The 57,671-nt window shown below is 35.0% G+C and carries 53 protein-coding genes and 1 pseudogene (2 of these 54 only partly in view); 4 read left to right on the top strand and 50 right to left on the bottom strand.

Annotated features, from left to right (window positions below; genetic code table 11):
- From APB85_RS11020 to APB85_RS11030, 3 genes are all read right to left on the bottom strand, one after another.
- Positions 1-447, bottom strand: the start of a protein-coding gene (locus APB85_RS11020) for a hypothetical protein (protein ID WP_057481669.1). The gene continues 1,017 nt to the left of window position 1, outside the view; 447 of the gene's 1,464 nt are visible here — the first part of the coding sequence; it begins with the start codon at positions 445-447; its stop codon lies beyond the left edge, outside the window.
- Between the two features lie 82 nt (positions 448-529).
- Complete coding sequence (locus APB85_RS11025; RefSeq protein ID WP_057481856.1) at positions 530-901, bottom strand: endonuclease domain-containing protein; 372 nt, start codon at positions 899-901, stop codon at positions 530-532.
- 79 nt (positions 902-980) lie between these two features.
- Positions 981-2,111, bottom strand: coding sequence for a vWA domain-containing protein (locus APB85_RS11030; RefSeq protein WP_057481668.1), 1,131 nt, complete (start codon positions 2,109-2,111; stop codon positions 981-983).
- Between the two features lie 20 nt (positions 2,112-2,131).
- Here APB85_RS11030 and APB85_RS17340 point away from each other — a divergent pair, with 20 nt between their 5' ends.
- The 3 genes from APB85_RS17340 to APB85_RS11040 are packed head-to-tail and all read left to right on the top strand — an operon-like array spanning position 2,132 to position 4,204.
- A complete protein-coding gene (locus tag APB85_RS17340) occupies positions 2,132-2,296 on the top strand; it encodes a hypothetical protein (protein WP_160319244.1) in 165 nt (54 codons plus the stop codon).
- Positions 2,297-2,300: 4 nt separating this feature from the next.
- A complete protein-coding gene (locus APB85_RS11035) occupies positions 2,301-3,116 on the top strand; it encodes a phosphatase PAP2 family protein (RefSeq protein WP_057481667.1) in 816 nt (271 codons plus the stop codon).
- Positions 3,117-3,127: 11 nt separating this feature from the next.
- Positions 3,128-4,204 (top strand): endonuclease/exonuclease/phosphatase family protein, encoded by a 1,077-nt coding sequence (locus APB85_RS11040; RefSeq protein ID WP_057481666.1) that lies wholly within the window; start codon positions 3,128-3,130, stop codon positions 4,202-4,204.
- On the opposite strand, the gene APB85_RS11045 is transcribed toward APB85_RS11040, so the two are convergent.
- The 4 genes from APB85_RS11045 to APB85_RS11060 form a co-directional block, all read right to left on the bottom strand.
- Complete coding sequence (locus APB85_RS11045; RefSeq protein ID WP_057481665.1) at positions 4,201-4,611, bottom strand: response regulator; 411 nt, start codon at positions 4,609-4,611, stop codon at positions 4,201-4,203. The two genes, APB85_RS11040 and APB85_RS11045, sit on opposite strands and share 4 nt — an antisense overlap.
- Positions 4,612-4,633: 22 nt before the next feature.
- Positions 4,634-6,388, bottom strand: coding sequence for a PAS domain S-box protein (locus APB85_RS11050; RefSeq protein ID WP_057481664.1), 1,755 nt, complete (start codon positions 6,386-6,388; stop codon positions 4,634-4,636).
- Between the two features lie 114 nt (positions 6,389-6,502).
- Positions 6,503-8,674 (bottom strand): PAS domain-containing sensor histidine kinase, encoded by a 2,172-nt coding sequence (locus APB85_RS11055; protein WP_057481663.1) that lies wholly within the window; start codon positions 8,672-8,674, stop codon positions 6,503-6,505.
- Between the two features lie 30 nt (positions 8,675-8,704).
- The gene (locus APB85_RS11060) at positions 8,705-10,063 is read right to left on the bottom strand and encodes a capsule assembly Wzi family protein (RefSeq protein ID WP_057481662.1); all 1,359 of its coding nucleotides are present in this window, start codon (positions 10,061-10,063) and stop codon (positions 8,705-8,707) included.
- Between the two features lie 76 nt (positions 10,064-10,139).
- Between APB85_RS11060 and APB85_RS11065 the strand changes: the two genes are divergently transcribed.
- Positions 10,140-10,871 carry a tyrosine-protein phosphatase gene (locus tag APB85_RS11065; RefSeq protein WP_057481661.1) on the top strand — a complete coding sequence of 244 codons (732 nt, stop codon included), beginning with the start codon at positions 10,140-10,142 and terminating at the stop codon, positions 10,869-10,871.
- A gap of 49 nt (positions 10,872-10,920) precedes the next feature.
- Here APB85_RS11065 and APB85_RS11070 read toward each other — a convergent pair whose 3' ends face one another.
- The 43 genes and pseudogenes from APB85_RS11070 to rfbB all read right to left on the bottom strand — a co-directional run.
- A complete protein-coding gene (locus APB85_RS11070) occupies positions 10,921-13,326 on the bottom strand; it encodes a GumC family protein (protein ID WP_057481660.1) in 2,406 nt (801 codons plus the stop codon).
- Complete coding sequence (locus tag APB85_RS11075; protein WP_063870581.1) at positions 13,327-14,109, bottom strand: polysaccharide biosynthesis/export family protein; 783 nt, start codon at positions 14,107-14,109, stop codon at positions 13,327-13,329.
- Positions 14,110-14,119: 10 nt separating this feature from the next.
- Positions 14,120-16,096 carry a polysaccharide biosynthesis protein gene (locus APB85_RS11080; protein ID WP_057481659.1) on the bottom strand — a complete coding sequence of 659 codons (1,977 nt, stop codon included), beginning with the start codon at positions 16,094-16,096 and terminating at the stop codon, positions 14,120-14,122.
- Positions 16,097-16,102: 6 nt separating this feature from the next.
- The gene (locus APB85_RS11085; RefSeq protein ID WP_057481658.1) at positions 16,103-17,263 is read right to left on the bottom strand and encodes a DegT/DnrJ/EryC1/StrS family aminotransferase; all 1,161 of its coding nucleotides are present in this window, start codon (positions 17,261-17,263) and stop codon (positions 16,103-16,105) included.
- Positions 17,264-17,267: 4 nt separating this feature from the next.
- Positions 17,268-17,858 (bottom strand): annotated as a pseudogene (locus APB85_RS11090) (acetyltransferase); the annotation flags it as partial.
- 1 nt (position 17,859) lies between these two features.
- Positions 17,860-18,465, bottom strand: a complete 606-nt coding sequence (locus APB85_RS11095) for a sugar transferase (protein WP_057481656.1) — start codon at positions 18,463-18,465, stop codon at positions 17,860-17,862.
- Between the two features lie 45 nt (positions 18,466-18,510).
- A complete protein-coding gene (locus tag APB85_RS11100) occupies positions 18,511-19,674 on the bottom strand; it encodes a glycosyltransferase family 4 protein (protein WP_057481655.1) in 1,164 nt (387 codons plus the stop codon).
- Between the two features lie 48 nt (positions 19,675-19,722).
- Complete coding sequence (locus tag APB85_RS11105) at positions 19,723-21,159, bottom strand: capsular polysaccharide export protein, LipB/KpsS family (protein WP_103294457.1); 1,437 nt, start codon at positions 21,157-21,159, stop codon at positions 19,723-19,725.
- Positions 21,160-21,254: 95 nt separating this feature from the next.
- Entirely contained in the window at positions 21,255-21,968 is a 714-nt protein-coding gene (locus tag APB85_RS11110; RefSeq protein ID WP_083482195.1) for a cytidylyltransferase domain-containing protein, read from the bottom strand.
- On the bottom strand, positions 21,965-22,474 hold the full coding sequence (locus tag APB85_RS11115) for a KdsC family phosphatase (RefSeq protein WP_057481652.1): 510 nt from the start codon (positions 22,472-22,474) through the stop codon (positions 21,965-21,967). Before APB85_RS11115 ends, APB85_RS11110 begins: the two co-directional genes overlap by 4 nt.
- Positions 22,475-22,505: 31 nt before the next feature.
- Positions 22,506-23,561 (bottom strand): N-acetylneuraminate synthase family protein, encoded by a 1,056-nt coding sequence (locus APB85_RS11120; protein ID WP_057481651.1) that lies wholly within the window; start codon positions 23,559-23,561, stop codon positions 22,506-22,508.
- 17 nt (positions 23,562-23,578) lie between these two features.
- The gene (locus APB85_RS11125; RefSeq protein ID WP_057481650.1) at positions 23,579-24,535 is read right to left on the bottom strand and encodes a polysaccharide deacetylase family protein; all 957 of its coding nucleotides are present in this window, start codon (positions 24,533-24,535) and stop codon (positions 23,579-23,581) included.
- A 427-nt stretch (positions 24,536-24,962) separates the two neighbouring features.
- Positions 24,963-26,087 carry a hypothetical protein gene (locus APB85_RS11130; protein WP_229792196.1) on the bottom strand — a complete coding sequence of 375 codons (1,125 nt, stop codon included), beginning with the start codon at positions 26,085-26,087 and terminating at the stop codon, positions 24,963-24,965.
- A 104-nt stretch (positions 26,088-26,191) separates the two neighbouring features.
- Positions 26,192-27,136 (bottom strand): GNAT family N-acetyltransferase, encoded by a 945-nt coding sequence (locus tag APB85_RS11135; protein ID WP_057481648.1) that lies wholly within the window; start codon positions 27,134-27,136, stop codon positions 26,192-26,194.
- Between the two features lie 131 nt (positions 27,137-27,267).
- Complete coding sequence (locus APB85_RS11140; RefSeq protein ID WP_057481647.1) at positions 27,268-28,404, bottom strand: glycosyltransferase; 1,137 nt, start codon at positions 28,402-28,404, stop codon at positions 27,268-27,270.
- A gap of 246 nt (positions 28,405-28,650) precedes the next feature.
- Positions 28,651-29,460, bottom strand: coding sequence for a glycosyltransferase (locus tag APB85_RS11145; protein ID WP_057481646.1), 810 nt, complete (start codon positions 29,458-29,460; stop codon positions 28,651-28,653).
- A gap of 3 nt (positions 29,461-29,463) precedes the next feature.
- Positions 29,464-30,525 carry a glycosyltransferase family 4 protein gene (locus APB85_RS11150; protein ID WP_169929157.1) on the bottom strand — a complete coding sequence of 354 codons (1,062 nt, stop codon included), beginning with the start codon at positions 30,523-30,525 and terminating at the stop codon, positions 29,464-29,466.
- 44 nt (positions 30,526-30,569) lie between these two features.
- On the bottom strand, positions 30,570-31,805 hold the full coding sequence (locus APB85_RS11155) for a glycosyltransferase family 4 protein (RefSeq protein ID WP_057481644.1): 1,236 nt from the start codon (positions 31,803-31,805) through the stop codon (positions 30,570-30,572).
- Positions 31,798-32,568, bottom strand: coding sequence for a glycosyltransferase family 29 protein (locus APB85_RS11160; protein WP_057481643.1), 771 nt, complete (start codon positions 32,566-32,568; stop codon positions 31,798-31,800). The genes APB85_RS11155 and APB85_RS11160 overlap by 8 nt, the downstream gene beginning before the upstream one ends.
- Complete coding sequence (locus APB85_RS11165) at positions 32,565-33,194, bottom strand: HAD family hydrolase (RefSeq protein WP_057481642.1); 630 nt, start codon at positions 33,192-33,194, stop codon at positions 32,565-32,567. The genes APB85_RS11160 and APB85_RS11165 overlap by 4 nt, the downstream gene beginning before the upstream one ends.
- Positions 33,175-33,861 (bottom strand): acylneuraminate cytidylyltransferase family protein, encoded by a 687-nt coding sequence (locus tag APB85_RS11170; RefSeq protein WP_057481641.1) that lies wholly within the window; start codon positions 33,859-33,861, stop codon positions 33,175-33,177. Before APB85_RS11170 ends, APB85_RS11165 begins: the two co-directional genes overlap by 20 nt.
- 26 nt (positions 33,862-33,887) lie before the next feature.
- Positions 33,888-34,538 (bottom strand): acylneuraminate cytidylyltransferase family protein, encoded by a 651-nt coding sequence (locus tag APB85_RS11175; RefSeq protein WP_057481640.1) that lies wholly within the window; start codon positions 34,536-34,538, stop codon positions 33,888-33,890.
- Positions 34,539-34,546: 8 nt separating this feature from the next.
- Positions 34,547-35,263 carry an HpcH/HpaI aldolase family protein gene (locus APB85_RS11180; protein WP_057481639.1) on the bottom strand — a complete coding sequence of 239 codons (717 nt, stop codon included), beginning with the start codon at positions 35,261-35,263 and terminating at the stop codon, positions 34,547-34,549.
- A complete protein-coding gene (locus tag APB85_RS11185; protein WP_057481638.1) occupies positions 35,260-36,813 on the bottom strand; it encodes an aldolase catalytic domain-containing protein in 1,554 nt (517 codons plus the stop codon). The genes APB85_RS11180 and APB85_RS11185 overlap by 4 nt, the downstream gene beginning before the upstream one ends.
- A 411-nt stretch (positions 36,814-37,224) precedes the next feature.
- Complete coding sequence (locus APB85_RS11190; protein ID WP_057481637.1) at positions 37,225-39,036, bottom strand: ABC transporter ATP-binding protein; 1,812 nt, start codon at positions 39,034-39,036, stop codon at positions 37,225-37,227.
- Between the two features lie 17 nt (positions 39,037-39,053).
- The gene (locus APB85_RS11195; RefSeq protein ID WP_057481636.1) at positions 39,054-40,010 is read right to left on the bottom strand and encodes a glycosyltransferase family 8 protein; all 957 of its coding nucleotides are present in this window, start codon (positions 40,008-40,010) and stop codon (positions 39,054-39,056) included.
- A 45-nt stretch (positions 40,011-40,055) separates the two neighbouring features.
- Positions 40,056-41,294 carry a glycosyltransferase gene (locus tag APB85_RS11200; RefSeq protein ID WP_057481635.1) on the bottom strand — a complete coding sequence of 413 codons (1,239 nt, stop codon included), beginning with the start codon at positions 41,292-41,294 and terminating at the stop codon, positions 40,056-40,058.
- A 44-nt stretch (positions 41,295-41,338) separates the two neighbouring features.
- Entirely contained in the window at positions 41,339-42,331 is a 993-nt protein-coding gene (locus APB85_RS11205) for a sulfotransferase family protein (protein WP_057481634.1), read from the bottom strand.
- Positions 42,332-42,364: 33 nt separating this feature from the next.
- On the bottom strand, positions 42,365-43,339 hold the full coding sequence (locus tag APB85_RS11210) for a sulfotransferase family protein (RefSeq protein WP_057481633.1): 975 nt from the start codon (positions 43,337-43,339) through the stop codon (positions 42,365-42,367).
- A gap of 44 nt (positions 43,340-43,383) precedes the next feature.
- Positions 43,384-44,640: a sulfate adenylyltransferase subunit 1 gene (locus APB85_RS11215; RefSeq protein WP_057481632.1), complete on the bottom strand. Its 1,257-nt coding sequence runs from the start codon at positions 44,638-44,640 to the stop codon at positions 43,384-43,386.
- A gap of 11 nt (positions 44,641-44,651) precedes the next feature.
- Positions 44,652-45,557 (bottom strand): sulfate adenylyltransferase subunit CysD, encoded by a 906-nt coding sequence (gene cysD, locus APB85_RS11220; protein WP_057481631.1) that lies wholly within the window; start codon positions 45,555-45,557, stop codon positions 44,652-44,654.
- On the bottom strand, positions 45,554-46,153 hold the full coding sequence (cysC, locus tag APB85_RS11225) for an adenylyl-sulfate kinase (RefSeq protein ID WP_173636770.1): 600 nt from the start codon (positions 46,151-46,153) through the stop codon (positions 45,554-45,556). Before cysC ends, cysD (APB85_RS11220) begins: the two co-directional genes overlap by 4 nt.
- Before the next feature lie 5 nt (positions 46,154-46,158).
- Positions 46,159-46,611 carry a DUF2061 domain-containing protein gene (locus APB85_RS11230; protein ID WP_057481629.1) on the bottom strand — a complete coding sequence of 151 codons (453 nt, stop codon included), beginning with the start codon at positions 46,609-46,611 and terminating at the stop codon, positions 46,159-46,161.
- Positions 46,604-47,404 carry a 3'(2'),5'-bisphosphate nucleotidase CysQ gene (cysQ, locus tag APB85_RS11235; RefSeq protein WP_057481854.1) on the bottom strand — a complete coding sequence of 267 codons (801 nt, stop codon included), beginning with the start codon at positions 47,402-47,404 and terminating at the stop codon, positions 46,604-46,606. Before cysQ (APB85_RS11235) ends, APB85_RS11230 begins: the two co-directional genes overlap by 8 nt.
- Positions 47,405-47,533: 129 nt before the next feature.
- Positions 47,534-48,469: a UDP-glucuronic acid decarboxylase family protein gene (locus APB85_RS11240; protein WP_057481628.1), complete on the bottom strand. Its 936-nt coding sequence runs from the start codon at positions 48,467-48,469 to the stop codon at positions 47,534-47,536.
- Between the two features lie 15 nt (positions 48,470-48,484).
- The gene (locus APB85_RS11245; protein WP_057481627.1) at positions 48,485-49,879 is read right to left on the bottom strand and encodes a UDP-glucose 6-dehydrogenase; all 1,395 of its coding nucleotides are present in this window, start codon (positions 49,877-49,879) and stop codon (positions 48,485-48,487) included.
- 92 nt (positions 49,880-49,971) lie between these two features.
- Complete coding sequence (locus APB85_RS11250) at positions 49,972-51,258, bottom strand: nucleotide sugar dehydrogenase (RefSeq protein ID WP_057481626.1); 1,287 nt, start codon at positions 51,256-51,258, stop codon at positions 49,972-49,974.
- Positions 51,259-51,319: 61 nt separating this feature from the next.
- Positions 51,320-52,333: an SDR family oxidoreductase gene (locus tag APB85_RS11255; RefSeq protein WP_057481625.1), complete on the bottom strand. Its 1,014-nt coding sequence runs from the start codon at positions 52,331-52,333 to the stop codon at positions 51,320-51,322.
- Positions 52,334-52,839: 506 nt separating this feature from the next.
- Positions 52,840-54,096, bottom strand: coding sequence for a sulfate adenylyltransferase subunit 1 (locus APB85_RS11260; RefSeq protein WP_057481624.1), 1,257 nt, complete (start codon positions 54,094-54,096; stop codon positions 52,840-52,842).
- A gap of 46 nt (positions 54,097-54,142) precedes the next feature.
- Entirely contained in the window at positions 54,143-55,048 is a 906-nt protein-coding gene (gene cysD / locus APB85_RS11265) for a sulfate adenylyltransferase subunit CysD (protein WP_057481623.1), read from the bottom strand.
- A 143-nt stretch (positions 55,049-55,191) separates the two neighbouring features.
- Positions 55,192-56,025: a 3'(2'),5'-bisphosphate nucleotidase CysQ gene (cysQ, locus tag APB85_RS11270; RefSeq protein WP_229792195.1), complete on the bottom strand. Its 834-nt coding sequence runs from the start codon at positions 56,023-56,025 to the stop codon at positions 55,192-55,194.
- A 272-nt stretch (positions 56,026-56,297) separates the two neighbouring features.
- Positions 56,298-57,170, bottom strand: a complete 873-nt coding sequence (gene rfbA, locus APB85_RS11275; RefSeq protein WP_057481622.1) for a glucose-1-phosphate thymidylyltransferase RfbA — start codon at positions 57,168-57,170, stop codon at positions 56,298-56,300.
- An 84-nt stretch (positions 57,171-57,254) separates the two neighbouring features.
- A protein-coding gene (rfbB, locus tag APB85_RS11280) for a dTDP-glucose 4,6-dehydratase (protein ID WP_057481621.1) crosses the window boundary here: on the bottom strand, positions 57,255-57,671 show its 3' portion. 648 nt of this gene lie beyond the right edge of the window; the window shows 417 of its 1,065 coding nt (coding positions 649-1,065); its start codon lies beyond the right edge, outside the window; it ends in the stop codon at positions 57,255-57,257.

Consider the following 57,671-nt stretch of genomic DNA (forward strand, 5'->3'; position numbering starts at 1 on the left):
ATCTCCAATTAGATCGGCTACCGTCACATCTGGAGTGGCGAGTTTTTCAAAAAATCGTTCTTCTCTATGCACCCAGCTTATTGGAGTTTCATCTGCTTTCTCTTTTACTAATTCCCTGGCGTACCTGGAAATGGGATTCAAAGGATCGTCGTTGATCTCAGATCCCTGTACCACAGGCATATATTCGTCAAGCAAATTGACCATTAAACGAGCTAACCTGGTTTTGGCCTGTCCTCTTAAGCCAAGTAAATTGATATTGTGGCGGGATAGAATTGCTCTTTCCAATTCGGGAATCACACTGTCTTCATAACCATGAATACCGGGAAATGTTGGTTCATTTTTTTTGATCTTTTTAATTAAATTCTCTCTAAGTTCTTCTTTAATACCCCGACTTTTATATCCGGATTTTTTAAGTTCTCCCAGTGTATTTATATTTTCTTTTTTCATGTTTGCTTTTTATTTCTGATTAAACCCTCCGTCTAAATTTCTATCGAAATTCAGCCACCTCCCTTTTGAAAAGGGAGGAACCTTAAGGGGTTTTAAAATTATCTTTAATTTCTTTTAAAACAGTAGGTAAAAAGTCAAATACCATTTTATTCTCAAAACGAATAACATTGAAGCCCAAACTTTCTAAATATCTAGTTCGTTTAAAATCTTTTTCTTCTATTGTACTGTTTAAATGTGCTTGACCATCTAATTCAACAATTAATTTTTCTGAAGCACAATAAAAATCTACTATATAATTTCCTATGCTATGTTGTCTTGTAAACCTCTTTCCTTCAAGCTTTTTAGCTTTTAAAAAATTCCACAGAAAAGCTTCAGCCAAAGTCATATTTTCTCTTAGAAACTTACGGTATTCCTTTAATTCCTTGCGCGTATGAATTTGTTGTCTTTTCAGCATCATCTTTTTTAATTGCTCCCCTCTTTAGGTAAAGAGGGGAAGTTTTGGTTGCAAACCAAAGCGGGGAGTTTGAATTTTATTAATTCCCCCTAATTCTCTTTTTTCTATTAGTTTCGTAATCTTCAAAAATCATTTCACCCAAGCCTTTAAGACCTGTATAAAATGCTTTACCCTGGTTTGCATAGGTGAATTCTTTAACAAACTGCATTAAATAAGGGTCTTTTGCGATCATAAATGTAGTGATGGGGATATGTAATTTCCTGGCCTGTCTTGCCATGGTATAGCATTTTCCAAGAATATATGGATCCAGCCCCATACTATTTTTATAATAAGAACCATCCCGTTCTCGAAGGCAACTTGGTTTTCCATCGGTGATCATAAAAATTTGGCGATTGGTACTTCGTTTTCTTCTTAAGATATCCATAGTCAATTTTAAACCTGCAACGGTATTGGTATGATATGGCCCTACTTTTAAATAAGGAAGATCGGCGATAGAAACCGGCCAGGCATCGTCACCAAAGACAATAATATCCAGGCTATCCTTTGGATACCGGGTAGTGATTAATTCGGCTAGAGCCATGGCGACTTTTTTTGCCGGAGTAATTCGGTCTTCGCCATAAAGTATCATACTGTGGCTAAGATCTATCATTAATACCGTACTCATTCGGGATTTGTAATGGGTTTCTTCTACCACCAAATCCTCTTCGGTCATATTAAAATCTCCGATCCCGTGATTAATTTGTGCATTACGCAGACTTTCGGTCACCGAAATTTTATCTGGCGCATCTCCAAATTGAAAGGCCTTAAAATCGCCGGTATGTTCATCTCCCCGGCCTACGTGATTTGTTCTATGACTGCCAGAGGCGCTTTTTTTAAGTCTTCCAAAGATTTGATCTAAGGCCTGCTTTCTAATAGCGCGTTCAGTTTTAGCGGTAATGGCCATTCCACCACCTTCGTCTTCACTTTCTTCTTTGATATAACCTTTTTTCTTAAGGTCTTCAACGAAATCATCTAGCGTATAATCTTCTGTGGTTAGTTTGTATTCTTCATCAAGCTGTCTTAGCCAATCCAGCGCTTCATCTAGATCGCCTGAAGTATGGGTTATCAATTCTTTGAAAACCTCGAACAATCTATCAAATGGCGATTTGTCTGGTGCTTCAAATTTATTAAAAACAAATCCGCTGCCCTGTCTGTAATCTTTCTTCTTCATAATCCTAAAATTACAGTATTTTGGCTAGAATTGGAAAAGCTTTAGCTCCAACAGTGATTAAACTTATGTTAATCTATAAATTTGTGAGTCTTGCAATTGCGCTTTATATTGTTATTCTTTTCTTAAATACTTCAGCAATTAGTAAGGAGTTTAGAGATTTGAATATTACTAAATATAGACTGTAAATAAATGAGAAAAATAATACTAAGCCTTTTATGTTTAAGCCTGGTTTTTAGCACTTATGCCCAGGATTCCCCCTATAAAACTAATACCTGGAAAGATGGTGCATATATTGCCGGTGCTGTTGGTTTAAACGTTTTAGGGTTTACTTTTATTCAAAATAAAGAATCACTAACCGAATCTGAACTTAATGCTCTTAATAAAAATGACGTTTGGGGAATAGACCGATGGGCAGCCGGAAATTACTCTGAAGATGCAGATGCTGTAAGCTATATTCCTTTTTATGCCGCGTTGGGAATGCCGCTCGCCTTTCTACCCAGCGAGGCCGAAAGAAAGAATTTTGGTCAAATAAGTGTTCTTTTTGTTGAAACTATGGCTACTACCGGAGTTTTCTATACTATGACGGCTGGTTTAATAGATAAAAGCAGACCATTAGTTTACAATAAAGATCTTCCTACTAGTGAGCGTGCTGAAGGTGGTGCCCAACGCTCCTTTATTGCGGGACATACAGCCGTTGCTTCTGCTGGAACTTTTTTCGCTGCCAAGGTTTTTAATGATTTTCATCCAGATTCTAAAGCAATACCCTATGTTTGGGGAGGCGCTACGGGAATTTCGGCACTAATGGGTTATTTGCGCATTAAAGCCGGGAAGCACTTTCTAACCGATAATATTGCCGGATTTGTAGTAGGAGCTGCCAGTGGTATTTTAATTCCCGAGTTACATAAAAAAGGCAAAGAAAATATTGATCTCTATCCCACTGCCAATTTTAATGTGAATGGCACTGGTATAAACACCAAGGGCCTTGCCCTAACCTATAAGTTTTAAGCTAATTCTCTATGGAAATTTCAGAAGTAATAATGCTTATAGCCTGCGGACTATTTTTAATTCCCAGCCTGGCATCTGCAACACGTTTTGATCAATGGTGGATAAGAGCTTTCGATTTTCCACGACTGCAAATTTCAATACTTATTAGTGCGGTAATTATTGTAGCTATTATTGTTTTTGATTTCTCTAAAGTAATTCATTTCGTTGCTGTTGCACTACTTATTATAAGCTTGATTTACCAGCTTGAGAAAATTTATCCCTATACCTGGTTTGCAAACAAGGAGGTCATGCAATTTGAGGATGGAGATCCATCCGATAATATTTCGATCCTGGTAAGCAATGTACTTACTCCAAATAATGATTATCACAAACTTCTTGAAATTGTAAACCGAAGGCAACCCGATATTTTACTAACTCTGGAATCTGATGAAAAATGGGAAGAGGCGCTTAAAGACCTGGAAAAGGATTATGAATATTGTATAAAAGTACCCCAGGATAATCTCTACGGAATGCACCTATACTCTAAACTGAAGTTGGAAGAAACCGAAATTAGATATTTGGTAAAAGATGATATCCCTTCTATTCACGGGGTAGTACGTTTAGAAGATAATTCTAGAATTAGGATTCATTGCATGCACCCGAGGCCTCCTAGTCCTTCTGAAGCTGATACTTCTACAAATCGTGATGCTGAGTTATTAATGCTGGGAAGAGATGTATGGGAACAGGATGATAGCGTTTTAGTATTTGGGGATCTAAACGATGTGGCCTGGTCCAGAACCACCAGATTATTTCAGCAAATGAGTGGATTGTTAGATCCAAGGATTGGAAGAGGTTTTTTTAATACTTTCCACGCCGATTATCGTTTTTTCAGATGGCCGCTAGATCACGTTTTTCATAGTAATGATTTTACGCTGATAGATATTGCCCGGGAAAAACACATAGGATCAGATCATTTCCCGATGTATATTAAGTTAAATTTTGAAAGAAAGGCAGAAGTCGAGCAAAATAAGCCGATAGCAGATGAAGAAGAAAAAGAATGGGCGCAGGATAAAATCGATGATGCTCAACCCCGGGAAAAAGGTGTCTAGACCGGCGCAAAAAAATGACTTATTTCTGGAATTTCTTTGATCTTTTCACAGTCTGAAGAGTGGATAGGTTTTTCAATAAATAAGCGTACCATGCTATATTTTTTAGCTTCTTCTTTATCCTCTTTATTAATTGAAGAGGTAACCATAACAACGTGATAATGAGATTTTTCCTCGTTGTTTTCTAAACAGTCAAGAAAATCCCAGCCATTCATATTAGGCATATTTATATCTAAAAAAATAAGGAATTCCTTTTTATTTTTTAGTTGCTGCTGCTCTTTTAAGTAATTTAAGGCAGCATCAGCCTTATTAAAACAAACCGGGTTAGTAGCGATCTCGTGATTTGAGATCATTTTCTTTTGAATAAATACCACAATTTGATCGTCATCTACGATAATTACTTCAAGCATACGGAGGGTTTAGGACAAGAGCTTAAAAATCTTCTTCGGTTTTATTCGTGATTTTTCTAATAACCTTATCAAGCTCTTCAGACGAATTTAAGATATTATCTATAATTTCCTCAATATTATCAAGGTTATTTCTTTGATTTTTTAATAAATCTATTAAACCCATAATCCTTGCTAAAGGCGCCCTAACTACGTGAGATTGTGTCCAGGCAATTTCCCGCAATCTTTCATTACTACGCTCTATGGCATTAATATATTTTCTTCTTTCGGTAATGTCCTGTACAGAACCAATGATACGCGAAGGTTTGCCTTCTGAATCACTAATCACATAACTACGGTCAAGGATATATTTATAGTTTCCATCAGCACATTTAAAGCGATATTCAATATTCAATAGTTTTTTATGATTATAAAAAATTTCTTTGGTCGCCTCAGTTACGCGTTGGTAATCCTCGGGATGCAGCCGCTCCTTCCACCATTCTCGGGAAGTTCCCATTTCTTCCGGGCTATATCCAAAAATATCATAGATTGCATTGCTAAACTGAAAAGTATCGTTTTCAATATTATAATCGGTAATTAGATCGCTGGTAGCTTTTGCAACAATGTCATAACGCTCCAGGCTTTCTCTTAATTCCTTTTCCTGTATTTTAAAACTGGTAATATCTCTTGAAGTTGCCACCAAACCATTTACTGCTGGATCGTCTCTTAAATCACTTATAATAGTTTCTAACCATCGCCATTCTCCTTCCCCATTTTTATACCTATAAGAAGGCAATTGGAAAGATTTTACCTTACCTATAAATTTAATCTTGTCTACTATATGTGGACGATCTTCATTATGAATATATTTAAATGCATTACTTCCTTGCAGTTTTTCAGGGTTAACACCTAAAATGTTCTTTGCGCTAGGGCTAATATAAGTGTAGTGAAAATTTTCATCTAAAATACTTATTACGTCACTGCCATCCTGCACCAAAGCTTTAAATCGCTCCTGACTGTGTCTTAATTTTTCTTCAGCTTTAACTTTTTCGGTAATATTGTGCGCCAAAGTAACGCGGGCTTCCCTGCCACCGAACAAAATAGGATTAGTTTGGACATCTATAAAGATCATTTCACCATTCTTGGTCAAATGCTTTACTTTAACATTAAAGAAATCGTGAAAATTATCGGCTATGGTTTGTTCAATTCTATCCTCATCATTTGCCCATAGATCCCTTACAGTCATTTTCATGAATTCTTCTCTAGAATAGCCGTAGAGGTTTATGGCTGCTTGATTAACGTCTAAAAATTCAAGGGTATGTCTATCTAAAACCCATTTTGGTAAAGGGCTGGAATCAAATAGTGTTCGGTACTTTTCTTCAGACTCATAAAGCTGCCGCTGTACCTTTTTTCGCTCCATGCTGTAATGGATGCTTTTAGAAAGATTTGAAGCATTAATTTCATCTTTCAGGAGGTAGTCTGAAACGCCCCAGGAAAGGGTTTTCATTCCATAATCCTTATTGGTATATCCTGTTAGTACCACCACCGGTGCACCATTAGCCAAAGCCAGGATTTCTTTTACTAGAGTTTCGGTATTTTTAATATCCGGGAGTGATAGGTCGAGTAAGACGGTATCAAAATTTTTGGAAGCCTGGAGCATTTCTTTCGCCATTTTAAAATTTTCGGCGCGCTGCAATTCCAGTGCTGCATGTTCTTCGGAAAGATAATCTTCTATAAGAATAAAATCGCCCGGGTTGTCCTCAATAACTAAAACCTTTAATTCCCCGGATTTTTCAACCATTTAATAGAATTTTAAAATAACGAAATAAGAATCTATGAACTAAATCAACTATTTTATAAACGTAAACCTGAATTTAACGCTTTTAAGTTAGCTTTCCACTACCGAGTAAATATACTAAAATTGTTTTGGGATGGTAAAATAAAAGCTGCTTCCTTCTCCAGGTATGGAATCTACCCAAATTTTACCACCAAAATTATCTACGATCTTTTTGCATATTGCCAGGCCAATTCCCGTCCCATCATATTCATCCCGCTGATGTAAGCGCTGGAAAATTATAAAAATTTGCTCTTTGAATTCTTCTTCAATCCCAATACCGTTATCGGTAATTTTAAATTCCCAATATTTCTCCTTTTCTAAAGAGGAAATTTTGATTTTCGGCTGACGTTCTTTTGAATAGTACTTTAAGGCATTGCCTATTAAATTTGAGAATAATTGCCTTAACACTGGTTCTTCAACTTCTAATTCTGGAAGTACACCTATTTCAATTTTAGCATTTTTTTCTTCAATAGATTTTTTTTGAAGGGATAGCACCTCAGAAACTAAATGCTCGAGATTAACTGCTGTAACTTTATGCGCTACCCGTCCCACCCTCGAATATTCAAGTAAATCTAAAATTATTTGGCGCATCCGGGTTGCACCATCGTACGCAAAATAAATATATTGCTGCGCCCTATCATCTAATTTATTGTTGTATTTTTTCTTGAGCTGCGTTAGAAAACTGGTTACCATTCTGAGAGGCTCCTGCAGGTCGTGGGAAGCTATATAGGCAAATTGTTCAAGTTCTTTGTTAGATAATGCCAATTCATCTGCATGTTTTTTGAGCGCCTCGTTTAATTCTTCCAGGGCTTTTTCTTTTTCTTTGATTTCAGTAATATTCCTCGAAATCCCAACCAGGCCTTTTTTATTATCTCCAAATCTAAAAGGGACTTTGGTTAAAAGTGTATAATTTTTTTTACCGTTAAAATCCTGCACTATATCCTCGCGATTTATTACAGGAATACCTTTATTCATGACCTGTGTGTTATCCTCAATAACCCTATTGGCTTCTTCTTTGTCAAAAAATTCTAAGGCCGTTAGTCCTAAACTTTCCTGTTCATTTTCAACCCCATAATAATTCTTATAAAAACTATGATTGGTTAAAATAGTTTCGTGCTTTTCATTTATCACAAAAATATGATCTGGTATATAATCTATAATTGCCCGAAACATATTATGTTCTTCCCGCAGTTTTTGTTCTATTTCTACCTGTTTAGTAATGTCTTTCGCAATTCCATAAACTCCGGTTATTTTCTTATTTACGTATATTGGAAAGTTCGTTACATCAAGTACCTTTTTTGTTCCTTTAAGACTTATAAAATTAGTTTGATAGCGCTGCACTTCACCAGAAACTGCCTTTGAAGAGTGCATCATTACACGGTCTCTGTCTTCTGGCGCTATTAAAGGTAAAAAATTGATTTCTCTTGCCTTTTCCCTGGAACCTTCTACAAGATTTAAAGCAGCCTGGTTAAGATCGACAAAATTACCCTTAAGGTCAAAGGAATATACAGCATCAGGATTATAATCAAATAAAGACTGAAAAGCTTGCTTGCTATTTTCTGCAATTAATTCCTGTTTTTTTCTATCTGAAATATCTACAATTGTAGTACTGGTTCTTTTTTCTCCTTCATAATTGGTATAAATAACCGAATGTACCTCACAAGGAAATGTCTCACCATTCTTTTTAATGCCTACTAACTCCGTTCTTATTTCGCCGGCTTTATTTCTCTGTGCAATCGCCGTTTCCAGATCGGAATTCATTTGAATTATATCTTCCCGACTTAATTGTTTCAGTTCTTTTAAACTATAACCAAAAAGTTTACACGCCGCCCTATTAACTTCAACTATAGGGCCGCTAGGATCAGATAAAAAAATAGCCAGAGATGAATTCTCTAGAATATTTTTTAATCGCACTATATTCTCAGACGAACCATTTTCCTTTGGAGAAACAGCTTTTAGACATAGGGAAAAACATTTAATATTCCCCCCATCATCTAAAGAAGGACTACTAAAAACCTCTATAGTTTCAGTTTCTGAAAAAGTATAAATATTGTGAAATATCCCCTGATTAGTTTTAAAATCGCCATGGAATTTAGTCCATATGCCAGGTGGAAATATTTCTTCTAAGCTTAGCTGAGCCTTCGGACTTTTTTTAAAAATATTGTTTAAAAATTCCTCTGCGGAAGTATTCCAACTTATAATTTCAAAATTCCGGTCAATTTTTAAAACTGGTGTAGTTACTTTCTTCATTGAAGCGCAGTTTGAATTTCCGGTTTCTTTTTATAAAAAGGATTTAGAAATAGAAACGCCAGCACCAAAATTAGGACCTTCAGTTTCACTAAAATCGGATCCTAGCTGAAGATTTAAGTTCACTACATTTTGAAGTAAATTTAAGTCAAGGTAAGTAGAAAGAACGTGTTTCCCATTGGTATTTTCACTTCCTTTTCCGCCATAATTCTTCCTGAAACTTCCCAAAAATCTATAGGGCACTTTATTGAAAGCCATCCCGCTTAAACCTATATGATGAGCTAGGATTTTGTTATTTGCAATTCTAAAACGATCTGGCCCGAGTGTAATAAATGGAAGGCCTAGTACCCTATTTTCATAAGTCCAACCAGATCGGTACAAATTATTATTAAAATAATTATCCTCCCCATCCGTAGTGGGTGTATTTTTACTTTGATTTTTGGTATAATAGAATTCATACATCACCGCCTGAAACCAGGAATCTAATGAAGCCGCAGGATCTTCTATAAAAATTCCATACCGACCATCCGGAGTATTTCTTAGCAAACTACCAGAGCCGTCTTCAAATAAATGATTGTAAATAAGTTCAACATTATAACCAGCTAATATAGTTTTGATATTTATCTCGTAACTCCCCAAATGATTTCCCAAACCATTAATTTCCTGTTCAGAAATTCCATCCCCGGTGTCTTCTCCTGCTCCTCTCCCGGTAATTGCCCTGATATAGGCTTCAAAATCGGAAGGAAGATCGCCGAATTCCGGATGTGTGCCGCCCCACTGTACAAAGTGCCTTAACCCGGCTGAAATTTGAAATTTAGGTGAAGATCTATAAACCAAATGGAAACTCTTATGATGAAGCCTCGTATTTTCTACGAAACGCTCATCATCCATAAGGTATTCTTCATACGAAGCCTGAAAACCAAGCCCGCGATTATTTTTAAAAAATATGGGTCGTTTAGTAAAGAATCGAATTCCGGGAAGCGGTCTTGCATTTAAAGACCATAAAATGCTTTGGTTAGTAGCGCTTAACCCTCTGTACAATTCTTCGCGCTGTTTACGTCCCGCCACAATTCCCAACCAGGAATTATTAAAAGCTAAATAGGCTTCATCTAATTGAAGTTTATCGGCATAACCGTCCTGGTAAAGTGCTCCCAGCCCAAACTCTAAATTAGAATTTTCGGAAAAATTATAAAATCCTTGGGTGGTAATAAAGCCTGAAAAATTGGTGAGTTCGTCTATTCTCCCTCTTTGATTGGTATGCAACCAAAATGGAGAGTTCTCCTCGCTATACAATAGTCCGGTTGCGTTCACTTGCCCACTAATCTCAATATTTTGTGCGTGGACATTTAGAAAAAAGGAAAGAAATAAAAATACTAGTAAAGTTTGTTTCATAAGTAGGCGTTAAGACTTTTCAAATATGCTTAATTCGATTTAAAAATATGTAATTTTATGCTTCTAAAACTTAGAAATGCTATCCATTTTTCAGAAAAAATATTTTTTAGTCGATTTACTGGAAGGTTTCACCGATTTCCACAATCATTTACTGCCCGGTATAGACGATGGTGCTAATAGTGCAGAAGACTCTATAGCAATGATCAAAAAATTCAATGAATTTGGAGTCACTAATATTGTAGCCAGTCCTCACGTTATGGGAGAATTCTATCCCAATACTCCGGATACCATTCTTCCTGCTTTAGATAAAGTAAAAAAGAACTTGCCACACGGTAATTCTATTAAAGCGGCAGGAGAATATATGATGGACCAATATTTAATAGATCAGCTGGAAAAAGATAATGTCTTGAATGTGACAGAAAATTATGTTTTAGTAGAGATGTCATATTTTCAGGCACCCATTAATTTAGCTGAAATCCTATTTAAAATTCAGAATACCAACCTAAAACCAATACTAGCTCATCCAGAGCGTTATACTTTTTATCACGATAGCGGTCTTGATAAGTACAAAGACCTAAAAACAAGAGGATGTGATTTCCAATTAAATATGTTATCCCTTACCCCTCACTATGGAACAGGTATACAAAAGAAAGCTTTCCAGTTGCTTGAAAACGGGATGATTGATTTTATTAGCAGTGATGCCCACAGAATGGAACACCTGGAAAAAATTGGGAATATAAAATTAAAGAAAAAGCAGCTTAATCTTCTAGAGCCTATAATTGAAAAATCCAAAGCCTTGTTTAGATAAACAAAACTTTGGATTTTCAATTCGTTATTATATTTGAACCAAGAAATTCTTATTTATTTCCGAACATTTTGTTTCTTATTCGTTGCCAGCGAGATTCTTTATCGGCACCGTAACCATATCCGTAGCCATAAGAATACCCATACTTAGCTCCATAAGAGAATTTTGAATAATCCACATCATTCAAAATAATCGCAGGGCTTTTTAGTTTTCCCTGTTGCTTAAGTTCCTTAGGGAACTCCAGCATCTTTTTGTCGGTAAAATCAGCTCTTACAACATACAACGTAGTATCAGCCAACGGGCTTACTAACAAAGTATCTGTTACTATCATAGTTGGAGCTGTATCCACCAATACATAATCATAAACTCCGGCTGCATATTCTAACAAACTTTCCAATCGGTCATTCATAAGAAGTTCTGCAGGGTTAGGTGGGATAGGGCCTGAAAGAACCATATCAACTTTTATCCCTGCCTGTTTTTCTATAGAAATAACCTCATTTTCAGTAACTTCAAAATCGTATAAATAATCTGAAAGACCTTTAGGTGCCGCATCGCTTATTTCACCATACCTATGAAGTTTGGGGTTACGAATATCAGCACCAATCAATAAAACTTTCTTTCCGGTACTCGCCAAAGTACGTGCCATATTATAAGATACAAAGGTCTTTCCTTCTCCTTTTATAGTAGAGGTTACAAAAATTATCTCTCCCCTATCTTTATCTTTATTTTGAAATAGATAGGCCAGGTTAGTCCTCAAAATCCTAAACGATTCAGCAAGAGGAGTACGATCGTTTAATTCGATACGTTCATTTTGTTCTGCACCAATACGTGGCACCTCCCCGATAAAAGGAATATGTTTTATTAATCCACTTAACTCGCCTTTGTGATGCACTTTAGTGTCGAGCATATTCTTAGCGAAAATAATCAGAATCGGAATTATTAAGCCAATAATAAAACCTCCCACCAGAATAAGCCATGGTTTAGGATCAACAGGGTTGTTGTTTGTAAAAGGAGCATCAATAACCCTGGCAACAGAAGCTGTTGCAGCAAAAGAAATAGCAGCTTCTTCCCTTCTCTGTAACAAGAATAAATAAAGTTGCTCTTTAATTTGTTGTTGGCGTTCAATGCTTCGCATGCCTTTTTCGAGACCGGGAAAGTTACTGAATTGACCTTGCGCGACATTCCCCCGTTGATTAAGTTCTCTTAATCTAACGTTTAAAGAACGCCTGGTACTTTCAATATTTTCAAAAAGATTTTCTCTTAAACTATCAAGTTGTTGGGTTATTGTTTTTACGATAGGATTACGCTCCGTACCTCCTTCAAGGTACATATTACGCTCCATAATAAGAGTATTGTAAGAATTCACAAGTCCCGAAACACCACCTTCACTGATACCCACATCAGGTAGTAGCTCGTATTTACCTTGATTTCTTAGTAATTCCTCTACTGAATTTAAAAGTTCCAACTGAGTTTCAATATTAAAAATCTCTTGCTCAGTAGCTGTAAATTTTGACTGAAACTGGGAAGCACCGCTACTAACATCCATTATTTGGTTATCTCTTTTAAAATCGGCGATGTTTACTTCTACAGAATCTAATTCTGTAGTTATCATTTCCAGTCTATCCTGAATAAATTTGGTAGTATTTTCTGCTACTTCCTGTTTATCTTTAACACCTTCCTCATTAAAACGTTCCATCAATTTATTGAGAAAATCTTCCGATTTCTCTGGTGTCTCCTGAACGATACTTAGGGATAAAATATCTTTAGCCTGGCCTTTTTGAGCTATTTGTAGTTTTGATATATACTCTGCAGCCACAGCTCTTAAAGGTTGAATTCTGATATTAACTGAACTGGTTTTTCGAAAAGTTCCTTCTTCCTCTCCAGACTTCGGTAAAATGGTGAATTGAATATTATCCAATTTAATCACTTCCCCAATGCTATGATTTTCGGAATATCCCGTAGCCTCTTCTTCCAGTTTAAAAGAAGTATCTGAGGTAGGAGTAACAATAAGATTTTTAGAAATTGAATGAATAATGCTATCAGGCGTTATAAACTCGATTAAAACAGGGCTTGATTTATAAGCTTCAACAGTAATTACATTTCCTTCTATAAAGTAGCTGATGTTATGATTTAACTCTTCAACTACACTTTCTACAAGCTGCTTGGATTTTAATTTCTCAATATGGTTTTGAATACCATCGTCCTCCAAAGAGAAAATAGCGCCACCTCCTGATGGTGTGGCGTTCATTGCATTTTTCTCCTGATCGTCTACAATCATCATTGTAGCTTCAGTATTATATTTCGGAATGGTATATCTGTTATACAGGTAGGCTAATAACCCTCCAATTAGAAACCCCAAAAGAATCCACTTCCAATAGGCAAGGTATTTAAAGAGTTCAGCTTTTAAATCGAAGGTAGATTCTTCCTTCTCTTCATTAAAATCGTTTAATTCTTCCATCTATCTTGTGAATATAAAAATTAAACTTAATGTTGAACTAACCAAACCTAATATTGCACCCGGACTTCCAAAAAACCCGGCAGATTTCATTCTTGCGTAAGTGGGTTCCACATATACAATATCATTTTGCTTTAAATAATAATACGGACTGTCGAAAAGATCGGTTTCCGTCATATCAATGAATCCAACAGATTTCACCCCATCTACCTCTCTTATTACTCTTATATTTTGACGTTTTCCGGTATAACTCACATCTCCACTCATTGCTAATAATTCAGGCATAGTAATTCTACCATCGGTGATTTGAACTCTACCAGGGGAGTTAACTTCCCCCAAAACGGTGATACTAAAATTTACAATCCTAACATCTACCACGGGATCTCTTACATATTCTGAAATTTGCGTTTGTAGTTTTTCCTGAATTTCAGTGCGTGTTAAACCTTCTACATCTACAGTGCCAAGAACTGGAAAGTTTATAGTCCCCTTGGGACTTACCAAATAACCTGTTAAAGAAAGGTTTTGACCACCTCCTCCACCAGATTGGCCTCCACCTTGTTGATTCATTTGGAATGGTGCTACTATTTCTTCATTTACCGAAGAAGAAGAAACATTAATTCTCAGCACATCATTTCGTTCAATTTTCGGCTCGTATTCTAATAAATTCTTTTGTCCTTCTATTTTTTGAACATCATTAAAATATACCACCTGATCTTTGGTAGCGCAGCTTGAAACAATAATACTTAACATAAGAAACCATCCGAGTTTCCCTATAGATTTGAACATGCAGTTGTTTTTATTCACTTATTACTTCTTCTTTGTTATCCAGGCTTTCAAATAAGGAATTATTACTCTTGAATTCTGGGATAAGTATTTTTAATTTTTTAACCATCTTTTCCGCCTTTAAAGAATTGGCCGAGCTTATGATTTTTTCAATTTTTTCTTTTATTAATTCATGATCTCTCACTACTTCCTGACCAATCATAATCTTTTTATGATGGGTTGGTAGTGTTTTACATTCATCATTCAATAATTCTTCATAGAGTTTTTCTCCGGGTCTTAGTCCGGTAATCTTTACTTTGATATTCTTATTAGGATCGTAACCGGCAAGTTTAATCATTTTTATAGCCAAATCCATAATTTTTACCGGTTCTCCCATATCAAAAATAAAGATCTCTCCTCCTTTCCCCATAGCACCGGCTTCAAGCACCAGCTGGCAGGCCTCTGGAATAGTCATGAAGTATCTTATGATATCTGGATGAGTTATGGTAACCGGACCTCCTTTTTCAATTTGCTTTTTAAATAAAGGCACTACCGATCCATTTGAACCAAGAACGTTTCCAAATCGGGTTGTTATAAATTTTGTTGTATTTGGATCTTCTTTAATTTTAGAGTGATAAAGCGACTGCACATACATTTCAGCAGCTCTTTTTGAAGCTCCCATTACATTACTAGGGTTAACCGCTTTATCAGTAGAAACCATTACAAAATGTGAGGCTTTATATTTTAAAGAAAGATCGGCTAAATTTTTTGTACCCTGAATATTAACAAACACAGCTTCATGCGGATTTTCTTCCATTAAGGGCACATGCTTATAAGCTGCGGCGTGATATACCACATCAATATTCTGATTTTGAAACATAAGTTCCAAACGCTTAAGGTTACCTACGTCACAAATAATGAATTTACAATCCAACTCAGGAAACTTGGCATTCACTTCAAGACTCAAAGTATGGAGTGGTGTTTCAGCCTGATCAAGAATAATCAGTTTCTTTGGGTTGTATTGGGCTACCTGTCTTACAATCTCGCTTCCTATAGAACCTGCTCCACCGGTAACCAAAATAGTTTTTCCGGTAAGTTGCTCGATTTTATTTTCAGGATTAAGCCTAATAGGTTCACGTTCTAAAAGATCTTCGATTTGAAGAGATTTTACTTTATTAGCGATAGGCTGAGTATCTTCCCCCCAGGTTGAAACAATTGGTGCATTAAATACCTTGATATCGTTTTCAAGACAATCCTTTACGAAGTTAAATTTTTCTTCAGCCGTAAAATTATTTTCAGAAAGGATAACTGCTTCAGCATTTACAGATTGAACAGCTTTATGAATTTCAGAAGAATAATTAATTACCGGTTTATCCAATAATCTTATACTTTTATTATGCTTTTCATTGGTTAGAAAACCAACTATTTTAAATCTCCTGGGGATTTCTATATCAAGCGCACCTGCAATAGAAATAGCGTTTTCATCAGCTCCAAGAATAACTGCATTTAAGATGTCTTCATCCCGACTAACGAGTTTAAAGTATTCGTATATTTGTTTTACTCCTAATCTAAAAAGAAAAAGTAAGGAAAAAGAAATACATAAATTAATGAACAAACCGCCTACCAAAAATATTTTCTTCCCTATAACGAAAAAGGTTATATAATTAATAACCAATAAAGTAAAAAACGAACTCATGGTAGCCAGGAGCAACTTTAGGGCATCTATATTAGAGGAATACCTAATAATCCCTGCGTAAGTTTTAAAAATATAAAAGTAGAAAATATGCACTGCTATTACGATAAAGGCTTTATCATAAAAACTGAGCACCGTATAATAATTAGGAGTAAGATCTATAATAAGTAAAACGGTAAACAGGGTAGAAATTGCCACCAAAGAAAGATCTATCAAATAAACAGCCCATCTGGGAAGATACTTTATATTCCTTAAATCAAGGGCGTTATCGGTTCCCGAGAGTATATTTCTTAATACCTTATTTACTTTATATCCCATAATTCTTTACTTCTGTTCTTTAAAACAGGATAAAATTCCAGCCTTGATTCGGTCTTTTTCTTCCTGGGTCAAGTTAGAACCGGAAGGTAAGCAAAGGCTATTTTCAAATAAACGTTTTGCAACACCATCTCCATAAAAAGGAGCATTTTTAAAAACCGGCTGCATATGCATGGGTTTCCATAAAGGTCTGCTTTCAATATTTAATTCTTCAAGATGCAAACGTAAATCCTCTCGATTTATTCCCCCGGTCTTTTTTTCATTAAAGCTTATCACACTCAACCAATGATTGGAAAAAAAGTCATCATTGGGAGCACTATGAACCTTAACTCCTTCAATTTCAGAAAACAAAACTACATAAAATTCGTGCATTTCTCTTCTGGCTTTCACCCGTTCGTCCACCACTTGCATTTGACCACGCCCTATTCCTGCAGAAATATTACTCAATCGGTAATTGTAACCAATTTCACTATGCTGGTAATGAGGCGCTGCATCCCTTGCCTGTGTAGCTAAGAAAACAGCTTTTTCTTTAGCAGATTGACTTTTAGTCACTAAGGCTCCACCACCAGAGGTTGTGATAATTTTATTTCCGTTAAATGAAAGAACCGCATATTCTGCAAAAGTTCCGCATCGCTCACCTTTATAAGTGCTTCCTAGGGCCTCTGCAGCATCTTCAACCACCGGAATATCAAATTCTTTAGCTATTGCATTAATTTCATCTACCTGATACGGCATACCGTATAAATGTACGGCTATTATTGCTTTTGGTTTTTTTCCTTTAGAAATCCTATCTTCAATAGCTGTTCTTAAATGCTTGGGACAAAGATTCAGGGTTTTCTCTTCACTATCTATAAATATGGGTGTTGCTCCCTGATATGCAATAGGGTTGGCTGAAGCTGCAAAAGTCATACTTTGGCAAAGCACTTCATCGCCAGCTTTAATCCCTAGCATCACTAATGCTAAATGTAGGGCAGCCGTGCCAGAACTTAAAGCAGCAACAGCTCCTTCTTTCGAAGAGCTATCAAATAGGTATTTCTTTAAATCTTCTTCGAAGCCATTTACATTGGGGCCCAAAGGTGCTACCCAATTCTGCTCAAAAGCTTCATTGACGAATTTTTGCTCAGTTCCACCCATGTGTGGCGAGGATAACCATATTTTATCTTTATTCATCTATATATTTTATAATTTTTCCAGGATTACCAACAACAACGGCAAAGTCTGGAACATCTTCAATTATTACGGCTCCGGCACCAATAGACGCCCATTTCCCAATTTTAACTCCGGGAATAATTGACGCGCCGGTTCCCACCTGTGTACCTTCGGCAACACTAACATTCCCCGTGAGGACGGCATTAGGTGCTATATGCACAAAATCGCCGAGGCGCACATCGTGTTCAACAACCGCACCAGAATTTATAATACAGTATTTTCCAATGCTGCAACCTGAATTAATAATAGCTCCAGGCATTATTACGGTGCCACCGCCAATTTGTATATTTTCTGAAATTATTGCACGAGAATGACTAATTGCTTCAGAAATTACACCTTCATATTTAAGCGCAACCTTTTTTCTAATTGCGTTATTACCAATAGCTAAAACCGTAGGTTTTTTAAGTTGATCTTTATTAGGTTTATGAATTACCCTAAAGTCAAGAAATTCTTTAACTTCGAAGTTGTCATCAAATACTGAATCTATTTGAATATTCCTGCTTTTTAGAATATCAAAAACAACCTTCCCGTGACCACTGGCTCCGTAAATATTCATTTTAATTTTTTCCGTTAAAAGCTTCCGTAGTCGCCATATTGGCCGTATTTATTCCTTCCGAAACCACTACTTTTTTAATCGTTTTGAATATAATTCTTACATCCAACCCAAAAGATAGGTTTTCCACATACCAAACATCATATTCAAACTTTTTGGTCCAACTAATCGCATTTCTACCATTAACCTGAGCCCATCCGGTTATTCCAGGCTTTACATCGTGACGTTTTCTTTGCCTTTCAGAATACAAAGATAAATATTGGGGTAATAACGGTCTGGGGCCTATTAAGCTCATATTCCCTTTTAAAACATTTATCAACTGTGGAATCTCATCAATAGAGGTTTTCCTAACGAACTTTCCAACCGCGGTTAACCTCTTTTCATCCGGAAGTAAATCTCCATTTTCATCCTTCTCATCAGTCATCGTTTTAAACTTAATAATACTGAAAATACGCCCATTTTTTCCAGGTCTTTTCTGAAAAAAAAAGGGTTTTCCATTATTCGCCAAAGCTAATAAAACTGTAATTGGAATTAATAACGGACTAAGCACTAATAATGCCGTAAAAGCAATAAAAAAGTCAAGTATTTTTTTAAAAAAGTGCTTGTACATAGAGGAATTAAGACATTATGCCAACTAAAATTAGGCTGTGCAAAACTATGACTTTATATATTCCTTTTCTAGATTTTTGTATTCCTTTAACAGAATTTGCCAAAATTCTTTACGCTCATAATATTTACAGATTTCTTCCCTGGCATTTGATGAAAGCCTATTGGTATAATTCCTATTTTCAACAAATAATTCCATAGCAGAAAATAAAGCAGAGGTATCCTTAACCGGAATTATAACACCATTAATTCCTTCTACAATAATTTCGTTACATCCATTAATATCGCTCACTATGGCCGGAAGAATCATAGCTCCCGCCTGCATCACAACATTTGGAAAACCTTCGCGATAACTGGGAAAAGCCAATGCGTTCGCAATTGCAAAATAAGGACGAACATCTTCCTGATATCCCGTTGTTATGATTTTCTCGTGGGTTTTTATACTATTAAACGTATCTTGCTTTAAAGGATCCAGTTCTTTTTCAAAAGGTCCTACCAGCAACAGGGAAATATTCTGATTTTTCTTGTGTAACTTTTTAAAGGCATCTACCAATTCATTTATGCCTTTCTCACTAACCAATCTACCAATAAAAATAAACACAAAATCCTCCCGGGGAATTCCGAGTGACTGCCTTTTATTTTTTTTCTGGTCCTCTTTAAAACTATATGGATCAAAATATTTGGTGTCAATTCCGTTGGAACTTCCCTTTCCCAACACTTTTAATTTATTTTCCTCAGCAAAACCTTCCTTAAGGATAATCTGCTTGAGGCCTCGCGAATTCGGAAAAACTTTCGTAGCCAACCTATAGGTTAATTTCTCTACCTGGTCTAAGATTTTTCTCTTTGTGCCGGTAGTTTCCATAAGCGGTAGTCCGGCTACCGTATGCAAGCGCAAAGGCACTCCAGCCAGTTTGGCGGCCAGCATTCCGACGATTCCCGCTTTTGGAGTGTGCGTATGGACAATTTCCGGCTTTTCCTCTTTAAAAAATTTATATAGCTTCCAAACCGCTTTTAGATCTTTTATCGGTGTTATTGCCCTTGTCATTTCAACCCAAAAGGTATTTACCTTGTTTTTTTGTCCATACTTATTCAGCCGCTCCTTTTCAGCTGCCACAGCGGTAACCTCATAATACTGACTCATATAAGTAAGTTGACCTTCTAAAAGCTTTTCTAGGGAAAGTGGGATAGTTGTGATGCGGATGAGTTTTTGCATAAAAAATACTATTGACAAATAAGATTATACTTTAAGGATATGGCTTTGCTATCCAAATAATTCAATCCATTTAGCTTTTATTTTTTGATTTAATGAATATGAATAAGTGTTTGTATCCTTAAAAAAAACTCCACTTTCGAAGTCATTCTCACTGTAGTATTTTGTTTTTAGCCCTCCGGTAAGATAGTAAAATCCAAATTTAACCGAAGCGATTCTATCCAGCGGAGCCAGCTCCTTCAGCAATAAACTTTTAATTTCATTTTTATTTTCAGGAACATAGCAGACATTTGAATAATAATAAAAGCATTTATTTAAAAGAATCACAGGTTTCCCCCAGAAATTAGCTTCAAGTCCCGTAGTAGACCCAAAAGAAATCACCTTATCTGCAAGCTCCATCAAAGCGTAAGTATCTACCTGACTATCGGGTTCAATAACAAAAATATTCTCTCCCAGGTTTTTCATGTCTCTCAAGTCCTTTACATAGGGATAATTAACATTCTTTAAGTTAGGATGCATTCTAATAAACAAATTATATTCCTGCTTATAATTATTTAATATGTTCACCACATATTTAATGCCCTCATTTTGGGTCTTGAAATAAGGGTTTTCGAATTCCTTCCCTATAGCAGCAAATTCATCATCGGAACTTGTATAGAGAATAATATTTTTCTTCCCATTTCTTATACTATTTGGGAGCTCCTGTTTCTGCATCTCTTTGGTATAGCTCTTAAATATCACAGATTTCCCGGCTTTTTGATCTTTAAAAAACTTAGATCCAATTTGATTTTTTTCTTTTAATGGAAGTTCAGAATTATTCCAGTGATCATCTATATGCTTCTTTTTGGTCAGGATATTGTGTGGTAAAACATTTTTAAATACTTCAATACTGCCCCCTATTCTAGCTCTTTCAATATTGAAACAATCAATCCTGTTGGCTAAGGAAGCTTTAAATACAGCTCTTAAATAATCCTGCCTACCATTAAAATTATAAACCACATCAATATTATTATCCTGAATAAATCTCTTTAAACTTAAATAAACCTTTAAAGAATTAATTGCGATATCACGAACAAAACTATTCTCAATTTCAAGTAATTCCTTGTCACGAGTTTTGGAAATATAGGTAGAGATCGAAGCCACTCCTATTTCAAAGTTTTCAAAATATAAGTCTTTGTTTATATACTGGTTAACAGCAAAGAAGTCATTCGCTGCTTTATTATGAGACGATGAAATGATGTCATCTAATTTAAGATGGATAAATTCTCCTGAAACTAAACTCAATATATTGCGAACACTTGTTTTGCATCTATAGCAATTTTCGGGTTTACTCTTTTCATTAAAGTAACAGGTATTAAATGAGTTAGAACAGGTGAGATAATAAATCTTTGCTTTTGGATATTCATCGATTAAGCTTTGAAGAACATCTGGCATGATCCCCCTAGAGTAGCTATTATAACTATAAATAGAAGCGATTAGAATATTCATTCTTTTGTATTAAAATAGCCTGTTAATTAGTTTTAATCAAATTGCACTTAAAATTAACTTATCCTTTTAGAAAATGAAGTAAGCATTTGTCTCAATTAATGAAGATGCGAATTTAAGTTTTTTAAGGACTTCTTATTGTCTAAATAATTAACTATCTCGTTTATTGATACGTTAAACCTATAATTAAAATAACTTAAAATACTCGAAATAAGTTCAAAATCTTCTTGATAATCACATGTTAATATAACTTTATTTCTAAAAGAAGAATGAAGAATTGGAACAGACAATTGCACATAGTTCTCTCTAAATTTTATTTTCTCCCTTAGCCCATAAGTTACGTGTTCTTTATAATTTTGATTAGGGTTTTTAATGGATTTCAATTCATCTAACGCCACTAACTCAAAACCGGATCCTTTAATAAGTCCATCTTCGTAAATCCCATCTACATAGGTATATCTTTCAAACAAAGCGAGAGAATTCTTTAAAAGCTCTATATCCACAAAGGGATTATCCCCGGTTACTCTAACTATTTCTTCTATCCCGAATTTATTTGCAGTTGCAATATACCTATCTAAAACATTATCAAGACTTCCCTGGTAGAACCTAAAGTCCTGTTCCTCCAAATACTGCACTAGAATATCATCTGAAGAATCTGTACTTGTTGCAACAATAACCTTTTCCCCCGTAATTTTGAGCCTGTTAAGAACATAATAAATCAATGGATATTTCCCTATTTTCATCAGGCTTTTTCCGGGTAGTCGCTTACTCGACATTCTTGCCTGCACTATAATCGCTCTATTGCTCTTCATTTACGAGTGTTATATTCATGGTAAGCATTTTCAAGCAGGCCTTTTCCATCCAGAACTTCCTCTACAAACTCCCTGAAAGCTCCCATCCCTCCACCGGATGTAAGAACAAGGTTTGATAGGTTTTTAATTCTATAATAAGCATCGCAGGGGCTGGCAAAAAATCCAACTTTATCGACGAGATTTAAATCGTTCATATCATCTCCAATATAAGCTACCTCAGACAGGGAAATATTTGAACTGGCGCAATACTGCTTTAAAGCCGATAGTTTATTTTCAACACCCAACTCAACATCTTGAATTCCTAGTTTTTCCATACGCTTTCTAACAAACAAATTATCCTCACCGGACAAAATTAGGATGGGCAAGCCTACGATAGTTGCCAGAGAAACTCCATAACTGTCCTTTGTATTAAATTTTCTCATTGAATCACCATGCTCATTATAGTAGAAAGCTCCATCGGTCCATACCCCATCCACATCAGAAACAAGTAACTTAATATTTTTCATATTACACAAGCTTATTTTATGCTGTTTTCAGCTAAAAATGAAAATCGGGATAAATAATTTCATTTTCGCTTATATCCTTTTTCAAAACCTTGCCTACCAGTAAATCTTTTTCACTCCATTTGTAACCATCCCCTGGGGACAGCATTTGAAAATCGTCCTCTTGAAGAATATCCCCTTCTTTCATGGATTTTTTCACAGCGATAGAACGTTCCAGTTTCATCTTAGTTTTTTCCACTGCGGGATCAGAAAAAATAGCTTTTTCACCCAAACTCAATTCTAGCAATCGGATGTCTCTAACCATGCGCTGCACTCCTTCAATCCCCAGAGAACCCGACTGATCTGTTCCTTTCATCATTCGGTCTATAGTAATATGCTTTTCAATTATCCCTGCTCCCATCGCTGCAGCAGCTAAAGGGGTCGCAATTCCAATAGTATGATCGGAATAACCGATTACAAACTCAGGATAATTTTCTTTAAGAAACGGAATACTATTTAAATTTACATTTTGGGGTATAGTTGGATACTCAGAGACGCAATGAAGAATAGAAATATTGTCGTGATAATTAGTAATTACATCTAAAGCCTCATTCAACTCTTTCTGGCCTGCCATGCCCGTTGATAATATTAAAGGTAATTTAGTTTCGGCAAGCGCTTGCAATAAGGGAAGATTTGTTAAATCTCTGGAAGCTACTTTCAATCTATCCGGGCTAAAATACTTAAGTAAAGATAAACAGCTGGGAGCACATAAGGTTTCCACAAAATCCAGACCTTTTTCTTTGGCATACTTATAAAGCTCATAATGCTCTTCATCACTTAATTCAAGAGCATTCCTGTGTTCTCCATAAGTTTTTCCAAAAGAATGGGGCGTATTATAAGGTTTTTTTAATGCAGAATTCGACAACTCGAAATTAAGATCCCGCTTAGTAAGCTTTACTGCATCCATCCCCATAAGCGTATAATGAAAAAGCTCATCTATAGCAGGCCTGGAAGCCAAATCAATAATTAATCTGGCGATATCAATGGAGCCATTATGGTTTTGGCCAATTTCTCCAATGAGATAAGTATGAGGTTTACTTTTTTGTGACATTTTTTATATAGCGCAAATTAAGAATTTGCTTTTACAATTTTATTTATACTATGCATCGTAGCAGATTGGTAATTATATTTTTCTCTGCAAAACTTAAAACACTGTACAATTTCATCGAGTTCAGCCAGGTTGTTTTCGGGATAATTACCAAAATTATGTGGATGCCACCATAGGTGATATATTTTATTCTTTCTGGCCGCATAGATCATTTCAGATTTTATCCGGTTTATTTTAATACGATCGGTAAAATCATTCCTAAAAGGCCTTAATAACCTACTTGCTTTTTGAGCGAATGGTTTTTCTAAATTTCTTTCCGGCTTATAAACTTTATCAAAACCTCCGGCATAAGCATCGCCGGTTCTAAAAATTTTTTGAAGTAAGCTATCTTTTTGAGTATCCTTCCAATACCAGGCCTCGGGATTAGAGCGTAAGCTTTCAATTCCAACCTGGTCACATACTTTCAAATATTCCATGTTAAATTGATTTCTTGGAAAAACCAGGGATTTAAGCTGCAGGTCTAATTTTTTCGCTAATTCCATACTCTTCTTTAGATCAGCCGTAAATGCTTTTAAAGTCTGTCCCTCTTCGAGACAATAGTAATGGGAATAGGTATGTGTTCCTACCTCCTGATTAGGAGTTTCAGTGATTTTTTTAATTAAATCGGGCGCAAAGCATAATTTCTCAGTTTCCTTAGATCTTATTTTATTTCCGAATTCATAAGCAGACAATTCTTTTCTTTTATAATCCGGTAATATGTCCGGAATATTGCTTTCCCATTCTTCCCAATTTTCATTAAAGAGCATCCCTACTGTAGCCCACGTACAATGAATATTGTTGGCTTCAAAAATCTTTAGAATCTCAGGAATCACTTTACGGGTATTAGAAAAATATTCAAATTTTTCTTTATAATTCACTTTATCGAATACTCCCCATAAGAGTTCAAAATCCAGAGAAATTACTAAGGTACCTTGCATTCTTTATTCGTTAATTGGTTAATTGGTTGATTGGTTAAATCGGTAATTGGTAAATTCGATAGTTCATTTTTTCATTAGTAGTGGGTTTCGACATAAGCTAACTTCGTTTAACCGGTAACCTCTGATAGCTATAATTAAGCTTTTTTCATTTAGGCTTTATATTATCTTTCATCTATTTTTATCCAGCCCTTAAGCACAACTCCATCTATTGCTACATCTCAAACTTCGAAATTAAGAAATCCCGAATCAAGGATTTTCGATTTACTAGATAACAATTTCCGATTCCCGAATTAACGAATCCCATATCTCCAGGCCGTTATTTTCTATTCTCAAATTAATCAATCCCAAATTAACCAACTCCATCATAAACTTCACTTCGTCACAACTTCACCTCATCACAGCGTCACTGGAATACTCAATTAAATCATCACTCCACAAAAGCCAATTCTTCTTTCTTCCGCATAGCTATCTCTTTTAATCTCTTCTTCTTTCTAGCAAACATAATACGATTATATTTCTTTTGAGCCAGATAATAATAAATCACAAAAAAAATAAAATACATCACCATAGATTTCTGACGCATAATGATGCCAAGGTTAGACATTATAAAAGTCATCGCAAAAGAAGACAATAAAAAAACCACAAGGCTCATCTTAACAGCCACCGGGGAATTTTTAATAAACTTTATAAAATCAGCTTTTAAAATCTTTATAAAAAGTAGCAAATACATTAAATTCTCTACCGATGTTATAAGCCCAAGAATTCCTGGAGCATCAAAAAACAGAGGCCGAAACCAAAAGGTGAAGAATTTATATGGCAAAGGATAAGATGCCATATCTACACCCGATCCAGATGTACTAAGACCCTGAGAACGATCTTCGGAAAAATCCTGAAAATCGGATACAAGATCATTAGAATCTTCGATCCCTCCCATTGCCAGTATTTGATCCTGTACTAATAGCAAGCCTCCAATCATAGCTACATAAATCAATATTTTGCGTCCGAAAGAAATTTTCTCCTTACCGCTCATATACCCGAGAACGGTTCCCACCGCCACAAATAAAAATACATGAGGCCTTATGTAATAAACTAAAATAGTACCGGCGATTAATGGAAAAAGGCGGGATTTAGGGTTTTTAACCGCGTAGGCAAACATCATCAGCCCCATAAATATCGGAGCTCCTTTCCCCAAAGAGGCTGTCCAGAAATGCATATTCGGAAAAAACAAAATTAAAGTCAGTAAATCTATACTTCTGAAGACCTTAATTTTGACAGGAATATTTTCCCTAAAAAACAAATATGCATAAAGAAATCCTATAAAACCCAGCCAGGCAAATAAAACCATCATCATTTCGTAATTGAAATGGAGATAATTCACGAAAGGATAAGAGATAAATTCGATAAAGGTAGTACTGGTTCCAAAAAAATCTATCCAATCCAGATTCCCTTCTTGCGGACTATCGAAGTATCTTTTAGAGTCGGAGGGATTAAATAAGGCATATGTATAATACACTCCAAAAAAGAAAACATGATAAAAGAATAAATAATTCATGAGTTTCCTGGAAAAAAAGGAGTGCCTTTTCGCCATAGAACTATAAATTCCCTGTGTTAAGAGAAATAATATAAATAATAAAATTAGGGCTCCTATCATGCCGTTTAAAATAATTCTAAATCACCTATACTGTAACTCCAATTTCGAAGCTGCTTATAGTCATCATAATCCTTCTTCTTCAAATTTACATTTTTCAAGGTAAGCCAGGGGCCAAAATTGGCTGTTAAAGCAAATGGGGACAAAGGAATTTCTCCAGATTGGCAGCTTATTATTTGAGCTCCAAATTTTTTAGCCAGGTTTTTAATTGCTTTATTCGCTTTTCTTTCAGAATCTTTATCACTACAAATTCGTTCTGATATTCTAAATTCTTTAAGCCTGCTTCTTTGCTTCACGTAGCCAGCTATATAGTAGCCATCCTCATGAAGGATATGATATTGTTGTAGAGGATTTCGGTCGAATCTCCAGGATAGGTATTCCGGGGTTTTGGGGGTAAACATCCCGCCGGCCACCTTCCTGTTATGGGCCGAAATGAGAAGTGCTTTTAAATTCTCTATATTCGAATTTTTATTAATTTTATAATTGGGACGCTTTGCTTTAAACTTCCAATAAAGAGGATTAGATGGCGCTAACTGAATCTCAAGTTTGTCCACTTCTTCCCAGCCCATTTTCAAATAACCGGGTTTGCTTTGTTCATTGGGAGTATTGAAGACAAAATGATCACCCTGTTTCTTCGCGATTTCCAAAGCCCGGAGCGTTAATTTTTTGAATATACCTTTACCCTGGTGTTTTGGGTGAGTGGCGGTATCAACAGCTCGAAAAGCCGAATATATCCGATTTCCTTTTTGCCATTTCCAGCGCATAAAGGCGCGAACTCCAATGATCCTATCCTGCTCTAAAGCTACTAATACCAGGGATTCACCAAATGGATTATCAATATGCTTATACCTCCACACCTTTTCAGTTTTCTTAGAAGAAGTTTCCCCAAGGCTAGCCTTTAAAACCTCAAGGATTCCAGGTATGTCCGTTTCTGTGGCTTCCCTTATGTGCATTGGTTGATTAGATTATTCGTTAATTGATTATTATTCAAGGCTTAAATTTTGAAAAAAAATCGCCCATTATAAATTCTGAACGAAGTGAAAAATTTAATTGTACGTAAACTACTTCTTCATTACAACCAAGGTCATCTGGTCACTCTATCCCCTTGCAACTTCGTTCCTACCTCCTCATAATATCCTTCCAACTCCTCTACCATTCGTTGCAAGCTAAAAGATTCCACGACTCGCTTTCGAGCAGTCATCTTAAATTTATTGAGCTTCTGGGGGTTATCTATCAATATTTGGCATAAACCTGCCAATTCTTCCCAATTTTCCACATCACAAAGCAGGCCATCCTCATTATTGCGGATAACCTCTTTAATCCCGCCGGCATTGGTTGAAACAACTGCGCATTCCATACTCATAGCTTCAAGCAGGGCTATTGGTAAGCCCTCAAAAGAAGAACTCATCATGAAAACATCCATGGCCTCAAAATAAGGTTTTACCTCGGTTTGTAAACCTGGAAAGAACACTTTTTCTTCCAGCTCTAATTGTTTTAATTCTTCTTTAATTTCATGTTCCAGAGGACCGGCACCCACAATAATTCCATAGACATTTGAATTTTTGCTTTCTATTTCAGCAAAAACCCTAAGCCATTCTACCAATCTTTTTTGAAAACGAAATACCGCAACATTCCCAAAAACAATAGCATCTTTGGGAATCTCAAATTCACTTCTTACCGGAACCTCCCTCGATTTCCGAACAAAGCTTGATGTATTTACGCCATTAAGAAGGGTTTTAACAGGAATAGCAGGATTTATATTATTTTTAATAGAATTAGAAACATCTTCAGAAACCCCCAGCGCCAGGCTTTGTTGGTTAAAACTATATTTATTTAAAATCTTAGTGATTTTATGATAGCGCTCCTGCATATTATGCTCTGTATATAACATGGGAATATTGGTTCTGGCATGGACCCACCGACCTAAAAACCCGGCCCAGGGTAAATGACAATGCATCAAATCAATATGATGATCCTTACAATAACGGATTACCTTCGCAGCCTGGAGTAGGAGTTGAGTATTGTTTTTTGCCTCAAAACATGCTACCTGCCCTCCTGCTTCTATTATGGCATCTCGCATCTGATCTTTCCAGGGAAGAAAATATATGTAATGAAATTCAAATTTAGATTTATCATGCAGCTTTAAAGTTTCCGGTAGGAGCATTTCCGCACCGCCTCGTCCAAGCGACTTTATAATATGAAGAATTTTTATTTTAGCCATTCATTTTTTTTAAAATTGCACAAACAAAGTTTGCATCAAAACTGCAAAAATAAGCGATCGTTGCTGTATAACAAGACTATGTTTGAAATTAACGCATTTTAACAAAGTTAGCATTACTCTTTTCTATAAATCTGAAATTCTCCAAAAGGCATAACAATGGCTCTAATTGAAAATAAAATCTATCCTAAAAAATAGTTTCCAATTAAAAACAACAAGCAATCTCATAAAAAAGTTCAGGTAAAACTTCTAATGCAATCGATTTATTTTACCTAATTTTCCCCGCATCCCATGATTTAAACCCAAAATAAACAACCTGATTTTGGTCAACTTATTAGTTTCTTTTATTAGAATTCTATAGATCAGGCCAATAAATAATTTATTTAAGATACCGAACCCTTTAAAATTAAGTGGAAAAATACTCCTGCGATAATAAACGGTATTTCGAATGGTATAGTAATAATACCAGTCCGGTCTATTTTTATTTCTTTCATGCAAATGACTCACAATTGCCTTATTAGATTTTAAAGGAATTACCCCATAATTTCTTATCATCCTATTTTGCAAATATTCTGTATCCTCTCCCCAATAAAAGAAATCTTTTAAAGGCAGACCGACTTTTTCAACAAGTTCTTTTGCCAATAGCACTCCCCACCAACCAAATCCAAAAACCTGCTCTCCTTGAGGGTTAATGACCCTGGGACTTATATATTTTTCTTCTTCAGAGGTAGCTTCCAGTAACCGCTGTAAGCAATCTGGTTGCGGTATTATATCGTCGTCCATAAGCCAGACAAAATCAGAATCACTGGCAAGGAATTCTTTCAGACCATAATAAAAACCACCGGCGGGTCCTATATTATCGAATATCTCGTATGTGATTTTCCCCGGGTATTTCAATTGAAAAGCCTCTATAAGTTCCAGGGTTAAATTATCATTGCAATTAACAATTATGTGGAGATGGTTTAGGTTATAACTACTTTTAATTAAAAGCGCTTCCAGGCAGTCTTTTAAAACCTCTGCTCGCTTATAAGTAACAATAACGGCAAAAACCTTTTTCATTAATTAAGTTTGCTTCGAAACGTATTTATAACAATCCAAAAATTTATCTGCTATTACCTTATTCATAAAATTCTTAGAAACCATTAACTTAGCCTGAGATACACGCTTTTTAATTTTTGACTGGTTGGTTAATATTTCCAATAAAGATTCTACAAAGCCTTCCTCGTCATTCTTTGTTACAAGCCATCCGGTTTCACCAGAGATAACAACCTCCCTAATACCCCCTACATTATAAGCAACCACCGGAGTCTCACAATACATCGATTCAAGAATAACTGCCGGAAGACCTTCAATAAGACTTGGTAAGACAAATATTTGGGAAGAAGATAAAATTTCCAGCACATCATTCCTATAACCTAAAAAGTGAACACAATCATCCAGTTTTAGATTCTTAACTTCCTCCCGCACCTCATCTTCCAATCTACCTTTCCCAATTAATAATAATTGTAAGTCAGGAAATTGGGCTTTAACCTTCCCGAAAATATTTAATAAACCAAGATGGTTCTTTTCAGGTGCAAAACCACCAATATGGCACAGTACTCTACCTTTTTTATAAATAAAATCCAAATCTGAAGGTATCTCACCATAAGTTTTCTCTTCTACACCTATTTCAACAGTAGTAATATTATTTGATGGCCACTTAAAAGTTTTTTCGAAATCTTTTTGACACTCTTTACTAACAGAAATGACATACGAAATTTTCTTAAGGTAAAACTTATTTAAATAAAACTTAATTTTAGAATTTATAAAGTCCCCCATTTTATTGGCATTCCGAAAAACTATGGGGACCTTCCAGGAATAGACGATCTTAGAACTTACTGCAAATTTTAGAGTATCTGCAGCATTGGCTTGAATTATATCGGGTTGGAATTTTTTTATTATTGTATTAAATTCTTTCCAACCTTCCAAGTCGAAAAAACGTTTGCCTAAAGGTCTATTCAAATGTTGAATATTACCATTAAATGGAAGCTTAGCATCTCCTTTAAAGATTGTCACCACTAAAACCTCATGCTTGTTGTTTAAATGATTAGAAAGTTGACAAGCGAAAATTTCAGCCCCTCTCAATTGCGGTTTTTGTATTAATTGAATAATTCTCACGAAATATTAATTTAGTGTTGAATTTTAAGTATATCACATACTCTTTTTAATTCATGAATCCAGGCACCCTCTTTTTCAAACCATTCTTTAGAATTCTCTTCTAGTTTAGTTTTTAGATCGGCATCCATTAAAAGTTTCTCCATCTGCTTAGCCAAATCTTTTATATTTCCGGTATCATATAACAAAAGATCCTCTCCATCTCGAAATAATTTAGGTAATTCTCCAGCACGAGGAGCAATTACCGCTTTTCCTGTAGCTTTATACTCTCGTAACTTTAACGGCGAATAATGAAAACCTTCCGCTGTCCTTGCACTTACAAGCGCTATATCAAAAATGCTAACAAATTGAGGGATTTCTGTGAATTTTTGCTTTCCGGTTAAAATCACCTTATTTTCTAATTTTCTTAATTGAATAAGATCCTGTATTTCTCTCATCTGATTGCCATCCCCTATTAACATTAAAATTGCTTCCGGATGTTCTTTTTCAATTAAATTAAAGGCTTCAACAATGTGGTCTATTCCATGAAAATCGCGAAAACTTCCAATCCATCCAATTACTTTTTTTCCGGTAAGTTTATATTCTTTAGTAATATTGGTACCATTGACATATGGATTAAATAAACTAGAATCAACTCTGTTGGGCGTAACAATAACCTTCTTAGGACTTACTCCTAAAGAAACCACCTTGTCCTTCAACTCTTCAGAAACACAGCAAATCAAATCAGATTCATTTAAAGCCTTAACTTCAAATTTGTCTTCTAACCATTTACCCCAAAATGGTCTTTTAACACCCCATTTCTCTGCTTCCCATACTGCCAATGCTTCTACAGATGTCACCAAGGGAACCTTGTGTTTATTAGCTAACCTTCTACCCGGACCTGAAAAGAGATCATGTCTTTCCCATACCAATACTACCTCTGCATTATTCTCCTGGTCTTCTATAGGCCATTTAGCAGGTTTAGAATTTTTAAGCCTCCAATCTTTATAAGCTGTTATAAAAAATTCTGGAATTAACTTTCTAATATTCTGTTTTAAAGAATTTGGTGAAATAGATTTATTACCCTCGGAAATAGGAAATAATCTGGATTCACTAGGTTTAAAAACCCCATCGGTAGTTGTGACCACAGCATTATCCCACAATTCTTCTCCAGCAGCTGCCCACCCCGAGGCCGTGATCCATCCTGCCTCATTTCCTTTCCATTCCGTACTTGCCCTGGGAACAATAAAAATGGCGGTTCGCTTATTCATGCTCATCTTTTTTTAAAAATTTTCTGTAATTCTCCACAATATTTTCCAAATCCTTATCCAGGATAACTTTTGTAGAGGTTTTTGTTTTAATGAATTCGCTTTCTTTTATAAACTGTAAAAGCTCCAAATCTGGATTGTGAATCTGTTGTTCTTCAATCCAATTCTTATTTACCTCCATGTCCTTAAAGTGATCCCTATAGTTATCGGCATATGGTGTTTTAAAAAAGGTAAAACCAGTAATATAAACCTCACTACACCCCGAATATAATGCTGAAAATAATGCTGAATAACCAACAGTAGGAGTCCATTTTCCGAATTCTTTTATTAAAGTTTTATATAACTTTCGAGGCAAAATGTAAACTCGTTGATTTCTTAAATTCCTTTTATAATAATTAAAATGTGCTCTTAGCCCATTAAAATTATTATTGGGATTTACGACAAATTTGACTTCCTGTTCTTGATAAAGATTGAAATCGATAGGACCACCTCCACTTGTGGTATTCTCATAGAACGAGTGAAAAAGAATATCCGTTCGTTTCCCTACAAATTTTTGCTTTTCAGAAGTTAAGGAGTAGGGTGCTTTGTTAATTCTAATTATATAATCAAAACCATTTATATAATCACCTAAATTTTCTTTATAAGCAGAATCCGCCGGACCTACAACCGCTACCCTTTTATTTTTTAAAATTTTTGCGGGATGAAATACCCTGGTTGTACCAAGCATTAAAGTTAGGGCGTTTATAGAATTAAAAATTTTTCTCATAATTTATTAAAACTTTCAATATACCCGGTATGTAACTTTTTAAGATCGGGGTTGTTATAGCCAAAAAACTGAACCTCATTAGAATCAGCTGCTTCGAAATCGTTGAATGAATCTCCAATTAGCAAGCATTCCTTAGGATTATAGTTATTTTCCTTAAGAAGGGTTTTAACTAATTCTATTTTAGGAGTAGGAGAACCACAGATATTTTTAAAGTAAGGGTTAATATTCAATTCATAACATAAATATTGTAGTTCTTGTTGGTCAGATCCTGATACGATATGCATTTCATATTTGTCATGATTGCTTTTTACAAAATTCAGTGAATCCTCAATGAGCAAATTGGGTTCTAATAAATTTTCTTTCATAATTCCTGAAAACCTGTTTGCCCATTTTTCCACCTCTTTTGTTGTAATTTCCTCTCCACGTATATTTTCAAAGAAATGTCGAAATTTAACATACCGGGACAGACCTCCATTTTTTAAATGAAACCTCATTAATTCCTCAACCTGATTAACCGGAAAATCTTTTAAGACCAATTCAAAGCCTTGATTTCGTACCGGCATAGAGTCCATTAGTACGCCGTCAAAATCCCAAAAAATTACATGTTTATTTATAAAACCTTTCATATACTGCTTCCGCTATTTCAAAATCCTCTACCCAATCAATATCCAGAGATTGAAAATCATTTAATTCCAGGATATATGGAGAATTTCCTATTCTATTTTTAATGGTCAAATATAGTTCCCGAGGAGCTAAAAATATTGCACTATTAATTTCATATAATTTTTTCAGATCCTGTGTGGCAGGCCATTTTTTATCTTCTGTTGCTCTATTAATAAGATCATTTTTTTCCGGATCCCACAAGAAAGTTTTGAAAATTTTAGCTGTTGCCAGGGAATCATAACCTTTCTTTAATACATCAAAATATTTATCTATTGCCTGATGATAAATTTCTCGATTAATAAAAGGAGATGTAGCATGAGTCCATAAGATATGATCACAATTTGTTAGCTTACCAACATAGCTAATTAAATCTGATAAATCCGTATCGGAATGAGCCAAATAAGCCGGTCGTTTATCTATTTTTAACCGAGCTTTCATTTCAAATTTTTCAGCGATCTCAATACTTTTTACATCATCAGTAGATAATATAATCTCATCCACCTTAAGGTTTCTTAATTGACGTAATTTAAGTTCTAAAAGCCCTCCCGGTATATCAGAAAAGGGTCTTGTGTTCTTGTGAGGTACCCGGCGACTTCCTTCTCTGGTTGGTAAAAATACAGCTATTGACATACGTTTGATATGAAATAATAATTTTATCAGGTTTTTCTCCTGCTAAACATATACTCAGCAAAATCAAAATCAATATCTGTATCTATATCTATCGACTCCTCCTGGCTTATTGGTAAAAAATATGGTTTAGATCCTATATAGCTTCTGGAGCCTAACATTGCATCCCTATTCACCACAACCAAACCAAAAGTGGGCACTAAATATTCAGGTAGGTCCTGAGAATTAGGAGTTTTTTCTATCGAATAATTTAAGGGTTTGCCCTTATACCAAATAAATTCCTTTAAGACCTTTACCGACATTAGACTATTGCAATCATTTTTATAAAACTCTTCAATTGCTTTTAAATAACTTTCTCTTTTAATAAGTGGAGCCGTAACTTGTGCAACTAAAATTTCCTTCCCTTCGGTAACTTTGGCTAAGTAATGATGAAATTCACTATTACTACATTTCGAACTGGCGTAGTAAGGTTCTCTCCTGTGATAATTTACTCCATATTCCTTTGCAATTTCAATAGCCCTTTCGCTATCTGTATTAACAACAATATCATCGACAGGTAATGTTTTAATCAGTTCTAATTTATGCTCGAGGAGGGATTTTCCTGCAAAAGGTCTAAAGTTTTTATCTTTAACTCTTTGTGAGCCTGCTCTTACAGGTATAACTGCGACTAATTTTTTCATAATTATTTTTATTCCGAAATTTCATTTTTTAAGGATTGTGCTGCTTCCAGAAAAATGTTTAAATCTACCGAATAGGAAAGATATTCGAAGCCCTTATGATAGAGCTTCCTTGCTGTGGTAATTGAGTCAGCAAATGTTCCCAGGCGTTTTCCTTTACATTTTGCTTTTTCGGAAACTTCATTCATTAATTCATCCATTTTGGGATGTTCTACCTGTCCTGGAATTCCGATAGATTGAGAAAGGTCATAAGGCCCTATAAAAAGAACATCAAAACCTTGAACTTCCAGAATTTTATCAAGATTATTAATTCCTTCTTTGCCTTCAACTTGAAGGATCAGCATTTTTTCATTGGCATTTTTAAAATACTCCTCTTTGGCTTTTGAACCAAATTCAGCAGCTTTTACAAATCGGCAAACGCCCCGACTCCCTGCTGGGTAAAATTTAGCTGCATTTACAGCACTTTTTGCTTCTTCGGCTGTAGAAATATTGGGAATCTGCACGCCATCGGCCCCTGCATCCAGAGCTGAACCAATAGCATTTGCATCAACACCTTTTACCCTTACTATTGATTTTATCCCACTAACTTTAGCTGCCCTTACGTGGTTATGCAATGTTTCATTAGTGATTGGTCCATGTTCCTGGTCCAGGATTACAAAATCCATTCCCGAATATCCCAGCGCTTCAATCAAATTGCTATCGGTTGTTTTTGAAAATACACCTATCATTTCCTTTCGATTTTACTATAAACAGAATCTTCCTCTAAACCTTCATACAGGCTTGATGTAATACTCACCAATGAGACCGGTTTTTTCACTTTGAAATTTTTAAATAAATACTCATTTTCCAAAAATAATTCCTGTTCCTTTTTATCTATTGCATCTCCCTCATAGCCATCATAACCCGTAAAATAAATAGTTTCAACGCCAAGCTCAAAAGCTGTTTGAAGGGCTATAGCAGTATGAGAATCTTCAAATTTATCAGTAAAATCTACATTTTTCAGTTCATAAGCGCAATCGGTTAATGCACTAGGGATGTATGTACCCATTTTCCGGGGATAAGGAGGCAAAATACATTTTCCGTTTATTTTTTTATTATAATTAAAAACCTGTTCTAGTCTATGACCTTCATTTCCTACCAAACAAAAATACTGTTCATTCGGCAAGTTTTCATAGCTCCGCGCATTTTTAGAACTGGCATGAATAATAACCATGTTTGGGTTCTTAAGTAAAAACTCCTTTATTCCTTTAGCGTGAACTACAGCATTTGGTCCACCCCCTATTAGAATTGCCTCTGGATATTTTTCAACTTCATTGAAATCAAGAGCTTTTAACTCTTTATTATCTTTTATCCCTCTGGATTGGTTAGACAGGGCCCTTATAATACTATTTAAAGAATAATACCTTTTGGTTACCCATTCCATAACCTGTTTCTGTGGTAATGAATGAGCTCCCGAAACCATATAGGGTAAATTTGTACCCCAACCGTATTCTGCCTGCATTTCACTAAAGGGATCCACAACCTTACTCAAAGCATTAAAATCAAGGTCCTTTATTAAACCTTTAGAATTTAAAGTAGTTAGTAAAAGTTCTGTGCTTAAATTGCCCGCACCTCTACCCATTCCGGTAACAGTTGCATCGACAATTGATACACCACATTCAATTGCAGTTAGCGTGTTTATAAGAGCCATTTGTAAATTGTTATGACCATGAAAACCTATTTCAACATCAGTTTGATCTCTTACAATATTAAAGGTGTTACGAACATCTTCAGGATACACACCTCCAAAAGAATCTACCATATAAAAATAATCTGCTATGCCATCAACATTTTTTATTTGCGCTAAGAATTCTTTTTCATCTGCCCAGTTAGACATATACATAACATTAAATCCTACCTGAAATCCCTCTTTTTTCACAGCTTCTGCTAAAAGCAATGCTCGTTTAAAATTTTTAGGATCTATTGCAATACGTACCATATCGATATAGCCCTTGCAGGGAGTTAATAGCTGTGGTACATGTTCAGCCCGTACATCTTTTTCGTTTAAAATGATCACTAATTTTTTGTTACTAGACTCTTTACATTTTTCCAAAACATGGGGAGGGCAATAAAAATATTCTCCTAAATAAGAATTCATAGGATTTGAGCGGTAACCAATTTCCAAATATTCTATTGGCAACTTGTTAAAAGACTCGAAGTAATTTTGAACTAAATCAGGATCAAAATCCCAATTTGTATAATATCCACCATCTCTTAGGGTGCAATCAAGTAATTTCATATTATAATAATTTTTGCAGGTGTGCTGTTAGTTTGTGAAAATCACAATTTAAAGTTGGTTCATCTCTTTTATATAAAAATATTACTGTAAAAAAGTAAATGGATAAAATATCGTTTTTATCTTTAATACCCAACTTATTAATATTTTTTAAAATTTTCTTTGGTTTTATAATCTTTTGCCTATGCTTTAATTTATGGAAAGATAAAATTCAGCCAAAATTTAAACCGAAAGGATAATAGCCAGCCCTGTTACAATTTAGAACTACCGTTTCGGGAAAATTTTCGAAAAACAAATCGCCAGATTGTTGAAGACAAAGTTTCATATTTATAATTTCTTAAAAAACTGCGCTGGCAACTGAGGCTTAAAAAATAGAAAAGAAAGAATGAAAGTTTTTAAAAGCATAACTATTATTTATGTAACCGGTGTCATCCCCTGTAACTTTATCATCTCTTTAAAAACTTCTGAGGTCTGAGAAAGCTCTTTAAAACTTCCTATGCTCTCTATATTTCCCTTTTTTAATACTACAATTTTATCAGCATTTTTAACGGTTGCCAACCTATGGGCAATTATTATGATAGTATACTGTCCTTTTAACTTATCAATATTCGATTGAATGGCAGCTTCTGTTTCCCCATCCAGGGCCGATGTGGCTTCATCCATAAAAAGAAAATCCACATCTTTATATAATTCCCTTGCGATTGACAATCGCTGTTTTTGTCCTCCGCTAATATTAATTCCATTATTCCCTAACATCTCATCTTCCTTATTATCAAGAGAATTGACAAAATCATGTAAAGCCGCCTTTCTAATCGCTTCTTTAAATCTCTGCATATTCTGCTCATTCTTCTCTGCCCAAAATGTTATGTTATTAAAAACGCTGTCATTAAATACAGGCGCCTCCTGGGCTATGTATCCAATCTTCTTTCGATAAGAAATAAGATCTAATTCTTTTAGAGATCTTCCATCTACTAATACCTCGCCTTTTTCAGGTATCAAAAGACCAGATAAAACATTCATTAAAGTGGATTTACCGGAACCACTCTCACCAACTATAGCAATACTCTCATTTTTATTGATCTCCAAATCTAAGCCAGATAATATAGAAACATTGCCAAATTTAAAATGAATGTTACGGATATTAATTTTTTCTTCAAACCCTTCGAAAACAATTTCTCCATTTTTGACTTTATTACTTTTTAATTCTTTAGTGAAATTTGACATATTATCCATCGAACCGGAAACACCAAGAAATCGATTCCAATGTTCCTGTAAAGCCAATAAAAAAGTTAGAGATCTATATAAGAATAAAAGACTCAAGATAATTAAACCTATATCCGAATTAAAATACCTTACCTGAATTAAAATTGCGATAACAACCACTAATATTGTAAGAGGCTCCCTAAGCGCACGTAGGGTTGAATCCACTAATCCCAGGTTCTTCTGCACTTCCTCTAATTCAGTGATATTATCTTTAAGCTTAGCTCCATATTTAAAATTTAAACCAGAAGCTTTTAAATATTTGAAATTAGCCACATGTTGAATTAATAAACTTTGAAAACGATGGGCACTTTTTGTATAAGTTTTAGATAATTTTTTAGTCTTTTTAAACAACCATTTAAATAAAAAGTTTGTTAACATACCACCTATAGCAACAATTATGGCGAACCTCGCATTAGCTGCAAAAGCAAATATGACATATACCAAAACTAAAACGCCGTATTCAATAGCTTTAAAATAGCTTTGGTATGCTATATTCACCCGACCAACTTCTCCGCTAAAAGTATTTTGTATCTTTCCAACATCAGATTTTACAAATTCACTGAATTTAAAAGTGTTCAACAGTTTAATGTTACTCAACCTGATTTCTCGCATAAACAATTGTTGATAAGTTACCCTGGTATAACCTTCCAGAAAAGCTACAAAACCTTTAAAGCAAAAGAATGTAAGAATAATAAGTAAGGTGTTGGTGATATTAAGAGTGATCCCGATACTATTCAAAAATTCAGGTAGAAAACTCAAGTTACCCAAACCATCATTTTCCATCTCGTCAGTGCTGGAAGAAGACATCTTTAGCAATGGAATAAACATAGCTAAACCAAAACCATCTAACACACCTCTTAGGAAACTTAAGCCAAAAGCAATAAAAATTCTATAACGCAAGTAAGAGTAGAAATAGAAAAAATATTGAAAATTATTCTTGATTATTTTTTTTAATTTATCCATTAAAACATTTTAAGTAATTAAGTTAATCTGAGTCTTTTTCTAAAGAAATAAAATCTACGGCGTAAACCAATAATCTGTTTCTTTATAAGATTTTTAAAATTATAATCAGGAAATTTATAATCTTTAAATTCAGATATTTTTAAATAATTTAAATACACATTCTTTTTTGGATGGAAAGACATATATAACCAGGGCTTTTCAGGACCGCTGTAGTGCACCAGGTAGGAAAGATTCATTCGGTAAACTTGCATTTTATTATAAATTTTCTCCTCTCCTTTTATAATAATTTTATTTAAAATACGCGGATTCCAAAGTGGTGAAATTTCTTTCCAATTTCCTTTAATCACATAATTAAAGGCATCCTGATCATGGTAAGGTGTTAAATCCCATTTTTCTAAAGCAAATTCTAAAGATCTTTTAGAAATTTTATCATGTCGCCATTTAATTAAATTAACCAGCATTACCCCAGTATTAAAGTACTGATTTGCACTAATTTCTAAAGTAAGCTTAGCCTCTTTTGTAAAATTCTCAAAAACCTGGTCTTTTACCGCCCCAACGTAATCATCGCCCAAATCTATATCAAAAATGATGGCGGGATCTTTTTCTAATATTATATCCGCATCAAAAAAAACAACTTTATTTATATGAGATGGGATACGGTCGTAAATTAAAACTTTATCATAAATCGAGGCACTAAGATGTGCACTTTTTGCTTTTAACTTATCAGATATGCCAAAGTCACATTCTATTAATTGATAGCTTACATTTTGAGGTAAATAATTACCAAGACTGTTTTTGAATTTAGAAAGAAGTTTTTCATCACAATTGGAATAATAAACAAATACGTCATACTCACGATCCCTGGAGATCACATCCTTTAGCGACATAAGCATTAAACAGGCATGTTGGATATAAAATCCATCGGCGTAGGTAACTATATTAACCCTGTCCCCACTATGTACATCAGATTCCATTTTATCTTTAAAATTTAATAATTATAAATTCATTCCAACTAAAATTTATATGTTTTGATAGTAAATTTCCTCTAATTTTTCTCCAAGAACCTGAATGTCAAAATTTTGAACCACAAAATCTCTACCCTTTTGTCCCATTTCCATTCGAAAAAGAGGATTTGTAATCAAATACTCAATTTTATTACAGAATTGACTCACATCACCTTCTGGTAACACATATCCAGTCTCATTATGTTGTAATCCATATTTTGCACCACCAGCATCACTTACTAACACCGGTAATGCCATAGCTTGAGCCTCCTGAACTACTAAACCCTGAGTCTCTGCTCTCCCATTTTTATCGGTTAAGCCAGGTAAAACAAATATCTTCGATTTATTAAAAATTTGTTTAATTTCACCTTGAGTAAGAGCCCCATGGACATTTATAAATTTGCGTAAATTATATTCCTCAATTAATCTTTCTAATTTTATTCTTTCTTCACCATCTCCGATAATTTCAAATTCAATATTTCTTATTTTCCTGTTATTAATTAATTGATTAGCGATTTCAACAACTAAATGCGGCCCTTTCCAATAAGTTAATCTCCCGCAAAACACTATTCGAAAGGTATTATTTCCCTCTATCGTTTTAGGTTCAAATAGAGCTGTATCTAAGGAAACGGGAAGTATGGATATATTGCTGTACCCAGGCTTTATCTTTTGAATAAGAAATTTTCCATATTCATTGTTTGTTGTTAATAATGTTTGATTATCAAACAATTCTTTATATCGCTTTTTATTTTTAGTCACATCTGATGGAACCATGTCAAAGCCATGAAATGATGTAATTAATTTAGCATCCTGCAAAAAACCAGCTTTTTTGGCCATAAAAAATAAATCAGTATTATAAGCAAAATGAGTATGAACAATGTCAAAATTATTTGGAAATTTCAAAGTCCAACATACCTTAAAAAAAGCTACTAAATTTACAGCTTGTCGTTTATAGAGAAGAGGATTAAAGGATTGAATTAACTTCCATCTAAAATTTCTTTTTGACGCCAATAGAGTTTTAATTGTCAAAATTAACCTCTTTACTAAATTTTCTGGAATTTCAACATAATGCGTATGCTTCAACAATTCATACTTTTCTACTTGTTCTTGAATGGAGTTTTTTGTGTGATTTTTAGCTATAATTTTAACATCATGGCCCTGTCTAAGAAGATGAATTATTTGATTTACAATAAAAGTTTGTGAAAGAGTTGGAAAACTTCCCACAATAAATAATATCCGAAGCTTTTTTTTCATAAAAATTAAATTGGATTAGACCGAAATACCTAATCCTCTACTTTTTATTGGAAAATTTCTTTTCCATATTTTAATAAAAACCTATTAAATAAATATGTTTTTAGAGATTCATGTGGATTTCTATTGTATACTTTTCCAGTCTTTAATTTATCATAATCGAATCTTTCAAGTATATGAGGAAATAATTTATTTATTAAGGCAATCTCTGATGGAGATATTTGTTTTTTCCATTCATTAATTTTTTTATTAGTTATTCCCGAGAATTCAATATCTGATGTGCTATTACCTCCCCATTTTTTTCCATTATCTACCGTAGGAACTAACATTTCATTTTTATATTCAAGATTAAAGGATTTACATATATCCAGAATTATTTGTTTTGGATTCGTAATTAAATCTTCGTACTGAATGATTTTATAGTTCTCAATCAACCTTTCATTCCTATATAAATAATAATAGGAATCATTTAATGCCATAATGGGCTTATGTAAACGTGGATAACCCTTAATTGTTTTATATTTTCTTAGGGAAACCAGATTTGAATATGGGTTACGGATAATATGAATAAATATAGCATTAGGATATATTTTTTGGAGGTCCAATGCAAATTCCAGGTTTTCTACTGACTTTTCAACAAATCTTTGTCCTATTTTAAAAGGTGGGTAAGCCTTATATGCATTATAAATTGCAATTAAATAATTATCTATAAAAGCTTTAATATGAGGATAGGTATCTTTCTTCATTTTTTTATTAAAAAATGTCTCATCAAACATTTTATAAGTCAAGCTATCAGAATATTTATCCTTTTTATTATTACTTGATTTAATCCAGTTTATAGCGTTATCAGCTCCCACATTAAAATCAATTTGATACGAAGCTTGTTTTCGATATGGATAACGGATTCCATATTGCAAAATTTGAAATGGATGGGTTTCAATTGGAAGAACTGCATAATCATCCAAACCATCAAAAATTGATCTTAATAAACTAGTACCTGATTTATGATTTCCTAAAAGGAAAATAGGGGAATCTTCCATAATATTTTTTTACTTAAAAATTTAAATATATAACTAAGGAAACCAACGCTTTAAAATATCTTTTCCTGTAAGTTCGTCGAGTCCATATAATTCTCTCCTGAAATATTTATCAAGAAATTCTTGTGTTTCCAACCTCATCCCTTCTGGTTTTTTTTCGCACAAAGGATTTATCAGGTTTTCAATTTTTAAATAGACTAGTTCTTTAAATTTAGGTCTATTTAAATAGTCTATAGAAATAGGTAAATTACTTATGGGTTTATTGCTTCTATATCTATATAATTTCTTGTTAAAATAGAGCTTAGTCTTGAGATTTTTAGGTACTAAAGTTTTGTTAGCATGAATTTTAAAAGCTTCACGATTAAATTGATTGAAATCCAATCCTAGAAAATCGGCAACATCTTTTACCGTATGAGTTATATCTGATACCAAATCTTCAAATAGAATAACTTTTATATTTTCATTAGGAAGAAAATGGTAATAATAATCCAATTGTGTTTTATATAAACTTCTATTTAAAATCGATTGAGGTTTATATTTTAAAGTATCCTCAAAATTATAAAGAGCTCTACCAGTCTTAACCAAATGATTATAGTGAGAGAAGGCTCTCTTTGTGGGATGCCTTAGTAAAAACAAGAGTTTAATTGGTTTCTCTTGTATAGAGATTCTCTCTGCCGCCCTCTTCGATGCCAGGTATGTAGTACTATCTTCACCTACTAATGATTTTTTTTCATATTTAAAATTAGAAAGGTACCAGTCCCAAAAAAATTTTGGGTTCTCTTCAAGATAAGGTGATTTCCAGGTTTTTTTATTTCTATTATAGATATAAAAATCATTATGTTCTTCAATATTATCGATATCAAAAAAATGAAGTTCTCTTTTTGAAATATTAACCTCGGGGTGTGCATCCAGTATTTGATGTAAAGTAGAAGTACCCGATTTCATAGCCCCCCCGATAATAAAATCAGGTAACTTTTCAGGTATAGGACATTTCCAATATTGTAAATCCAATTAATATGGTTTTAAAGATTAGACATTTTCAAAATAAATCCGCCTTACACTACCATCCCGGCCGCAACGGTTTCATTAGTGTTTTCGTCTATAAGTATTATACTACCCGTATTCCGATTGTCTCTATAAGAATCCAACATTAATCTCCTGGTCGTTCTTATTTTCACCCTGGCGATATCGTTCATATTCAAATTTGTATCCTTATTGTCTCGCTCAAACGTGTTGATATCCATCTTATACACTACTTCTTTTATCATCGCTCTTTCTTCATTAGAAGTCTGCATAATAGAATATTTGGCCCGTGCTTTCATCGCATCATTGTTCAACCAGCATAGCATCACATCGAATTCCTGTTCCTGTTCGGGTTGATTGTTTTTCTTTACGATCATATCTCCCCTGCTTACATCTATATCATCTTCTAAGGTTATGGAAATGGACATAGGTGCAAAAGCTTCTTCTACTTCATTCTCACCGGCATTTATAGATTTGATTTTCGAAGTGAAACCTGAGGGTAACACAGCAACCTCATCTCCTGTACGATAAATTCCACTGGCGATTCTACCTGCATAACCCCTGTAATCTCTAAATTCCTCACTTTGTGGCCTTAATACAGTTTGCACAGGAAAGCGCGCGTCAATTTTATTGATATCACTGCTTATATGCAAATTTTCCAAGGTACTAAGCAACGTGCCGTTCTGATACCACTTCATGTTTTCGGAACGATTTACTACATTATCTCCCAGTAATGCACTAATAGGAATAAAACGAACATCTTTCATCAAAAGCTTCGAAGAAAATTCTTCAAACTGCCCTATAATCTTGTTATAAACTTCTTCAGAATAATCAACCAAATCCATCTTGTTAATACAAACGATGAGATGTGGAATATTCAATAAAGATGCTATAAATGAATGTCTCTTGGTTTGCTCAATCACTCCGTGACGAGCATCGATCAAAATCACGGCAGCATTAGCAGTGGAAGCTCCGGTCACCATATTTCGAGTATATTGAATATGCCCCGGAGTGTCAGCGATGATAAATTTCCGTTTGGGTGTGGTAAAGTAACGGTAAGCCACATCTATTGTAATTCCCTGCTCTCTTTCATCTTTAAGTCCATCGGTAAAAAGCGCAAGATCGACTCCATCATGACCTTTTTTCTCACTGGTTTTACTTACCGAATCCAGCTGATCTTCAAATATAGACTTCGAGTCGAATAAAAGTCTTCCAATTAAAGTACTTTTTCCGTCATCTACCGAGCCTGCTGTGGTGAACCTTAGTAATTGATTGTTATTAATTTCCATAAATTATAATTCTAAAAATATCCTTGCTTTTTTCTATCCTCCATCGCCGTTTCACTTCGTTTATCATCAGAACGATCCCCTCTTTCTGTCTTCCGCATTGCAGAAACTTCCTGAACTATTTTTTCCAAATTATCAGCATCAGATTCTATCCCCCCGGTGATGGTTATATCTCCTAAGGTTCGGAAACGTATCTTTTTCTTTTCTATTTTCTCCCCTTCCTCTAGTTTCAAATATTCCGAAACAGGGATCCAGGAATTGCTTCGAAAAACCACTTCTCTCTCATGGGCGAAGTACAAAGACGGTATGCTGATATTCTCTCGCTTTATATAATTCCACACATCCATCTCAGTCCAGTTACTTATAGGGAAAGCTCTGAAATGCTCCCCTTCAAAATGCTTCCCATTTAATAAATTCCAAAGCTCAGGTCGTTGATTCTTGGGATCCCATTGTCCGAAATCGTCGCGGTGACTGAAAAATCGCTCTTTTGCACGGGCTTTTTCCTCATCCCTTCGACCTCCACCTATAGCACAATCAACCTTATTGGTTTCGATTGCATCTAAAAGTGTGGTAATTTGTAAGGCATTTCTGGTAGCGTTTTTACCTTTTTCCTCGGCCACACGACCCTGATCAATTGATTCCTGAACAGATCCTACGATCAATTTTACTCCCAAACTCTCGATGAGATCATCCCTGAATTTTATGGTTTCCGGAAAATTATGTCCGGTATCCACATGCATCAAAGCAAAAGGAATTTTACTTGGATAAAAAGCTTTTTTGGCCAGGTGAGTCACTAAAATTGAATCCTTCCCTCCTGAAAACAGGATTACAGGATTTTCAAACTGGGCCCAAACCTCCCGCAATATATAGATCGCTTCCGATTCTAATTCGTCTAAATAATTTAAATAATACTTGCTCATTGTACTGAAATTTTCAGTTTATCTTGTAGATGTAAAACTATTCTTTTTATAGCGTCTTCCAAATTCTCTTCTTCTGTTTTTATCTCAATATCAGGATTTTCTGGGGTTTCGTAAGGCGCATCAACCCCCGTGAAATTCTTTATCTCCCCGGCCCGTGCTTTTTTATAAAGACCTTTTACATCCCGGCGTTCACATTCCTCAAGGGAAGTATTGACGAAAACCTCTACAAAATCTTCCCCTTCTATGATCTTTTTTATCATTGCCCGGTCCTTTTCAAGTGGAGAAATAAAAGAAGCGATTACCACAGAGCCTGATTCTACCAACAACTTTGCAACCTCTGCAATTCTTCGCAGATTTTCCTGTCGGTCTTCAGCACTGAAGCCAAGATTATTATTCAAACCTTTTCTGACATTGTCTCCATCCAGAGAAAAGGTTTTTATACCCTGTTCAAATAATTCGTGCTCCACCTTGTTCGCCAGTGTAGATTTTCCTGAACCTGATAGGCCTGTAAACCAAACTACAAAGGATTTATGACCATTGAGTTTATTTCTTTCTTTCTTTCCAATATGGAAATCATGTGGGATAATGTTTTCCATTTCCTTTATTTATTAAATGCTTCCTGTTGTTCTTTTATTCGTTTTCTACGCTGCTTTAAACCGTAATCTATTTTATACCAACCTCTTTCATGGAGATAATAAAGTATCATCTTAGTTACCACCTCTGCGCCACCTACTTGTAGACCCACCATAGGATCTCCTGAAATAACCCAGGCAAGCACCATAGTATCTATAGTTCCAACTACTCTCCAGGTTATAGTTTTCGCTATATGCCTTTTTTTACTATCGCCATTTTTTGTTATCCCGGCTCTTATTCTAAACCAAACTCTTTCATGCAGATAGTATAAAAGCATTTTAGTAACAACTTCCGCAAATCCAATTTGCAGTCCAGTTAAGGGATCTCCCGAAATAAGCCAGGCCAATAAAATAGTATCTGCAGTCCCAATTATTCTCCAGGTAATACTTTTGGCGATATGTCTTTTATAGGATTTAGCCAAGCCTTGAAACCAAAAAGTAATTATTCAGTAAGTTCTCCCGGTTATATTTCATGGGTTCATCGGTTTGACTGTCAATAACAGAAAGTCCTACTGCATTACATATCGCCTGCCCTGCCGCAGTATCCCATTCCATTGTGGGAGCAAACCTTGGGTAAACATCGGCCTTCCCTTCAGCAACCAGACAAAATTTTAAAGAACTTCCTTTAGAAACAATTTCAACATCTTTATTGAATTTGCTTTTTAATTCATCAATATAATCCAGGGTATCCTGATTCATGTGAGAACGACTACCTACCACCCGGATTTTATCATTAAATTCGGAAGGGGAGATTTCAATAAGATCTAAATTCTCAACATCCATATTTTCTACAGAATTCAGAGTAGTTTTAAAGCTTTTGTGATTTTCTACATCACCTATATACAAATCTTTCTTTGCAGGCACATATATCACTCCGAAAACCGGGATATTATTCCGAATCAATGCTATATTAACTGTAAATTCTCCGTTACGTTTAATGAACTCTTTTGTTCCATCTAAAGGATCAACGATCCAGCATTCCTGCCAGTCTTTCCTGTCGGAAAAGTCCAATTGCTTGTTCTCTTCACTGATAATTGGTACCCCGGTAGGTATCAAAAAGGAATTAATAATATCATTTGCCTGATTATCGGCTATGGTTAATGGAGAATCATCAAACTTCGATTCCACCTGGAAATCTTCGTTTTCATAGATTTCCATAATCCTTATACCAGCTTCAACCGCTGCTCTAATGGCTATTTTATAAATTTCTTTCATTTTCTTAATTTCTAAATAAGCCAGCAATATTTACTAATATTATCTGGTTAGACATGTGATTAAAATATTCAGCTTGACGTTTTTTACCCAATTATAGTACCCCCATGTCTAATTATCTAATCTTTGCTTTCACCTTTTCAAATTTCGAAAATATTCAATTGTAGCTTTTAATCCTTTGCGTAATTCAATTTCTGGTTCCCAACCTAATTTGCTTTTGGCTAATTCTATAATTGGTTGTCTTTGCAATGGGTCATCTTCAGGCAAGTCCTGGAATTTAAGCTGACTTGTACTACCTGTCAATTCAATAATCTGTTCGGCTAGTTCCAGCATGGTAAATTCTCTAGGATTTCCAATATTTACTGGACCGGTAAAGCCTTTTTCAGAATTCATTAATTTCACCATTCCATCAATAAGATCACTCACATAGCAAAAACTACGGGTTTGTTTCCCATCGCCATAGATGGTAATATTCTCTCCCTGCAATGCCTGAACAATAAAGTTGCTAACAACCCGACCGTCTTGAGGGTTCATATTTGGACCATAGGTGTTAAAGATTCGCATAACCTTTATATCAAGACTGTGCTGCCTATAATAGTCAAAAAACAAGGTTTCGGCACAACGTTTACCTTCATCGTAACACGCACGTGGTCCTATAGGATTAACATTCCCCCTGTAACTTTCTGGCTGCGGATGAATTTCAGGATCTCCATATACTTCACTAGTGCTTGCTTGTAATATGGGGATTTTTAAACGTTTTGCTAAACCCAGCATATTAATAGCTCCCAAAACACTGGTCTTTGTAGTCTGAACAGGATCAAATTGATAATGAATAGGACTTGCAGGACAGGCTAAGTTATATATTTGATCAACCTCTACAAATAAAGGATGCGTTACATCATGCCTTAAAAGTTCAAAGTTTTTGTTATCCAATAAATCATGAATATTTTTCCTTGAACCGGTATAAAAATTGTCCACACACAAAACTTCATTTCCTTCTTCTAAAAGTTTCTTCGACAAATGACTTCCTAAAAAGCCGGCTCCTCCAGTAATTAAAATTCTTTTCATTTAATTAATTTATAATTATGAGCCTATTGCATAAAATTCAAACCCAATTGCCTCTTTTGTTTCCCTTTCCAACAACCTTCTACCATCAAATAGGAAAGCAGGCTTAAGCATTTCATCGTATACTTTTTGCCAATCAAGTTCTTTAAATTCATCCCATTCGGTTAATACCGCTACTGCGTGAGAATCTTTTGTTGCTTCGTAAGGCTTACTTACCACCTTCACCCTGGCTCGATTTCCTTCTGAAGAACGGCTGTTTAAATAATCTAAATCGGCATATATTTGTTCAGCTTTCACTTTCGGATCGTATACCACAAGTTCAGCTTGTTCATTCAATAAATAGTCTGCCACGTAAATAGCTGCGGATTCACGAGTATCATTGGTATCTTTTTTAAAGGCCCAACCCAGTAATGCAATTTTCTTACCCGAAACAGTATTAAAAAGGGTTTGTACAATTTTGGCCGCAAACCTCCTTTTTTGATGATCGTTCATAAGAATGACCTGCTCCCAATAGTCGGCTACTTCGTGTAAACCAAAAGACTTAGAAATATAAACCAGGTTTAAAATATCTTTCTGAAAACAGGAACCTCCAAAACCTACTGAAGATTTGAGGAATTTTGAACCAATCCTGGAATCCATCCCTACAGCTTTAGAAACTTCGTTCACATCTGCACCGGTTTTCTCACATAATTCACTCATCGCATTAATACTTGAAACTCTTTGGGCAAGAAAAGCATTTGCAGTAAGTTTAGAAAGCTCAGAAGACCACACATTAGTGGTTAATAATCTTTCTCTGGACACCCAATGCGCGTAAACATCTACTAAAGCTTCCACTGCTTCTTTTCCTTCTGGGGTATCAATATCACCTCCTATAAGCACCCTGTCAGGATTCACAAGATCATCAACCGCAGTTCCTTCAGCTAAAAATTCAGGGTTAGATAGAATTTGGTAGTTAACGTTATTTCCAGTATTATCTAATATATTTTTCAAAGCTTCTGCAGTACGCACCGGTAAAGTAGATTTTTCAACCACAATTTTATCAGACTTGGAAACCCTTGCTATTTGGCGGGCACAAAGCTCGATATATTTAAGATCGGCAGCCATTCCTTTCCCAATACCATAAGTTTTAGTGGGCGTGTTCACCGAAATAAAGATCATGTCTGCCTTATCTATAGCTGAATCAACATCAGTAGAAAAAAATAAATTTCTATCTCGCGCTTCTTTAACTACTTCTGATAAACCAGGTTCGTAAATTGGAATATTCTCTACATCTTCATCGTTCCAGGCCGCAATCCTTTGCTCATTTATATCTACAACGGTCACATTAATTTCAGGACATTTTTGGGCGATTACTGCCATTGTTGGTCCTCCTACATAACCTGCACCGATGCAGCAAATATTTTTTATTTTCATTTTAAATAAACTTTGAAGTAATCCTTTAAAGATTCATTAATTTATTATTAGTCATCCTGTATTGGTTTCAGGGTCTAGGCTGTATACTTAAATTAAAGTTTTTTATCACATCTATCTCCAAGAACACCTTTCACGTCGTACACAACGGTATTTCCATTTTTCAACTGATCCAGATTCATTTCTAAAAATTCTTTATGCGCCACGGCTAACACCACAGCCTCATATTTTTCTCCCGGTATTTCTTTTACAGTTGTAAGTCCATATTCGTGTTTAACTTCTTCCGGATTCGCAAGCGGATCATAAATGGTCACATTGGTTCCATACTCCTTCAGGTTCTTTATAACATCTACCACTTTAGTATTTCTAACATCTGGGCAATTCTCTTTAAAAGTAATTCCCATAACCAAAATATTAGCTCCTTTTACCTTCTGATCATTTTGCAACATCAGTTTAACTACTTCAGAAGCTACATATTGTCCCATAGAATCATTCATTCTTCGTCCGGCAAGGATAATTTCGGGATGGTAACCTATTTCCTGGGCTTTTTGAGCCAAGTAATACGGATCTACTCCAATACAATGACCACCAACCAGACCGGGTTTAAACGGAAGAAAATTCCATTTTGTTCCGGCAGCTTCCAGAACATCCTGGGTATCTATCCCCATCATATTGAAGATCTTCGCCAGTTCGTTTACAAAAGCGATATTGATATCCCTTTGTGAATTTTCAATAACTTTAGCAGCTTCAGCAACTTTAATTGTAGGTGCCAGGTGAGTTCCGGCAGTGATTACCTCAGCATAAAGTTCATTAACTTTTTTCCCAATCTCTGGAGTAGAACCAGCGGTAACTTTTAAAATCTTATCTACAGTATGCTCCTTATCACCCGGATTAATTCTTTCAGGAGAATATCCTACAAAGAAATCTTCATTAAAGGTTAGTCCGCTATGTTTTTCTAATACGGGTACACATTCGTCCTCGGTAACACCCGGATAAACCGTAGACTCATAAATAACCACATCCCCTTTTTTAAGCACTGCAGCTACCGTTTCACTGCTTTTATACAGCGGAGTAAGATCTGGTCTGTTATTTTTATCTACGGGAGTAGGAACGGTAATTATATAGTAATTACAATCTGCAATATCTTCAAGTTCTGCCGAACAATATAAACCGTTCTCATCCTTTAGTTTTTCCTTTTGAACTAAAGCTGATTGCAAAACATTATCTTCTACCTCTAAAGTAGAGTCGTGTCCGCTCATTAGTTCCTTAACTCTGGCTTTATTGATATCAAAACCAACTACAGGATATTTAGTTGCAAATAATCTCGCAAGAGGCAAACCTACATAACCCAAGCCTATAATGGCTAACTTTTTATTGTTCATTTTTCAATTATTAATTGGGAATAAAATTGAAGTTTAAATTCATAACTAATTAAGTCTTGATTTATTTCGTTTGAGCCTCAGGGTCTAAATTTTTCCAATACCAGGCCACCGCCTCTTTTAAACCGTCATCAATTCGGTGACTTGGATTATAATCCAATAGCTCTTTTGCTTTTTCTACCGAAGCTAAAGAATGCGGAATATCGCCAGCTCTATTAGGGCCGTGTTTTACTTCCACATTGGCAATCTCAGGATCAAATTCAGAAAGATGTTTTTTCAGTAATTGAGTAAGCTCTACCAAATTGGTTCTATCCCCAACAGCCGTGTTATAAACTTCATTTACGGCTTTTTCATTTTCAGAAGTTATTGCCCGTAAATTCATTTGAACAACATTATCTATATAAGTAAAATCACGTGAGTAAGTTCCATCACCATTGATTACCGGACTTTCATGCTTCATAAACTGCATTACAAATTTTGGAATTACAGCAGCATAAGCTCCATTTGGATCTTGTTTTCTTCCAAAAACGTTGAAATATCTTAAGCCGATGGTATCTAATTGATAGGCATCCTGAAAAATATCAGCATATAATTCATTTACGTATTTAGTAATTGCATAGGGAGAAAGTGGCTTTCCTATTTCATCTTCTACTTTTGGAAGTTTCTCTGAATCTCCATAAGTAGAAGAACTTGCCGCATATACAAATCTTTTTACCCCGGCATCTCTAGCAGCCACCAGCATATTTAAAAATCCAGAAATATTAACTTCGTTACTGGTAATAGGATCGGCCAGAGACCGCGGTACAGAACCTAAAGCTGCTTCGTGTAATACATAGTCTACATTTTCACAAGCCTTATGACAAGTCTCAAGGTTACGAATATCCCCCTCAATCAACTTAAAATTTTCGTGGTTTTCAAATACCTCTAGATTATGCTTATGACCCGTAGCAAAATTATCCAGACAGACCACTTTAGCATTTAAGCCTATTAAGGTTTCACATAAATTGGAACCAATAAAGCCGGCTCCACCGGTAACAAGTATTCTTTTATTTTCTAATTTCTCCTGAAATTCAGTCATTTGAGAATTTTAATTCAACTTTTTATCGGCGGCAAAGATAGAATTTCTTTATGAGCCTATTGCTAAAGAAACCTTAAAGCTTGAAAAAACGTTAAAAATTATTCGAAAGACGGCTTCGGAAACTAAGGTGTAAAAAATTCGGTTTTAATTAAACTATCTCGAATGTTTTAGATTTCAGTGAGAAGGGTTTAAAATCCTTAAAAGTTTGTATTTCAAATAATTAGATTCTAAATTATCCCGATGCTTCGGTACAGAATGACGAGATTTAAAAATAAATCTGAAATACTATATCAACCAACAACCATTTTATTATAAATATTAATCTATAATCCATTGGCGAGGTGAATTAAGTTCCTTCTAAGGATGTAAGCGTAAAGAAAGAGACAAACGATGCGCTGCGATTTATTTACCAGATTTAGAACGAGGGTTTTAACAGAACAAATGCCCATCCTGTAAATCACTTAACAAGCAATGAAAAGAACCAAATATCAAATTCACAAGAACCCTTACACCACCATCCCCGCGGCTACGGTTTCATTAGTACTTTCATCAATAAGTATAACACTGCCGGTATTACGATTATCCCTATAAGCATCTAACATCAATCTGCGGGTAGTTCTTATTTTTACCCTGGCGATATCATTCATACTTAAACTTGAATCTTCACTATCTCTTTCAAAAGTATTGATTTCCATTTTATAGACCACATCCTTAATTATAGCGCGCTCCTCATGGGAAGTATGCACAATTGTGTATTTGGCTCTGGGTTTAGCTGCTTCATTTGCCAACCAACACAGCATCACGTCAAACTCCTGTTCCATTTTTGGCTGATTGTTTTTCCGTACAATCATATTCCCCCTGCTTACATCAATATCATCTTCAAGTGTGATAGAAACACTCATTGGCGCATAAGCTTCTTCCAACTCCTTTTCTCCTGCGTTAATCGACTTGATCTTAGATTGGAAACCAGATGGTAAAACAGCCACTACATCACCAACCCTGTAAATCCCGCTGGCAATTTTCCCGGCATAACCACGGTAATCCCTAAATTCTTCACTCTGAGGCCGTAAAACGGTTTGGACTGGAAAACGAGCATCTATTTTATTAATATCACTACTAATATGTAGATTTTCCAGCACGCTCAATAATGTACCTTCGTGATACCACTCCATATTCTTAGAATAATTCACTACATTATCTCCCAGGAGCGCGCTTATAGGAATAAAACGAATATCCTTAGTTATCAGTTTAGAAGAAAATTCTTCAAATTGTGCAATAATATCATTATAAACTTCTTCGGAGTAATCTACCAGGTCCATTTTATTGACACACACAATTAAATGAGGAATATTCAACAAAGAAGCAATAAAAGAATGTCTTTTAGTCTGCTCTATCACTCCGTGCCGGGCATCAATTAAAATCACTGCCGCGTTAGCAGTTGAAGCTCCAGTTACCATATTTCGAGTATATTGAATATGTCCTGGGGTATCGGCAATAATAAATTTACGTTTTGGAGTGGTGAAATATCGGTAGGCTACATCAATAGTAATTCCCTGTTCGCGCTCATCTTTTAATCCATCGGTGAAAAGTGCTAAATCTACTCCGTTGTGGCCTTTCTTCGCACTGGTTTTACTCACTGAATCTAATTGATCTTCAAAAATAGATTTCGAATCGTATAAAAGTCTGCCTATTAAGGTACTTTTCCCATCATCTACACTTCCGGCAGTAGTAAATCTTAGAAGTTGATTGTTATTTATTTTCATTTCTTTAGCCTTTTGCTTTAAGCTTATAGGTTATATAGCTGTTTTTTTAAAAATACCCCTGTTTCTTGCGGTCTTCCATTGCAGTTTCGCTTCGCTTATCATCAGAGCGATCTCCTCTTTCTGTTTTGCGCATCGCAGAAACTTCCTGCACTATTTTATCCAGATCGTCTGCCTGAGATTCTATTCCACCAGTGATGGTTATATCACCAAGGGTACGGAAACGTATTTTCTTTTTTTCTACTTGTTCACTTTCTTCAAGTTTAAGGTATTCTGAAACCGGGATCCACGAATTACTTCTAAAAACTACTTCCCTTTCGTGCGCAAAGTATAAACTCGGAATTTTTATATTTTCCCGTTTAATATAATTCCAAACATCCATTTCAGTCCAGTTACTAATTGGAAAAGCTCTAAAATGTTCTCCATCAAAATGTTTTCCATTTAGCAAATTCCATAACTCCGGTCGTTGGTTTTTAGGATCCCATTGCCCAAAATCGTCGCGATGGCTAAAGAAGCGTTCTTTGGCTCGGGCCTTTTCTTCATCTCTTCTTCCGCCGCCAATAGCACAATCTATTTTGTTCATTTCAATCGCATCGAGAAGAGTAGTGATTTGTAAAGCATTTCTGGTAGCGTTCTTTCCTTTCTCCTCGGCAACACGACCATTATCAATCGACTCCTGGACTGAACCTACAATTAATTTTACACTAAGTTTCTCAACTAAATCATTTCTAAATTGAATAGTTTCCGGAAAATTATGGCCAGTATCTACATGCATCAACGCAAACGGAATTTTACTGGGATAAAAAGCCTTCTTCGCCAAATGGGTTACTAAAATAGAATCTTTTCCTCCTGAAAATAAAATTACAGGATTCTCGAATTGCGCCCATACCTCACGTAAAATATAGATCGCTTCCGATTCTAATTCATCTAAATAATTTAAATAATACTTGCTCATTTTACTTTAATTCAAGTTTTTTTAAAACCTTTTAAATATCTAATTTACTCTAAGGTTTCACATTCTTTATCTACCTCAACGCTCCGGTTTCTTTTAATTAATGGTTCAACCTTTCTTCTTCTTATTCCTTTCTAAATAATTTTTCAACTTACATCTAAAAGATTGGAAACGACAAATGAGTTGTTTTTTATGTTTTGCTTATTGTAAACAAGTTCTCTATTGGTTTGCATATCAAAAACTCTAATCCCTACTGCTTTACAAATAGCATGGCCTGCCGCTGTATCCCATTCCATAGTAGTACCTATTCTGGGATAGATATTCAAAGTCCCGTCCGCTATTAAACAAAATTTAAGGGAACTTCCTTTAGGAATAACTTTTACTTCCTGAGAATATTTTTTCCTAATCCCTTCAATAAACTCGAGGGTCTCCTCATTAATATGAGATCGGCTTCCTGCGATTCGAATAGTTCTTTGAGCACTGACCGGGAATATTTCTTCAGCATATTTTAATAAATCTTCTTCTAAAGTTTTATTATCAATAATCATTTTAAAAGAGCTCCCTTCTACCACATTACCAAAATAGAGTTTCTTACTCACAGGAATATAAATCACTCCAAAAACCGGCTTATTATTTTTTACCAGTGCAATATTTACTGTAAACTCACCATTTTTGTTTATAAATTCTTTGGTACCATCTAAAGGATCCACGATCCAGCAGGAATCCCATAGTTTTCTTTCTGAAAATTCAGTTTCAGCATTTTCTTCACTTATAATTGGAATACCGGTAGGTTTTAAAAACTCATTAATTATGGTATTCGCAGATTTATCAGCGAGGGTTATTGGTGAATTATCTTCCTTTGATTCAATTTGAAAATTACCACCCTCATAAATTCTCATTATTTCTGAGCCTGCTTCAATAGCAGCTTTTATTGCCACAAAATGCTCCGGGAGAACTTTATTTTCAATTTCGCTTTTCACAGATTCACCTTTAAATAATGGATTGCTACATCGCAAATATAATATTTCCTATTAGTCTATCGAATTAATAGGGTTTTAAAATATTAGATTTTTCAGGTTCTTATTGTAAAAGGAGTTTTCTTGCAGAATATATTAGAACTCCATAATAAGGATAAAGAAAATAAGAATCTCTTAATTAAATTAGCGAAAAATTCCTACAGCAATTTGATTATATCTTCCATAGACTTCAGAAGCGAATAAGAGATAAACAACAATCAGGAGATTCAGTGAAATTATTGTATTAACTTCATCAAGTACTTTCCATATTCACTTTTCTCCAGATCGGTAGCCAGGTTTTGTAATTGAGCTTTATTGATATATTTCTTGCGAAAAGCAATCTCTTCAGGACAGGCAATTTTTAAGCCCTGTCGTTTTTCTATGGTTTGCACAAAATTAGAAGCTTCTAACATAGAATCATGGGTTCCAGTATCCAGCCAGGCATAACCACGACCCATAACCTCTACTTTTAATTCTTCCCTTTCTAAATATTCTTGATTTATGCTGGTAATCTCCAATTCTCCACGAGCACTGGGTTTGCATTTTTTAGCGATTTCAATAACTGAATTCGGATAAAAATAAAGTCCGGTAACTGCAAAATTACTCTTTGGTTTTTCAGGTTTTTCTTCTATGCTAAGCGCATTTCCTGTTTCATCAAAATCTACAACTCCATATCTTTTTGGCTCATTTACGTAATAGCCAAAAACGGTAGCCTCACCGAGTTCCTTACAATTTTTAACCGCATTTTCAAGTAGACTGCTAAAACCCTGGCCATAAAATATATTGTCCCCAAGAACCAGGCATACATCATCGTTATTTATAAAATCTTCACCTATAATAAACGCTTCAGCCAGTCCATTGGGTTTGGCCTGTTCGGCATAAGACAAGTCTAAACCCCAGTCTCTTCCATCGCCTAATAAATTTTGAAAATTAGGAAGATCTTCCGGAGTAGAAATAATTAGAATTTCTCTAATTCCCGCTAACATTAATACAGATAGCGGGTAATAGATCATTGGTTTATCATAAACTGCCAATAACTGTTTCGAAACGCTTTTGGTAAGCGGATACAATCTTGAACCGGTACCGCCAGCTAGAATTATTCCTTTCATTCTTTTTAAATTACCTCCCAAATTGGGAATTTATTACAGGCTTTTAATTATTATAAATTACATACACCACCTACTGGTGCAGCATTATAAATACTGCTTTTTATAATAATCCTGGTAATTTCCGGAAACCACTGCTTCTATCCAGGCAGGATTCTGAAGATACCAATCTACGGTTTTAAGCAAACCCTGTTCAAAAGTTACTGAGGGTTCCCAGCCAAGCTCTTCATTAATTTTACTTGCGTCTATAGCATAGCGTTTATCGTGGCCGGGACGATCTTTTATAAAAGTAATAAGTGCTTCAGAATCACCTTTGCTCCTATTCAACTTTTCGTCCATTATCTCACATAACAGCTTAATTAAATCAATATTTTGCCACTCGTTAAACCCACCTACATTGTAAGTTGATTTATTCTTTCCCTTATGAAAAATAAGGTCTATCGCTTTGGCGTGATCCAGTACATACAACCAATCGCGGGTATACTTTCCGTCTCCGTAGACCGG

Origin of the sequence: Salegentibacter mishustinae (assembly GCF_002900095.1) — a bacterium.
Lineage (GTDB): Bacteria > Bacteroidota > Bacteroidia > Flavobacteriales > Flavobacteriaceae > Salegentibacter > Salegentibacter mishustinae.

Coding starts and splice junctions, on each gene's coding strand:
- APB85_RS11025 (WP_057481856.1), bottom strand. CDS start 901: ATGCTGAAAAGACAACAAATTCATACGCGCAAGGAATTAAAGGAATAC.
- APB85_RS11030 (WP_057481668.1), bottom strand. CDS start 2,111: ATGAAGAAGAAAGATTACAGACAGGGCAGCGGATTTGTTTTTAATAAA.
- APB85_RS11035 (WP_057481667.1), top strand. CDS start 2,301: ATGAGAAAAATAATACTAAGCCTTTTATGTTTAAGCCTGGTTTTTAGC.
- APB85_RS11040 (WP_057481666.1), top strand. CDS start 3,128: ATGGAAATTTCAGAAGTAATAATGCTTATAGCCTGCGGACTATTTTTA.
- APB85_RS11045 (WP_057481665.1), bottom strand. CDS start 4,611: ATGCTTGAAGTAATTATCGTAGATGACGATCAAATTGTGGTATTTATT.
- APB85_RS11050 (WP_057481664.1), bottom strand. CDS start 6,388: ATGGTTGAAAAATCCGGGGAATTAAAGGTTTTAGTTATTGAGGACAAC.
- APB85_RS11055 (WP_057481663.1), bottom strand. CDS start 8,674: ATGAAGAAAGTAACTACACCAGTTTTAAAAATTGACCGGAATTTTGAA.
- APB85_RS11060 (WP_057481662.1), bottom strand. CDS start 10,063: ATGAAACAAACTTTACTAGTATTTTTATTTCTTTCCTTTTTTCTAAAT.
- APB85_RS11065 (WP_057481661.1), top strand. CDS start 10,140: ATGCTATCCATTTTTCAGAAAAAATATTTTTTAGTCGATTTACTGGAA.
- APB85_RS11070 (WP_057481660.1), bottom strand. CDS start 13,326: ATGGAAGAATTAAACGATTTTAATGAAGAGAAGGAAGAATCTACCTTC.
- APB85_RS11075 (WP_063870581.1), bottom strand. CDS start 14,109: ATGTTCAAATCTATAGGGAAACTCGGATGGTTTCTTATGTTAAGTATT.
- APB85_RS11080 (WP_057481659.1), bottom strand. CDS start 16,096: ATGGGATATAAAGTAAATAAGGTATTAAGAAATATACTCTCGGGAACC.
- APB85_RS11085 (WP_057481658.1), bottom strand. CDS start 17,263: ATGAATAAAGATAAAATATGGTTATCCTCGCCACACATGGGTGGAACT.
- APB85_RS11095 (WP_057481656.1), bottom strand. CDS start 18,465: ATGTACAAGCACTTTTTTAAAAAAATACTTGACTTTTTTATTGCTTTT.
- APB85_RS11100 (WP_057481655.1), bottom strand. CDS start 19,674: ATGCAAAAACTCATCCGCATCACAACTATCCCACTTTCCCTAGAAAAG.
- APB85_RS11105 (WP_103294457.1), bottom strand. CDS start 21,159: ATGAATATTCTAATCGCTTCTATTTATAGTTATAATAGCTACTCTAGG.
- APB85_RS11110 (WP_083482195.1), bottom strand. CDS start 21,968: ATGAAGAGCAATAGAGCGATTATAGTGCAGGCAAGAATGTCGAGTAAG.
- APB85_RS11115 (WP_057481652.1), bottom strand. CDS start 22,474: ATGAAAAATATTAAGTTACTTGTTTCTGATGTGGATGGGGTATGGACC.
- APB85_RS11120 (WP_057481651.1), bottom strand. CDS start 23,561: ATGTCACAAAAAAGTAAACCTCATACTTATCTCATTGGAGAAATTGGC.
- APB85_RS11125 (WP_057481650.1), bottom strand. CDS start 24,535: ATGCAAGGTACCTTAGTAATTTCTCTGGATTTTGAACTCTTATGGGGA.
- APB85_RS11130 (WP_229792196.1), bottom strand. CDS start 26,087: ATGAATTATTTATTCTTTTATCATGTTTTCTTTTTTGGAGTGTATTAT.
- APB85_RS11135 (WP_057481648.1), bottom strand. CDS start 27,136: ATGCACATAAGGGAAGCCACAGAAACGGACATACCTGGAATCCTTGAG.
- APB85_RS11140 (WP_057481647.1), bottom strand. CDS start 28,404: ATGGCTAAAATAAAAATTCTTCATATTATAAAGTCGCTTGGACGAGGC.
- APB85_RS11145 (WP_057481646.1), bottom strand. CDS start 29,460: ATGAAAAAGGTTTTTGCCGTTATTGTTACTTATAAGCGAGCAGAGGTT.
- APB85_RS11155 (WP_057481644.1), bottom strand. CDS start 31,805: ATGAATAAGCGAACCGCCATTTTTATTGTTCCCAGGGCAAGTACGGAA.
- APB85_RS11160 (WP_057481643.1), bottom strand. CDS start 32,568: ATGAGAAAAATTTTTAATTCTATAAACGCCCTAACTTTAATGCTTGGT.
- APB85_RS11165 (WP_057481642.1), bottom strand. CDS start 33,194: ATGAAAGGTTTTATAAATAAACATGTAATTTTTTGGGATTTTGACGGC.
- APB85_RS11170 (WP_057481641.1), bottom strand. CDS start 33,861: ATGTCAATAGCTGTATTTTTACCAACCAGAGAAGGAAGTCGCCGGGTA.
- APB85_RS11175 (WP_057481640.1), bottom strand. CDS start 34,538: ATGAAAAAATTAGTCGCAGTTATACCTGTAAGAGCAGGCTCACAAAGA.
- APB85_RS11180 (WP_057481639.1), bottom strand. CDS start 35,263: ATGATAGGTGTATTTTCAAAAACAACCGATAGCAATTTGATTGAAGCG.
- APB85_RS11185 (WP_057481638.1), bottom strand. CDS start 36,813: ATGAAATTACTTGATTGCACCCTAAGAGATGGTGGATATTATACAAAT.
- APB85_RS11190 (WP_057481637.1), bottom strand. CDS start 39,036: ATGGATAAATTAAAAAAAATAATCAAGAATAATTTTCAATATTTTTTC.
- APB85_RS11195 (WP_057481636.1), bottom strand. CDS start 40,010: ATGGAATCTGATGTACATAGTGGGGACAGGGTTAATATAGTTACCTAC.
- APB85_RS11200 (WP_057481635.1), bottom strand. CDS start 41,294: ATGAAAAAAAAGCTTCGGATATTATTTATTGTGGGAAGTTTTCCAACT.
- APB85_RS11205 (WP_057481634.1), bottom strand. CDS start 42,331: ATGGAAGATTCCCCTATTTTCCTTTTAGGAAATCATAAATCAGGTACT.
- APB85_RS11215 (WP_057481632.1), bottom strand. CDS start 44,640: ATGGAAATTAATAACAATCAATTACTAAGGTTCACCACAGCAGGCTCG.
- cysD (WP_057481631.1), bottom strand. CDS start 45,557: ATGAGCAAGTATTATTTAAATTATTTAGACGAATTAGAATCGGAAGCG.
- cysC (WP_173636770.1), bottom strand. CDS start 46,153: ATGGAAAACATTATCCCACATGATTTCCATATTGGAAAGAAAGAAAGA.
- cysQ (WP_057481854.1), bottom strand. CDS start 47,404: ATGAAAGAAATTTATAAAATAGCCATTAGAGCAGCGGTTGAAGCTGGT.
- APB85_RS11240 (WP_057481628.1), bottom strand. CDS start 48,469: ATGAAAAGAATTTTAATTACTGGAGGAGCCGGCTTTTTAGGAAGTCAT.
- APB85_RS11245 (WP_057481627.1), bottom strand. CDS start 49,879: ATGAAAATAAAAAATATTTGCTGCATCGGTGCAGGTTATGTAGGAGGA.
- APB85_RS11250 (WP_057481626.1), bottom strand. CDS start 51,258: ATGAACAATAAAAAGTTAGCCATTATAGGCTTGGGTTATGTAGGTTTG.
- APB85_RS11255 (WP_057481625.1), bottom strand. CDS start 52,333: ATGACTGAATTTCAGGAGAAATTAGAAAATAAAAGAATACTTGTTACC.
- APB85_RS11260 (WP_057481624.1), bottom strand. CDS start 54,096: ATGAAAATAAATAACAATCAACTTCTAAGATTTACTACTGCCGGAAGT.
- cysD (WP_057481623.1), bottom strand. CDS start 55,048: ATGAGCAAGTATTATTTAAATTATTTAGATGAATTAGAATCGGAAGCG.
- rfbA (WP_057481622.1), bottom strand. CDS start 57,170: ATGAAAGGAATAATTCTAGCTGGCGGTACCGGTTCAAGATTGTATCCG.